This window comes from Paraglaciecola sp. 20A4, assembly GCF_011378905.1.
In the GTDB taxonomy this organism is placed as follows: domain Bacteria; phylum Pseudomonadota; class Gammaproteobacteria; order Enterobacterales; family Alteromonadaceae; genus Paraglaciecola.
Genome location: NZ_WTPY01000012.1, coordinates 1 through 57,671 on the forward strand (window position 1 = coordinate 1; position 57,671 = coordinate 57,671).

53 protein-coding genes (1 of these 53 running past the window's edge) are annotated in these 57,671 nt (G+C 43.3%); 24 read left to right on the forward strand and 29 right to left on the reverse strand.

Going from position 1 to position 57,671, the window contains the following annotated elements:
• Positions 1-325: 325 nt before the first annotated feature.
• Positions 326-2,254 carry a methyl-accepting chemotaxis protein gene (locus GQS54_RS12535; RefSeq protein ID WP_205967746.1) on the forward strand — a complete coding sequence of 643 codons (1,929 nt, stop codon included), beginning with the start codon at positions 326-328 and terminating at the stop codon, positions 2,252-2,254.
• Between the two features lie 37 nt (positions 2,255-2,291).
• Here the strand turns inward: GQS54_RS12535 and GQS54_RS12540 are convergent, their stop codons facing one another.
• Together GQS54_RS12540 and ppc are read right to left on the reverse strand one after the other, a co-directional pair.
• Positions 2,292-2,921, reverse strand: a complete 630-nt coding sequence (locus tag GQS54_RS12540) for a YigZ family protein (RefSeq protein WP_166424326.1) — start codon at positions 2,919-2,921, stop codon at positions 2,292-2,294.
• Positions 2,922-3,122: 201 nt separating this feature from the next.
• Positions 3,123-5,741, reverse strand: a complete 2,619-nt coding sequence (gene ppc / locus GQS54_RS12545) for a phosphoenolpyruvate carboxylase (protein WP_166424327.1) — start codon at positions 5,739-5,741, stop codon at positions 3,123-3,125.
• A 301-nt stretch (positions 5,742-6,042) separates the two neighbouring features.
• Between ppc and GQS54_RS12550 the strand changes: the two genes are divergently transcribed.
• Both GQS54_RS12550 and GQS54_RS12555 read left to right on the forward strand, forming a co-directional pair.
• On the forward strand, positions 6,043-6,663 hold the full coding sequence (locus GQS54_RS12550; RefSeq protein WP_166424328.1) for an FKBP-type peptidyl-prolyl cis-trans isomerase: 621 nt from the start codon (positions 6,043-6,045) through the stop codon (positions 6,661-6,663).
• A gap of 177 nt (positions 6,664-6,840) precedes the next feature.
• Positions 6,841-8,406 carry a SulP family inorganic anion transporter gene (locus GQS54_RS12555; RefSeq protein ID WP_166424329.1) on the forward strand — a complete coding sequence of 522 codons (1,566 nt, stop codon included), beginning with the start codon at positions 6,841-6,843 and terminating at the stop codon, positions 8,404-8,406.
• Positions 8,407-8,483: 77 nt separating this feature from the next.
• On the opposite strand, the gene GQS54_RS12560 is transcribed toward GQS54_RS12555, so the two are convergent.
• Positions 8,484-8,654: a DUF3545 family protein gene (locus GQS54_RS12560; protein ID WP_166424330.1), complete on the reverse strand. Its 171-nt coding sequence runs from the start codon at positions 8,652-8,654 to the stop codon at positions 8,484-8,486.
• A 381-nt stretch (positions 8,655-9,035) separates the two neighbouring features.
• On the opposite strand from GQS54_RS12560, the gene GQS54_RS12565 reads away from it, so the two are divergent.
• The 6 genes from GQS54_RS12565 (at position 9,036) to GQS54_RS12590 (ending at position 16,042) form a co-directional block, all read left to right on the forward strand.
• On the forward strand, positions 9,036-10,634 hold the full coding sequence (locus tag GQS54_RS12565) for a cation:proton antiporter family protein (protein WP_166424331.1): 1,599 nt from the start codon (positions 9,036-9,038) through the stop codon (positions 10,632-10,634).
• A gap of 162 nt (positions 10,635-10,796) precedes the next feature.
• Entirely contained in the window at positions 10,797-11,792 is a 996-nt protein-coding gene (locus GQS54_RS12570; protein ID WP_166424332.1) for an alpha/beta hydrolase, read from the forward strand.
• A gap of 438 nt (positions 11,793-12,230) precedes the next feature.
• On the forward strand, positions 12,231-12,971 hold the full coding sequence (locus tag GQS54_RS12575) for an antibiotic biosynthesis monooxygenase (protein ID WP_166424333.1): 741 nt from the start codon (positions 12,231-12,233) through the stop codon (positions 12,969-12,971).
• A gap of 419 nt (positions 12,972-13,390) precedes the next feature.
• Positions 13,391-13,873 carry a MarR family transcriptional regulator gene (locus GQS54_RS12580; protein WP_166424334.1) on the forward strand — a complete coding sequence of 161 codons (483 nt, stop codon included), beginning with the start codon at positions 13,391-13,393 and terminating at the stop codon, positions 13,871-13,873.
• Positions 13,874-13,875: 2 nt separating this feature from the next.
• Positions 13,876-14,940, forward strand: coding sequence for an HlyD family secretion protein (locus GQS54_RS12585; protein ID WP_166424335.1), 1,065 nt, complete (start codon positions 13,876-13,878; stop codon positions 14,938-14,940).
• Positions 14,941-14,950: 10 nt separating this feature from the next.
• Positions 14,951-16,042 (forward strand): DUF2955 domain-containing protein, encoded by a 1,092-nt coding sequence (locus GQS54_RS12590; protein ID WP_166424336.1) that lies wholly within the window; start codon positions 14,951-14,953, stop codon positions 16,040-16,042.
• A 72-nt stretch (positions 16,043-16,114) separates the two neighbouring features.
• Here GQS54_RS12590 and pgi read toward each other — a convergent pair whose 3' ends face one another.
• The gene (gene pgi, locus GQS54_RS12595) at positions 16,115-17,758 is read right to left on the reverse strand and encodes a glucose-6-phosphate isomerase (protein WP_166424337.1); all 1,644 of its coding nucleotides are present in this window, start codon (positions 17,756-17,758) and stop codon (positions 16,115-16,117) included.
• Between the two features lie 82 nt (positions 17,759-17,840).
• Positions 17,841-18,794 carry a transaldolase gene (tal, locus tag GQS54_RS12600; RefSeq protein WP_166424338.1) on the reverse strand — a complete coding sequence of 318 codons (954 nt, stop codon included), beginning with the start codon at positions 18,792-18,794 and terminating at the stop codon, positions 17,841-17,843.
• Between the two features lie 216 nt (positions 18,795-19,010).
• Between tal and GQS54_RS12605 the strand changes: the two genes are divergently transcribed.
• Positions 19,011-19,502, forward strand: a complete 492-nt coding sequence (locus GQS54_RS12605; protein WP_166424339.1) for a hypothetical protein — start codon at positions 19,011-19,013, stop codon at positions 19,500-19,502.
• 193 nt (positions 19,503-19,695) lie between these two features.
• The gene (yaaA, locus tag GQS54_RS12610; protein ID WP_166424340.1) at positions 19,696-20,469 is read left to right on the forward strand and encodes a peroxide stress protein YaaA; all 774 of its coding nucleotides are present in this window, start codon (positions 19,696-19,698) and stop codon (positions 20,467-20,469) included.
• Positions 20,470-20,551: 82 nt separating this feature from the next.
• Here the strand turns inward: yaaA and GQS54_RS12615 are convergent, their stop codons facing one another.
• Positions 20,552-21,292 (reverse strand): helix-turn-helix transcriptional regulator, encoded by a 741-nt coding sequence (locus tag GQS54_RS12615; RefSeq protein WP_166424341.1) that lies wholly within the window; start codon positions 21,290-21,292, stop codon positions 20,552-20,554.
• 169 nt (positions 21,293-21,461) lie between these two features.
• Here GQS54_RS12615 and GQS54_RS12620 point away from each other — a divergent pair, with 169 nt between their 5' ends.
• The 3 genes from GQS54_RS12620 (at position 21,462) to yiaA (ending at position 23,326) form a co-directional block, all read left to right on the forward strand.
• Entirely contained in the window at positions 21,462-21,866 is a 405-nt protein-coding gene (locus GQS54_RS12620; RefSeq protein WP_166424342.1) for a hypothetical protein, read from the forward strand.
• 11 nt (positions 21,867-21,877) lie between these two features.
• Complete coding sequence (locus GQS54_RS12625; RefSeq protein ID WP_166424343.1) at positions 21,878-22,732, forward strand: DUF2145 domain-containing protein; 855 nt, start codon at positions 21,878-21,880, stop codon at positions 22,730-22,732.
• A gap of 159 nt (positions 22,733-22,891) precedes the next feature.
• On the forward strand, positions 22,892-23,326 hold the full coding sequence (gene yiaA, locus GQS54_RS12630) for an inner membrane protein YiaA (protein ID WP_166424344.1): 435 nt from the start codon (positions 22,892-22,894) through the stop codon (positions 23,324-23,326).
• Positions 23,327-23,501: 175 nt separating this feature from the next.
• Here the strand turns inward: yiaA and GQS54_RS12635 are convergent, their stop codons facing one another.
• Genes GQS54_RS12635 through GQS54_RS12655 form a run of 5 tightly spaced genes read right to left on the reverse strand, consistent with a single transcriptional unit; the run spans position 23,502 to position 27,314 of the window.
• Positions 23,502-24,221 carry a hypothetical protein gene (locus tag GQS54_RS12635; RefSeq protein WP_166424345.1) on the reverse strand — a complete coding sequence of 240 codons (720 nt, stop codon included), beginning with the start codon at positions 24,219-24,221 and terminating at the stop codon, positions 23,502-23,504.
• Positions 24,218-24,976 carry a high-affinity iron transporter gene (locus GQS54_RS12640; protein ID WP_166424346.1) on the reverse strand — a complete coding sequence of 253 codons (759 nt, stop codon included), beginning with the start codon at positions 24,974-24,976 and terminating at the stop codon, positions 24,218-24,220. Before GQS54_RS12640 ends, GQS54_RS12635 begins: the two co-directional genes overlap by 4 nt.
• Positions 24,966-25,319: a cupredoxin domain-containing protein gene (locus GQS54_RS12645; protein ID WP_277344136.1), complete on the reverse strand. Its 354-nt coding sequence runs from the start codon at positions 25,317-25,319 to the stop codon at positions 24,966-24,968. Before GQS54_RS12645 ends, GQS54_RS12640 begins: the two co-directional genes overlap by 11 nt.
• Positions 25,312-26,640 (reverse strand): ATP-binding protein, encoded by a 1,329-nt coding sequence (locus tag GQS54_RS12650; protein ID WP_166424347.1) that lies wholly within the window; start codon positions 26,638-26,640, stop codon positions 25,312-25,314. The genes GQS54_RS12645 and GQS54_RS12650 overlap by 8 nt, the downstream gene beginning before the upstream one ends.
• Positions 26,641-26,645: 5 nt before the next feature.
• On the reverse strand, positions 26,646-27,314 hold the full coding sequence (locus tag GQS54_RS12655; RefSeq protein ID WP_166424348.1) for a response regulator: 669 nt from the start codon (positions 27,312-27,314) through the stop codon (positions 26,646-26,648).
• Between the two features lie 248 nt (positions 27,315-27,562).
• On the opposite strand from GQS54_RS12655, the gene mgtE reads away from it, so the two are divergent.
• Both mgtE and GQS54_RS12665 read left to right on the forward strand, forming a co-directional pair.
• The gene (mgtE, locus tag GQS54_RS12660; protein ID WP_166424349.1) at positions 27,563-28,921 is read left to right on the forward strand and encodes a magnesium transporter; all 1,359 of its coding nucleotides are present in this window, start codon (positions 27,563-27,565) and stop codon (positions 28,919-28,921) included.
• Between the two features lie 3 nt (positions 28,922-28,924).
• Positions 28,925-29,788 (forward strand): DMT family transporter, encoded by an 864-nt coding sequence (locus GQS54_RS12665; RefSeq protein ID WP_166424350.1) that lies wholly within the window; start codon positions 28,925-28,927, stop codon positions 29,786-29,788.
• 110 nt (positions 29,789-29,898) lie between these two features.
• On the opposite strand, the gene galK is transcribed toward GQS54_RS12665, so the two are convergent.
• The 7 genes from galK to GQS54_RS12700 form a co-directional block, all read right to left on the reverse strand.
• Positions 29,899-31,068, reverse strand: coding sequence for a galactokinase (galK, locus tag GQS54_RS12670; RefSeq protein ID WP_166424351.1), 1,170 nt, complete (start codon positions 31,066-31,068; stop codon positions 29,899-29,901).
• A 4-nt stretch (positions 31,069-31,072) separates the two neighbouring features.
• Positions 31,073-32,122: a UDP-glucose--hexose-1-phosphate uridylyltransferase gene (locus GQS54_RS12675; RefSeq protein WP_166424352.1), complete on the reverse strand. Its 1,050-nt coding sequence runs from the start codon at positions 32,120-32,122 to the stop codon at positions 31,073-31,075.
• 203 nt (positions 32,123-32,325) lie between these two features.
• Positions 32,326-33,798 (reverse strand): succinylglutamate-semialdehyde dehydrogenase, encoded by a 1,473-nt coding sequence (gene astD / locus GQS54_RS12680; protein ID WP_166424353.1) that lies wholly within the window; start codon positions 33,796-33,798, stop codon positions 32,326-32,328.
• Between the two features lie 3 nt (positions 33,799-33,801).
• The gene (gene astA, locus GQS54_RS12685) at positions 33,802-34,836 is read right to left on the reverse strand and encodes an arginine N-succinyltransferase (RefSeq protein WP_166424354.1); all 1,035 of its coding nucleotides are present in this window, start codon (positions 34,834-34,836) and stop codon (positions 33,802-33,804) included.
• A gap of 22 nt (positions 34,837-34,858) precedes the next feature.
• Positions 34,859-36,064: an aspartate aminotransferase family protein gene (locus GQS54_RS12690; protein ID WP_166424355.1), complete on the reverse strand. Its 1,206-nt coding sequence runs from the start codon at positions 36,062-36,064 to the stop codon at positions 34,859-34,861.
• A 266-nt stretch (positions 36,065-36,330) separates the two neighbouring features.
• Complete coding sequence (locus GQS54_RS12695) at positions 36,331-37,485, reverse strand: HDOD domain-containing protein (protein WP_166424356.1); 1,155 nt, start codon at positions 37,483-37,485, stop codon at positions 36,331-36,333.
• Between the two features lie 79 nt (positions 37,486-37,564).
• The gene (locus tag GQS54_RS12700; RefSeq protein WP_166424357.1) at positions 37,565-38,164 is read right to left on the reverse strand and encodes an aminodeoxychorismate/anthranilate synthase component II; all 600 of its coding nucleotides are present in this window, start codon (positions 38,162-38,164) and stop codon (positions 37,565-37,567) included.
• A 453-nt stretch (positions 38,165-38,617) separates the two neighbouring features.
• Between GQS54_RS12700 and GQS54_RS12705 the strand changes: the two genes are divergently transcribed.
• The 4 genes from GQS54_RS12705 (at position 38,618) to GQS54_RS12720 (ending at position 43,272) form a co-directional block, all read left to right on the forward strand.
• Entirely contained in the window at positions 38,618-39,367 is a 750-nt protein-coding gene (locus tag GQS54_RS12705) for an electron transfer flavoprotein subunit beta/FixA family protein (protein WP_166424358.1), read from the forward strand.
• Positions 39,368-39,393: 26 nt separating this feature from the next.
• Positions 39,394-40,323: an FAD-binding protein gene (locus tag GQS54_RS12710; RefSeq protein WP_166424359.1), complete on the forward strand. Its 930-nt coding sequence runs from the start codon at positions 39,394-39,396 to the stop codon at positions 40,321-40,323.
• 21 nt (positions 40,324-40,344) lie between these two features.
• A complete protein-coding gene (locus GQS54_RS12715; RefSeq protein WP_166424360.1) occupies positions 40,345-42,105 on the forward strand; it encodes an acyl-CoA dehydrogenase in 1,761 nt (586 codons plus the stop codon).
• Between the two features lie 153 nt (positions 42,106-42,258).
• Complete coding sequence (locus GQS54_RS12720; protein ID WP_166424361.1) at positions 42,259-43,272, forward strand: AraC family transcriptional regulator; 1,014 nt, start codon at positions 42,259-42,261, stop codon at positions 43,270-43,272.
• 253 nt (positions 43,273-43,525) lie between these two features.
• Here the strand turns inward: GQS54_RS12720 and trpS are convergent, their stop codons facing one another.
• Together trpS and rpe are read right to left on the reverse strand one after the other, a co-directional pair.
• Positions 43,526-44,539 carry a tryptophan--tRNA ligase gene (gene trpS / locus GQS54_RS12725; protein WP_166424362.1) on the reverse strand — a complete coding sequence of 338 codons (1,014 nt, stop codon included), beginning with the start codon at positions 44,537-44,539 and terminating at the stop codon, positions 43,526-43,528.
• A 28-nt stretch (positions 44,540-44,567) separates the two neighbouring features.
• Positions 44,568-45,242, reverse strand: a complete 675-nt coding sequence (gene rpe / locus GQS54_RS12730) for a ribulose-phosphate 3-epimerase (protein WP_166424363.1) — start codon at positions 45,240-45,242, stop codon at positions 44,568-44,570.
• Positions 45,243-45,551: 309 nt separating this feature from the next.
• On the opposite strand from rpe, the gene GQS54_RS12735 reads away from it, so the two are divergent.
• The 3 genes from GQS54_RS12735 (at position 45,552) to GQS54_RS12745 (ending at position 47,168) form a co-directional block, all read left to right on the forward strand.
• Entirely contained in the window at positions 45,552-46,274 is a 723-nt protein-coding gene (locus GQS54_RS12735) for a TorF family putative porin (RefSeq protein ID WP_205967747.1), read from the forward strand.
• A 385-nt stretch (positions 46,275-46,659) separates the two neighbouring features.
• On the forward strand, positions 46,660-46,965 hold the full coding sequence (locus GQS54_RS12740; protein WP_166424364.1) for a hypothetical protein: 306 nt from the start codon (positions 46,660-46,662) through the stop codon (positions 46,963-46,965).
• Between the two features lie 5 nt (positions 46,966-46,970).
• Entirely contained in the window at positions 46,971-47,168 is a 198-nt protein-coding gene (locus GQS54_RS12745; protein WP_166424365.1) for a DUF2970 domain-containing protein, read from the forward strand.
• Positions 47,169-47,209: 41 nt separating this feature from the next.
• On the opposite strand, the gene GQS54_RS12750 is transcribed toward GQS54_RS12745, so the two are convergent.
• From GQS54_RS12750 to pilM, 9 genes are all read right to left on the reverse strand, one after another.
• Entirely contained in the window at positions 47,210-48,046 is an 837-nt protein-coding gene (locus GQS54_RS12750; RefSeq protein WP_166424366.1) for a Dam family site-specific DNA-(adenine-N6)-methyltransferase, read from the reverse strand.
• A 92-nt stretch (positions 48,047-48,138) separates the two neighbouring features.
• Positions 48,139-49,692, reverse strand: a complete 1,554-nt coding sequence (locus tag GQS54_RS12755) for an SPOR domain-containing protein (protein WP_166424367.1) — start codon at positions 49,690-49,692, stop codon at positions 48,139-48,141.
• Positions 49,693-49,723: 31 nt separating this feature from the next.
• Positions 49,724-50,791, reverse strand: coding sequence for a 3-dehydroquinate synthase (gene aroB / locus GQS54_RS12760; protein ID WP_166424368.1), 1,068 nt, complete (start codon positions 50,789-50,791; stop codon positions 49,724-49,726).
• A gap of 33 nt (positions 50,792-50,824) precedes the next feature.
• Positions 50,825-51,340 carry a shikimate kinase AroK gene (gene aroK / locus GQS54_RS12765; RefSeq protein ID WP_006990745.1) on the reverse strand — a complete coding sequence of 172 codons (516 nt, stop codon included), beginning with the start codon at positions 51,338-51,340 and terminating at the stop codon, positions 50,825-50,827.
• 236 nt (positions 51,341-51,576) lie between these two features.
• Positions 51,577-53,319, reverse strand: coding sequence for a type IV pilus secretin PilQ family protein (locus GQS54_RS12770; RefSeq protein ID WP_166424369.1), 1,743 nt, complete (start codon positions 53,317-53,319; stop codon positions 51,577-51,579).
• Positions 53,312-53,845, reverse strand: a complete 534-nt coding sequence (locus GQS54_RS12775) for a pilus assembly protein PilP (RefSeq protein WP_166424370.1) — start codon at positions 53,843-53,845, stop codon at positions 53,312-53,314. Before GQS54_RS12775 ends, GQS54_RS12770 begins: the two co-directional genes overlap by 8 nt.
• Positions 53,842-54,447 carry a type 4a pilus biogenesis protein PilO gene (locus tag GQS54_RS12780; protein ID WP_166424371.1) on the reverse strand — a complete coding sequence of 202 codons (606 nt, stop codon included), beginning with the start codon at positions 54,445-54,447 and terminating at the stop codon, positions 53,842-53,844. The genes GQS54_RS12775 and GQS54_RS12780 overlap by 4 nt, the downstream gene beginning before the upstream one ends.
• On the reverse strand, positions 54,444-55,028 hold the full coding sequence (locus GQS54_RS12785) for a PilN domain-containing protein (protein ID WP_166424372.1): 585 nt from the start codon (positions 55,026-55,028) through the stop codon (positions 54,444-54,446). Before GQS54_RS12785 ends, GQS54_RS12780 begins: the two co-directional genes overlap by 4 nt.
• The gene (gene pilM / locus GQS54_RS12790; protein ID WP_166424373.1) at positions 55,016-56,113 is read right to left on the reverse strand and encodes a pilus assembly protein PilM; all 1,098 of its coding nucleotides are present in this window, start codon (positions 56,111-56,113) and stop codon (positions 55,016-55,018) included. Before pilM ends, GQS54_RS12785 begins: the two co-directional genes overlap by 13 nt.
• A 137-nt stretch (positions 56,114-56,250) precedes the next feature.
• Here pilM and GQS54_RS12795 point away from each other — a divergent pair, with 137 nt between their 5' ends.
• Positions 56,251-57,671, forward strand: partial view of a penicillin-binding protein 1A gene (locus GQS54_RS12795; protein ID WP_166424374.1) — the 5' portion only. The gene runs 1,240 nt beyond the window's last position; 1,421 of the gene's 2,661 nt are visible here — the first part of the coding sequence; it begins with the start codon at positions 56,251-56,253; the stop codon falls past the right edge of the window.

Genomic DNA, 57,671 nt, shown 5'->3' on the forward strand with positions numbered 1-57,671 from the left:
GCTGGTGTTGTATCTAAAATTCTATAATCGTTTAGATTAAGAATTCATTAAGGTCACTTCGGTGGCCTTTTTTTATGCCCTCAATAAAATTATTTACCGCTCAATTCCATTAAAGTTTTTACGGCTTTCCAATAGAATAAACGCTCAGCTTGCCCTTTTATCAGTCAAATGTGAGTGTATTTGACTATCGAAGGTCTGGCGGGTTCATTTACCGACAATTAAGCTAATTATTTGGCGATTTACCTCGATTTTAATCATGCTGATAGTATCCTTGCCGATATCATACAGGGTATTAACTAAAATTTTTTCGAGCAAAAGGCCACGCATGAAACAGCCATCTATTAAACGAAAAGTTATTCTGACGTTGACATTATTTGTGTTGTTTACATCGGCGCTTGTTGGCGGTATTAGCATGATGACCGCACGTTCCAGTGTTGAAGACCGTGTATTAAATACTGAGCTACCGAATATTATAAAGCGCATTGGTAATCAGATAGATAGCAAGATAACTATTATGCAAGTCATAGCGACTCAAATTGCTACGGACCCATTTATCTTAGAGTGGAACGCGCAAGGCCATGCTGAAAGTGGTGAAGAAATGCTGGTTAAATTTTTAAAAAAGACTGCTCAAACGTATGACTTAAGTGCCACTTCATTTGTTGACAAGCAAAGCGCCCGCTATTGGAACCAAGACGGCTTTCTTCGTACCTTGGAAGATGATGCTGCCGATGGTTGGTTTTTTGATTATACCGCTAGCCAGCAGCCCTTTATGGTGAGCATATATAGGGATCCTAATACTGGCGATACCAGTCTTTTTGTTAATTACCAACAACCAAATGGTCGGGGATTATCCGGTACCGCAAAATCTTTTAAAGATGTGGTCGATTTATTAACTAGCTTTACATTAGAGCAGTCAGGGTTAGTTTACTTGGTTGATGCCCAAGGTCAGGTCCAACTCCATACTGACACCGGTCTCATCAATAACGCGGATCTTAATAGTTTGTACTCTGGTAACTCAGTAGGGACACTACTGAGCAAAAACGAATTCAACCTTGCAATTATTGACGATAATGGTATCGATATGATTGTGGCTTCAAGCTATATCCCTAGTATGGATTGGTTTGTTGTAGCTCAAGTTCCCTACCATGAAATGTTTGCTTCTTTGGATAACGCAACGTGGCATATCACCCTTTGGTCGGTGTTAATTACAGTATTAGCATGTATCGCTGCTTGGTTTGTGGCCAGCAGTATTACCCAACCTATTAGCCAACTCGCCGACGTGTTTACTCAACTTGGCAAAGGCAATGCAGATCTTGCTTTCCGTCTGCCAGAACGAGGCCAAAAGGAAATTGTCGACGTAGCCAAGGGGTATAATCATTTCGTGGCCCATTTGGATGCGACCTTTCTACAGATTACGAATAACAGCAATGCCTTAAAGGATTTTGCACGCTCGCTGCAAGATAAAGCCAATACTACCGTAGAAAGCGTTCGCCAAAGCGATCAGTATACCCAAGATATTTCAATGACACTCAGTCAAGTGAGTATTGCCGTAAATGAAGTCGCTAGAAGCGCTGAATCTGCCACCTTGGTGGCAGTACAAATCAACGTTGAAGGTGAGAAAATTTCAAATGTAATCACCAAAACACAGCAAGATATAAACAGTTTAGTCAGTAAGATAAATGATGTAGCCGAGGTTATCCGGTCATTGAGTAGTAATACCGATACCATTGCTAAGGTGCTGGAAAATATACAGGCGATTTCTGATCAAACGAATTTGTTAGCGCTAAATGCAGCCATTGAAGCAGCTCGGGCGGGGGAGCAAGGACGCGGCTTTGCTGTAGTCGCAGACGAAGTGCGCACTCTGGCTAAGCGTACAGCGGACTCGACCCATGAAGTTCAGGCTATCATGCAAGAATTGAAACTTACGTCATCGTCAGCGACAAAAGAAATTACCTCGATTACCGAGCAGTCTAAAATTACCGCTGATTCGATTGGTACAGCGCATCATGTATTGGATGCCAACAGCACTCATTTTAATGAAATTACTCAAGCTAACCGCTCGGTGGCAGCGGCAACTGAAGAGCAGTCTGTGAGTATAGAACTGATAAATCGAAACATGCAGGATATTAGACAACGTTCCGAACAAAATATGCTGAAAATAGCACAAATGGCTGATGAGTCAGGTGAGGTAAATGCACTTGCGATTAAGCTTGATAAGCTAATGCATGAGTTCCAAAAAGGCAGGGGTAAATAGATTAGTGACGATTAACATTAAAGGGTAATCCAGATGTTTAATTATTTGCTGATAAGCGGCTAATTGATAATAGTTTATTATCAATTAGCGCTGCTTTATTCATCAGGTTCGCGGCGTGTTTCGCTTCTATCGTGACAGTCACTGCTGCCTTGTGTCCAAACTCTGATGATTCAATGGTTAGTGAGAATTCCCGTTTAAAGTCGTCTACAACGCCCTGTAGGGCATATTCATAGTTAATTACCAATAACTGCATGGCTACTCGTTTTTTAGTCGTGAGTCGCGTTAAGGCCTGTTTGACGCCGCCACCGTAAGCTCTGACTAATCCACCTGTACCTAACTTAATACCGCCAGAGTAACGCACAACGACGGCAGTAACTTCGCCAATTTTGCTTCCTTGTAACTGAGCGAGTATTGGCTTACCTGCTGTTCCACTGGGCTCGCCATCGTCACTAAACCCTAATTGCATAGAATCTGTCGGTGCTCCAGCGACGAATCCCCAGCAATGGTGACGCGCAGCACCGTGCTGTTCTTTGACTTGCCGAATAAACGCTTTAGCTATTTGAGTACCGGGGGTATGCGCCAGTTGAGTAATAAAACGGCTACGCTTTATTTCTTCCTCAAATGTAATTGTTGCAACAGGAATGAGATAGGGGGAGGGGATAGCCATAAATTGGGTACGATAAAAATGTGATGTCTAATTTAATACACAAGAGTATACCAATTATAAAAAAACTGTCTCAAGTGAATACCAGAGACAGTTTATCGACAAGGATGTTTATAGTGTCTAATTAGTCGCGTTTGACTGTAAATGCGACTAATTAGAGTCTAGCTTGAAGAGTATTACCCCGTAGACGCTGCCCGGTAAGTATTACCCTGTATTCCTCATACCCACTGCTATACCGGCGATGGTAACCATCATGGCTCGCTCTAAGGTTGGGTCGGCTTCATCTTCTTTCGCTCGAATACGCTCTAACAACTCGATTTGTAAGAAGTGCAACGGTTGCAGATATCCATCGCGTATATTCATTGACTCTTTGCCTTTAGGATCCGACTCCATGACTTCTTTTTGATGAAGCAAATCAAGTAACAACGCCATGCTCATATTGAGTTCATCACGTAATGCGTCACCCAAATGACGTAACTCTTCTGGTACCAAACGTTTATCATATTCAGCACTAATTCGAGGGTCCGCTTTACCGAATACCATGTCGAGCATAGAAAAACGTGAATGAAAGAACGGCCAGTTCTGCAACATATCATCAATTAATGGACGTTTTCCTGCATCAATTGCCGTTTGTACCGCTTTCATTGCACCTAACCAAGACGGCAATACCAAGCGTGTTTGTGCCCATGCAAAAATCCATGGGATCGCGCGTAAGCTTTCAATACCACCACTTGGCTTGCGTTTGGCTGGGCGACTACCTAACGGCAGCTTACCGAGTTCTTGTTCTGGTGTCGCCACTCTAAAATACGGTACAAAAGTGGGATCGTGACGCACTGTATTACGATAGTTATCACGGGCTGTAGCAGAAACTTCCTTGATCAGGTCTCGCCATTCTTGCTTCGGTGCAGGTGGCGGCGAAATCAATGCCTCAAGTATGGCACTGGCATAAAGCGCTAAGCTTCGCTGGGCTAATTGTGGCATGCCAAATTTGTAGCGGATTGTTTCGCCTTGCTCAGTAACACGAAAGCCACCTTTTAATGAACCTGGAGGCTGCGATAAAATAGCTTCGTGCGCAGGTAATCCACCACGACCAATTGTGCCGCCGCGTCCGTGAAATAAAGTTAAGTTGATATCGTACTTGTCGGCGATACCGACAAGCGCTTCTTGAGACTCATACTGTGCCCAACCTGCGGCCATCGCGCCTGCGTCTTTAGCTGAATCAGAGTAACCGATCATGACGTACTGATGACCCTGAATATATCCACGATACCAATCAATGTTCATGAGTGCGTCAATCACACTAGATGCAGCATTTAAATCGTCCAAAGTTTCAAACAATGGTGCAACAGGCATTGCCCATGACACACCAAACTCTCTCAATAATAAATGCACACAAAGCACATCAGATGGCAAGCTCGCCATTGAGATAATGTAAATACCAAAGCCTTCTTCACTATGCTGTGCAACGATTTTGCACGTATCTATGACTTCTTGCACGTCTGCAGATGGTTGCCATTTTGAAGGGAACAACGGACGTTTAGAGCTTAGTTCTTTTAGTAAGAAGGCTTGTTTATCTTCTTCGCTCCAGTTTGCGTAATCACCCATACCTAGGTAGCGAGTCAGTTCGCTAAATACATCAGCATGACGCTCAGCATCTTGGCGAATATCTAGTTTCAGTAAATGTACGCCAAAACAATGAACGCGACGGATGGTATCTAGCAGACGACCATTAGCAATAATGCTCATTCCACAGGCTTGCAGAGAGTTGTAACACAACATCAAAGGATCGAGTAGTTCATTTTTGCTGGAAATCCACTGGCTATCATCAACCGAATCGTCGGTCAAAAAGTCAGCGATGCCATTTTTCGTTGCAGTAAGCTTATTCAAAAGCGGACGTAATAATGCGCGATAGGGCTCAAGTTCATCGCCGACCTGTGCGCGGATTGTTTCATCACAATCGCTCATTGATAGCTCAACTTGCAGCATGTCTACGTCTTGCGCAAACAACTTAGCAGCTCGCTTACGCGCTAGTAGCAATACTTGCTGAGTAACCTTTGAGGTAACAAATGGGTTACCGTCACGGTCGCCGCCCATCCAGGAGCTTAATTTCACTGGTGCTGCGTCAAGTGGCAGTGCCAAATTGTATTTGTCTTCAAATTTAGTGCTTAGTTCACGGACAAAATCAGGTACCGCTTCCCACAACGAATTTTCGATAACCGAAAAGCCCCAACGCGCTTCGTCTACTGGAGTAGGGCGTACTGTGCGAATTTCTTCGGTATGCCATGCTTGGGCGACTAAGTCGGCGATACGCGTACGTATTTTATCACGCTCGATATCTGATAAGCCCGTTTGGTGCTCGATCCGTAAACACTGCGCAAGCTCACTGTGTTTGTGTATCAAAGTACGACGCGTGACCTCTGTTGGGTGCGCCGTTAGCACCAATTCAATGCTAAGCTGGTCGACTGCTTTTTCAAATGTATCAGCTGACACATTCGCTTTATCCAGATGACTAAATAGTTCCTGCATAGGATCTTGGTCATGAGTGGCACTGTTAAACTCTTGCTCAGCGATGTTGGCCAAATTTAAAAACTGTGAAAAAGCACGGCCTACGATCAATAACTGTTCATCTTCGAGCTCGCTAAAGAGCGCTTTAAGTTTGTCAGTGCATTCACTTTCGCCTTTAAACGACTGGCGTCCGTCTAACCTGATGGTTTCTATTCGTTGCAGCCATTCATCCCCTAATTGGGCTCTGATCGTGTCACCTAACGTTGAACCGAGTGTACGTACGGTATCTTTAAGTTGTGAGTCTAGAATTTTTGGCACTGGTGCCTCCGCTGGAATAATAGAAGATTAAGAAATTGTGCTAAAAACAGCCGTTACCATACTGTGAACAGTATGAATTGTCTAAAACGTGATGTAGGCACTTGGCAAATAGATGCATACTTTTACCTTAAACTTAGCAGCAGGGATAGGTGTATTTAAATCTGAAAGCTTTCAATGCTGGTTACCAATCCAACAAGTACAGATGCTTTTTTAAAACACCAGACGCTTTGTGATACCATATCGGCCATTTTTCTGCGAAGCGGTGTGATTTTACGCCCTTTTTCAAATTTTAGGAGTCATTGTGACAGATAAATTTACAAGTGTTGAGCTGCAAGCGAGTTACGGTATTGGTCTTCAAATGGGCGAGCAATTGCGTGCCAATCCTTTCGACGGCTTGGATATCTCAGCCGTGCAAGAAGGCCTAGCGGATGCATTCAATTTGCAACCCGCTCAAGTAACTAACGATGTACTTCGTGAAGCATTCAACGAAATTCACCAGCGTATGCAAGCTGCTAAAAATGAGCAATTTGCAGAAGCTCAAGAAGAAGGCGTTGCTTTCTTGGCTGAGAACGCAAAGCGTGATGACGTCACGGTAACTGAGAGTGGTTTACAGTACGAAACGGTTAATACCGGTACTGGTGAAATTCCTACAGCTGCTTCTACTGTACGTGTTCATTATCATGGGACCTTATTAGACGGCTCTGTATTTGACAGTTCTTATGATCGTGGTGAGCCCGCCGAATTCCCAGTAGCCGGCGTTATAAAAGGTTGGACTGAAGCGCTTCAGCTGATGCCTGTAGGCACTAAGTTGCGTTTATTCGTTCCACATGACCTAGCATACGGCGAACAAGGTGCAGGCGGTGCAATTGCTCCTTTTAGCACATTGGTATTTGATGTTGAGTTGCTCGATATCATCGCGTAATCAGTTTTACGTATTTGAAAAGCCGGTTCGCCGGTTTTTTTTGTGCCTAATTATCGCTAAGCCGTCACAAAGCGCATAAAAAGTTCTGGGTTTAACAAACTGTTAAAACACCTTGTTGCATTTTGCTGGTAAAATAACCGGATATTAATGCTGTTGTGTAAAAATTGAGGAAATTGAATGATTGATCTAACAGGCAATCGTGACAGTAATGTCAAAAACGATGTGCTATCTGGTATCACGGTTGCGTTGGCTTTGGTACCTGAAGCGGTTGCGTTTGCTTTTGTCGCAGGTGTCGAACCTATGGTAGGGCTTTATGCTGCCTTTATGATGGGTTTGATTACGTCCGCCATTGGTGGTCGCCCTGGTATGATATCTGGCGCGACAGGGGCAATGGCCGTCGTTATGGTGGCACTCGTAGCACAGCACGGCGTGCAATATTTGTTCGCTGCGGTATTACTGGCGGGATTACTGCAGGTCTTAGCCGGAGTATTTAAGCTCGGCAAGTTCATTCGTTTAGTTCCGTATCCAGTGATGCTGGGGTTTGTAAATGGCTTAGCTATCGTGATTTTCTTGGCTCAATTGGGTCAATTCAAAGTGATTAATCCACTGGGCGAACACGTTTGGATGCAAGGTAGTGCCATGTACTACATGGTTGGTCTTGTTGCTTTGACGATGGCAATTATTTTCTTATTGCCTAAATTAACCAAAGCAGTACCTGCTTCGTTAGTCGCGATTGTTACTGTCACATTATTGGTGCATGGCTTAGATTTAGAAGCCCGTACGGTTATCGATTTTGTTAGAGATATGCTTCCCGCGGATCAAAAAGCCGGGGCAACCTTAGCAGGTGAGTTACCTACGTTTGCTTTTCCTGTTGTGCCCTTTAACCTAGAAACGTTATATATAATTTTACCTACCTCGGTGATTTTAGCCTTGGTTGGCTTGATTGAGTCACTACTAACCTTGTCATTGATCGATGAAATGACCGATACCCGAGGCAGCGGCAACCGTGAATGTGTTGGCCAAGGTGTCGCAAATACAGTTAATGGTGTCTTCGGTGGAATGGGCGGTTGTGCCATGATCGGACAAAGTATGATTAATATTAATTCTGGTGGCCGGGGTCGCTTGTCAGGTATTACCGCGGCATTGGTGTTACTTGGTTTTATCTTATTTGCCGCGCCTTTGATTGAAATGGTTCCGTTGGCAGCGTTAGTTGGCGTGATGTTTATTGTGGTGATAGGTACGTTTGAATGGGCGTCGTTCCGAATTATTCGCGGTGTAAACAAAGAAGATGCTTTTGTGTTATTCCTTGTGACAGCGGTGACGGTTATTGCTGATTTAGCCATAGCCGTTATTGTTGGTGTTATCGTTTCGGCATTGGTATTTGCTTGGAAACACGCCAAACATATCTCAGCAAAAACTCATACTGACGACGATGGCTGGAAGGTATACGAGCTACAAGGTCCGTTATTTTTTGGTTCAGTCTCTTATTTTAAAGACTTATTTGATCCGCAAAATGATCCGCAAGATGTCGTCATTGATTTTAATGACTCGCGGGTCTGGGATTCGTCAGGTATCGATGCTATTGATTCTCTTGCTGATAAATACCAAGAACAAGGTAAAAAGCTACATATTAGGCATATTTCAGCTGAGTGTCGGGCGCTTATGACAAAAGCCCAAGGTTACGTGGAAATGAATTTGAATGAAGATCCGCGCTATAAGATTGCGACTGACAAATTAGGTTAATTACCTAAGGTAGTTCTAGCCATGCGCAAAACTAAAAAAACCGCTGAGGTCTTCCTTAGCGGTTTTTTTATATGAGATTAGAACATCTCTAGTTCGTCAGTTTGGGACATGCCGAGCTCGCGCAATTCTTGCCGCAGCTTATATTGGTCATGAATAGTTTCTATCTCTCTCCACTTCCTTTTTGTTGTTTTTGTTTTACTTGGGCGGGATTCGTTATCAATTACAGTTAATAATTCTGATGTATCCATTGAGATCTCCATTATTATATAATGTATAGCATTGAAATCTTTGAACTTTCCATTTGCTATTAGTACGCAAAGTTCAAATAATATTTACCATAGGCAGGACTAAAATAGAATGTTTTTCTTAACTTTTTATTAACGTTTGGTGAAGTTTTTTTGACAATGAAGATCAAAATGTGAGCAACTGCGCGGGTTCCAGACACTTTTAGTCATAATTTTGTTAAATTAGGCCGATGCCAATTATTTCCTGGCCACGCCTATTTTTAGCTGTTTATAAAATTAATTAGCTGTCATGGCACAATAATCTTGAGTAGAAGCATCTTGCCTCTTGATTAATAACTTAATGTTGCCATGCTACGAACAAAATAAACTGAAGTAGTAATGTAAATGGAAATAGTTTGGCTTTTATTCGCCTTCGTTGGCGGCTTAAGTATGAAGCAATTAGGCTTGCCGCCACTGATCGGTTTTTTAGGCGCCGGCTTTTTATTAAATTACTTTGGTTTTGAAAGCTCAGAAAATCTGCAATCATTAGCAGACCTGGGTATCACTTTGATGCTCTTCACCATAGGCTTAAAACTGAATATCCGCGACTTACTCAAACCAGAAGTATGGATAACGAGCGCTCAGCACCTGCTGATTTGGGTGTTGATGGTAACAGGGATAATGTTTGGTATAGGTTATCTGGGGTTGTCTTACTTAGCTGATATGTCGTTGCAACAAGCCGCCTTACTTGCCTTTGCTTTGAGTTTTAGTAGCACAGTTTGTGTGGTGAAAATATTGGAAGAAAGTGGCGAGATGAAAACGCGCCACGGGAAAATAGCCATCGGCGTACTGGTTATGCAAGATATCTTCGCTGTGCTATTTCTGGTTTTTGCGGCAGGTAAAACTCCTACTTTATGGGCATTTGCCTTGTTCGCGCTGTGGTTCGCCCGTCCTATATTCTACCGCCTGATCAACAGTGCTGGTCACGGCGAGTTATTGCCCTTAACGGGCTTTTTGTTTGCATTAGGCGGTTACCATCTATTTGATTTAGTCGGCGTAAAAGGAGATTTAGGGGCGTTAATTATGGGGATGTTAATTGCCCCGCATGTTAAGGCGTCAGAACTCAGTAAGTCTCTTCTGAGTTTCAAAGATTTGTTTTTGGTTGGCTTCTTCTTATCCATTGGATTAATCGCTCTGCCAGACATGGAAATGGTCATGGTGGCACTATTGCTGTGCGTATTGGTACCCCTTAAGTTTCTACTGTTTTTCACTACGTTTGTGCAATTCAAGCTACGAGCACGTACGGCATACCTATCCGGTTTGGTGCTTAGTAACTTTAGCGAATTTGGTTTAATAGTCGCAGCATTGGCGGTGAGCTCCGGTTGGTTTAGCCCTCAGTGGCTAGTCATTATTGCCCTTTCTGTATCGTTTTCTTTTATCTTTACCAGCTTGCGTTATAAATCAGCCCATAGTCAGTATCTAAAACTTAAATCCTTGTTACGCCAATATGAAAGTAACGTTAGATTGAAGGAAGATATATATCAGCAACCGGAAGGGGCAAGCGTATTACTTATTGGTATGGGCCGAGTCGGTAGAGGCGCGTTTAGCGCACTGTCGCCTTCGCTAGGGGATGAATTATGTGGTGTTGACGCTGACCCCCAGCGGGTACGAAAGCTTCAAGATGAAGGTTTAAAAGTGATAGTAGGTGATGGGGAAGATGCCGATATGTGGGAAAATGTAGATACCACAGATGTCAGACTGATTCTCCTGGCATTACCGTCTATCGATGATACCGCGCATATTACCCAACAGCTTAGAGTTGCCGAGTACCAAGGTAAAATAGCTGCCATCGCTCGTTATGACGATGAAGTTGAAAAGCTTATGTCGACTGGTACCGACTATGTATTTAACATGTTTACCGAAGCGGGCGCGGGCTTAGCGGAAGAAAGCTTGCGTATGTTAAGTGGCGAAGGTGAGTATGAGGTGGCCAAACCCCTGCCATAAAGGCGGTTCTATACGTTGATGTGCGACATACTCTATTACGTTAAACATAGTATGAGGATAGGGTGTGCATGCTAGCATTTACGGTATTGATGCTCATTTTCACACTTTATTTACCGAGTTGCACCGAGTTGTACTCTGTGCAATTAGCACTAGGGGCTACAAATGAAAATTTTATATATATTGGCAGGCGTGATTTTTAGTTTGTCTTTAGCGGCCAAACCGTTGGACGTAAAATCGTTAAGTTATGATGCGACATTGAGTGACGTAGCGTATCCATTCCCAGTACAGCATTTTGCGCTCGATTCTCAAGGTCAGTCGTTAGATATGGCGTATATGTACTTACCTTCTACTGACAACAAAGAAGTTGTTGTATTACTGCATGGCAAAAATTTCAATAGCGCTTATTGGCAGTCCACCGCTAGCTATTTGCACGAACAGGGCTATGGCGTTCTGATGCCCGATCAAATCGGCTTTGGTAAGTCTTCCAAGATGGTGGACTATCAGTATTCGTTTGCAACGTTAGCTCAGCATACAAAGGCACTTATTGATTCCCTCGGTCTAAATAACAGTATTATTCTTGGTCATTCAATGGGGGGCATGTTGGCTACTCGGTTTGCCTTGATGTTTCCAGAAAATGTCACGCGATTGGTTTTGGTTAATCCTATAGGACTAGAGAATTATCTTATTTATACGCAATATCGAGATCCTGAGTTCTTCTATCAACAAGAATTGAAAAAAAGTGCCGAATCTATTCAAGCCTACCAGCAGAAAAATTATTATGCCGGTAAGTGGAATCAAGATTACGCTATGCTGACTTATTTTTTAATTGGTCAAGCGCAAGGAGGAGATAAAGACACCATTGCTCGAGTGAACGCGTTAACCTACGACATGATATTTACCCAGCCGGTAATCGAAGAATTCAAGTATTTACAAGTACCAACGCGGTTAATATTAGGCACCAGAGACAGAACAGCGCCGGGACGCAATTGGCAAAAAGAAGGTAATACCCATCAGCTAGGACGCTATGATTTACTAGGAGCGCGGGTGGTAAAACAGCTTAAAGACGGAAAATTATATCCGTTGACTGGATTAGGCCATTTACCGCAAATAGAAGATTTCTCGCGTTTTAAAGTGGTACTCGAGCAAGCATTAGACTAAGTCAGTGGTGCGCAAAAACGCACGAATTTACGGTATTATCAACTCGTCAACGTTAAGTGTTGTTTATCGTTAAAGCACCAGCACCAGCACCAGTATCACCTGCGGGTGCAATTTTTCCCCTATATTTTATTTGTATTTAAACGTTCTTACACCTCTGAGACACAATGGTATTCAGATTCTAACTACGGGTGTTTCTAAACGCTATATCGAGCATCTGTTAATCTTAATGCTTTTCAAAAAAACAGTTATATATATTTTCTATAAGGTGATTATATAAAAACCCCTATTATCATTGTAAAAGCATGTATATAGACTTGGCTCCATTATCTAAGTACGCATTGATTAAGCGATAGATATGTTGCTAGAAGACATCACTATATCGTCTTCTAATTCTTAGTCCTGCAAAGCTTAGGGACGTTAATTTTGGTGGATAAAATCATGTTTGAAAATTTTGGATGGATAGTGGAAGCGAAACTTAAAGCCGGTCAGTTAGAAAACTTTAAAGGCGTAATGAATTCACAAGTAAATCGAGCTCTATTAGAAGATGGCACCAAAAATTACCAATATTATATGTCCGATGAAGGGGATATTTTAGTTTTTGAGCGTTTTAAAGATGCTGATTCTTCACATGAGCATATTGAAAACTGGGACGCGCATGCTGAACGTTGGATTGATGCGGCCGCGCCGACACGCATGGTGCATCTAGGCGATCTTCCTGATGATGTACGAGAACGACATTCAGCGCTGAACCCACTTTGGTTAAAACCCTTTGGTGGATTTGCGAGAACAGATTCTCAAGGAAGTGCCCTAACGTCTGAAGGGAATACCACTTTTGAAAACATTGGTTGGATCGTCGAAGCGAAACTGAATGATGGGCAATTGGCAAACTTTACACAGGTAATGGAATCTCAAGTTGAGCGAGCGTTGACTGAAGAGGGCACATTGAATTATCAATATTACATGTCTGATGCAGGTGATATTTTAGTCTACGAGCGCTTCAAAGATATAGCATCAGCCTATATACACATTCAAAACTGGGACGATCACGCTGAGCGTTGGGCGGTCGCGGCAATGCCTACAAGAATGATGCATTTAGGGGATTTACCGCAAGAGCTTAGAGCAAAACACGCTGCGCTTAGCCCGCTTTTATTGAAACCGTTAGGTGGCTTTGCAAAATAGACTCACTTTGGAAAACGGGTGACTTATTTTATCGAGCCACCGTAGAAAGGGAGATGGCTGTGCGACCTGATTTTTAGGTCGCCAAACCTATATATAAGATACCATTTCAGATTTATCCAACCAAAATTATTATTATTCTCTGGTGGCACTGTTTTAGGCCAGTTCACGACGCCGCATATCTTTCCTTAAACTACCTCTAAACATGCTTTGAGAGTAGAGAGGCTAAATAACACCTATTTCCTACTTTTTTATCAATCGTTAAAATCATCGCTTTTTCCCAATGTAACTGTTCTGCTAAAAAGTGTTTCAATTTATTAGTTAGCTTGCTAAGTAAATTATCGACCCTATAATACTTAGCATGCTAAGTAAATTGCACTGCCTGTTTTTAGATTCAGGAGAAAGAATAATATGAGGTTCAGATGTCAGGTAACAAACTTGAATACCGAAAGTTGAATGATCCTGCTTTAGGATGGTTATTGGGGCGAGTATTTCGTTTATGGCGCAGCGCTATCACTAAGACAGTTAGTCCCATGGGCATGACTGAGGCGCGTTGGTCAGTGTTAATGAATCTAAAGACACTAGGGGAAGGAACGTCACAACATATGCTAGCAAGCGAGCTTGGTATAGAGATGGCATCCTTGAGCCGTACTGTTAATCAATTAGTTACGCTGAATTTAGTGGAGCGACGAGTGCATCCAAATGATGGTCGTTGCCATTGCTTATGGTTTACTTCCACAGGCCGTGAGTGCATGCAGACGTTATCTGGCGGGGTTGATTTAGTACGCTGTGAATTAACTAAAGACGTGAGCGCTGAAGAACTGGATATTGTGTTCAGTGTTCTTAAAAAAATTGAACACAATGCCTGCTCCATGCTTAACAAAGACAATGAAGGTGGGAGATAGAGATGGCTCCAGACCAAATATTTAAGCGTTGGGTACATATCGCCCTAGCCATTTTCGCCTTGTCTTTCGTGTATTTTCTATGTGCAGATTTATGGATGCCCATCAGCACGCAGTCTCGGGTATTACATCCCGTGGTGAATATATCTGCCAAAGTGAGTGGGCAAGTGCAAGTGGTTCACGTACAAAACAATGAGAGCGTTAAAAAAGGGCAAATTCTGTTCAGTGTAGATAAGCGCCCTTATATGCTTGCAGTCGATAAAGCCAAACTCGCGGTGGAAAGTGCGGCGCAAACCAATATTGAATTAGATGCTTCAATTGCTGCGGCTCAGGCTAAAGTCGCTGCCAGCCAAGCGGATGTGGATGAACTTGAATTGGAAGTTGAACGAGTAGAGAACTTAATTAAGTCCAATACTGTGTCTCGTCAGCTATACGATCAAACAAAAGCAAATTATCGTGCTGCTCAGGCTCAGGTAGCAGCAGTTAAGGCTGACGTGGTTAAGTATCAAGCCCAGCGAGGTCACAATGGAAATAAAAATCTGTTGTTACGGCAAGCAGAAAATGCCTTAGAAAGTGCCCAATTACAGCTTTTTTATGCTGATGTTCGCTCTGAGGTCAGCGGGCACATTACTAACTTGCAGTTGTCACCAGGGAATTACGCCCAAGCGGGTTCCCCTGTTGCTGCTGTAGTGGTAGAAAAAGGGGATGTTGTCGCGGACTTTCGAGAAAAATCTCTTAACCATGTAAGGATTGGCAATGAAGCCAGCGTGGTATTTGATGCGTTCCCTGGTCGGGTGTTTATTGCCAAAGTGGTGTCCATTGATGCGGGTATTAAAGATGGGCAAATGAGCGCGAATGGCACATTAGCGGATCCGGAAAATTCAGATAGGTGGGTGAGAGATGCACAATATATGCGAACGCATTTAGCCTTGATTGACCAGCCAACCCTATTGCAGTCAATGCCGTCGGGTGCAAGAGCGACAGTGCAGTTACTTCCTATTGGTGGACTCGCGTCTTGGTTAGGCAAGGCACAAGCTCACGTTATAAGCGTTATTCATTACATTTACTGAGGGGTCTTAGATGGGAAAGCTTACCTTACTCTTACCCTTTAAGCGCAGGGGCAGTGTCGCGCGTCCAGCGCATCGAGCACTGACGCCTAATGAAGTGCGCCAATGCTTACGAGTGGCCTTTGGGGCTGCGTTAGGGTTTACTATCAGTAAATTAATGGGCTGGAATTATGGGACGTTTTTTACCGTTTATCCCATGTTGTTACTGGGCATGGTTCCAGTATTAAATAGTCATTTAATTCGTCAATTTCTAGCAAATATGACATTAGTCAGTATTTTTGTCTTTGTGGTGCAAGGCATGTTTGGGGATCAGCCAGTGCCTATGACGGTTGCAGTGTTTTTGATTTTCACGTTTATGTTTCGTTGCATGTCCCAAGGAGCGAACTTTTTGTTCGGCGCTGCGGGCATGGTGGGACTATCGATGCAATTACATTTTGCTAGCTATAGCAGTGCATCGGTGAGTGACTTAGTGATGTCTAATGTTGCCGCGAGTCTGTTAACTGTATTAATAGCGATGCTGATGCATTTATTGTTTCCCGACGTTGAAGCCAGAGCTCGGCCCCCAGCCGTAGATAAGCCCAAAAATAATGAACGTCATGAGGTCATACTCGCCTCTACTGTGGCAACCCTGTCCTTTATTATTTTTCAGGTTTTAGACTTACAAGGCTCATTATCGGCTCAGGTTTCATCAATATTGATTTTGTTTCCACTCAATTGGTATGGCGCGGGACGGGCGGCGTTCAACCGGGCTATTGGTACCTTGGTGGGTTGCAATGTGGGTTTAGTATGGCAATTCGTGTTACTGGATCATTCGGGGTTGCTTTGGTTTGTATCAATAGCGTTGTGGATAAGTGTGATGTTATTTGCACGCTATCACATGCTCGAGGGCGGGGGATCGGGTGCAGGTTTTGGCGCCATGACAACGATGGGGATCTTATTCGGTCAGTATTTATCACCTCAGCAGGATTTAGTTTACAACGCCTTGTACCGCTTCACTTCAGTTACCGTCTCGGTCGCAGCCACATTAACTGCGGTGTATTTAATGCACTGTTTTCTTAATCAGTTTGTTGCCACACGCTTTGTGGTGGTTAATTCTGCACCTTGAAAAATGGCCTTAACCATAAAAAAAGAGACCACGAAGGTCTCTTTTTTGTGCACTACACTAACGGAACATTCATTAACTGTTAGCTTGCCTAAAGCGTGCAATAAGCGCATTGGTAGAGCCGTCAAAAGATAAGGCTGCGTCTGTATTAACAATTTTATCTAACACTTGATTACCTAACTCTTTACCTAGCTCAACGCCCCATTGGTCAAATGAATTCACCCCCCAAATCGCTCCTTGAACAAACACTTTGTGCTCGTACATAGCCACTAATGCGCCAAGCGTTTTAGGATCCATTTGTTCAAACAACAAGGTGTTGCTTGGCTTGTTACCCGGCATGGTTTTATGGGTAGCTAATTTAACACGTTCGGCTTCATCTAAGCCTTTACCTTCAAGATCGGCATAACATTCATCAAACGTTTTACCTTGCATTAGTGCTTGAGTTTGACCAAAGCAATTTGAGGCAAGCATCGCATGATGGGTGTTATCTTGATTAGGTACCTTTAGCGGAAGCATAAAATCAGCGGGGATCAACAAGGTACCTTGGTGAATAAGCTGGTGGAATGAATGCTGACCATTGGTGCCTTCGCTACCCCAGATAATTGGGCCAGTGGCGTAATCTACCGCTGTGGTATCACCGCTGATGTTCTTGCCATTACTTTCCATATCTAACTGTTGAACGTAAGCAGGGAAGCCTCGCAAGTAATGGTAGTAAGGCAATAAAACATGGCTTTGTGCGCCAAAAAAATTGATGTACCAAACGCCTAGTAATGCCGTCAACATAGGTAAATTTTGCTCAGGTGGCGCACTTTTGAAGTGCTCGTCCATTTCAAAGGCACCTTCAAGCAATTGGCGATAATTGTCGTAACCCATGGTGAGTGCGATAGGCAAACCAATAGCAGACCACAGTGAATAACGTCCGCCGACCCAATCCCACATAGGGAATATGTTTTCTTCAGCCATACCAAAATCTGTGGCGGCTTTGATGTTCGATGAAACCGCAATAAAGTGCTTGGCAATATCTTGCTGAGTACCACCGGCTTTCAAGAACCAGTCTTTGGCCGTTAAGGTATTCTGTAATGTCTCTTGTGTCGTGAAAGACTTAGAAGACATAACCACTAAGGTTTCTTCATGATCAAGGCCAGCCAACACATCATGAATGTGGCATGCATCAACATTTGCCACAAAATGTACTTTAACCCCGTCAAACCAATAAGGCTTAAGGGCTTCTGACATGATTTTAGGCCCCAAGAAGGAACCACCTATACCGATGCTTACGATTTGTTTAAGTGCTTTTCCTGTGTAACCTTTGCGTTCACCGCTGTGAATACTGGCTACAAAATGTTTAATTTTTTCTTGGCAAGCAAGCACTTCAGGCATCACATCTTGGCCATCGACATAGACCGACTGGCCAGAAAAATTGCGTAAAGCGGTGTGTAATACCGCGCGGTTTTCAGTGTGATTAATGATGTTACCATTAAACATAGCGTCACGCTTTTGAGCGACTTGGCATTCATCGGCCAATGAGAACAAGGCTTTCATTACATCATCAGTGATCAGGTTTTTTGAGAAGTCTAATTCTATCCCGCAGGCTACCTGCTGATATTTATTAGCGCGGTTGCTATCGTTAGCGAACCAATCGCGCATATGCTGTTGTTTAACATCTTCAGCTAAAGAGGCAAGTTTTTGCCAAGTAGGGGTGTTAGTCAACGCAGTCATGCAAGACTCCTTTTGGATTAAATATCGATTTTATAAAGTAAAAAAAAGCGTCTAACCAGACGCTCTTTTCCTAATGCTTAAATTACAGATAGCTTTTTAGCAAAGTCTCAAGCTTAACTTGGTCTGCAGCAAAGTTACGTATACCTTCAGACAGTTTTTCAGTGGCCATCGCATCTTGGTTCATTTCCCAGCGGAAAGCTGCTTCATCAAGTGGTTGGCCTGGTTTTTTAGTTGCGCCATTATCTTTTAACTTAGTTTCAAGAGGAGCACCACTGTTGGATAGCTCTTCTAGCAAACCAGGGCTGATGGTTAGACGGTCACAACCAGCAAGCTCAGTGATTTCACCAATATTACGGAAACTGGCACCCATTACTACGGTTTTATAACCATGCTCTTTATAATAGTTATAAATTTGAGTAACTGATTGCACGCCTGGATCTTCACTTGCAGCGTATTCAGTTTTACCTGTTTTCGCTTTGTACCAATCTAAAATACGACCGACAAAAGGTGAAATCAGGTAAGCACCGGCTTCAGCGCAGGCTTGGGCTTGGGCAAAACTGAACAATAAAGTAAGGTTACAGTTGATACCTTCCTTTTCTAAGTGTTCAGCTGCTTTAATACCTTCCCAAGTAGATGCTAGTTTGATCAGAATACGACTTTTATCGATCCCCGCATCTTTATATAAGGCAATTAGTTTGTGTGCTTTTTCAATACTGCTTTTAGTATCGAACGATAGACGGGCATCCACTTCAGTAGAAATACGACCAGGTACGATATTAACGATATCCGTGCCTATAGTGACGGACAATTTGTCGCCAGCATCTACTATTTGCTGGGCTGCGTCATCTGACTGCTCTTTAGCCCAAGCGACAGCGCTTTCTAGATGCGAGCGATATTGCTCCATTTCTGCAGCTTTGAGCAACAACGAAGGATTGGTGGTGGCATCAACTGGTTGATATTTTTTGATTGCTTCAATGTCGCCGGTATCGGCAACAACTGTGGTGATATCGCGTAACGCTTGTAACTGATTGGACATGCTAACCTCGAATTCGTGATGTTGTAAAATTACAACATTTTAATCAACAAATGTATATGCTCTCAAACTATTATTGGGGGGTGATCACGTCACAATCAATGCCTTCATAAATTAATTCTTTATGACAGCAATACCGTAATAACTGAGATCGGGTGTAAACAAACAGGTAGCATAGGATATAACCGTTGTCCTGCATACGCGAGTAAAACACCCACAATGACAGCAAAAATAACGCTAATACAAGAAGACATAAATCTTTTGCCGGTTGATGCCATAATAAACATCACCTACTTGGAGGGGTCGCAAGAGCAAAAGAATGCTGACCAAGGCACTGATGGTATATGGCTAGATATTGCTCAGACTACAGCTGATGATCCGTGGGTAGCAAAGACGGTTATTAAGCTTGAGCTTTCCAGTGAGGTTGAATCCCTTGATGCGCTATCAGCACAAATTTATGCCGCATATTGCCAGGCATTGAGTCGCGCAGCGGCATCTGAACTGCGAAGTATTGCGTTGGTTGTGATTGGCCAGCGCACATCGGCAGATATTGGCGGTTTATCGATACTGTACCTTTGTCAGTTAGCCATTACCGCCGTCAATGAGGCGTCGATTCAATATGACAGTTTGCGAAAAATAATTATTTGTGCACAAGACGAAGAAGAATACGCATGCTTAGTCAAAGCCTTACAGGGCAAACAACTGCATTAATCTATATTTTTAGTTAGCACATTTTCGTATCGAAGGTGGAGCGCCGCGTTGTTACTCAGTGTATGTGCGAGTGTGTAGGGACAACGCAATAATAATGATTAACTTTACTGATTAGACCTATCTATTTTAATCGTTTGAGCGTCGGCTACGTATTGGTATCATAAGCCCAATTGATTAAGAATAAGGAACTGAGATGTTATTGGTAGTATCACCCGCAAAGAATCTTGATTTTGAGAAAACGAAAAATGCACCGCAATCCACTCAGCCTGAGCTTCTGGAGCATAGTCAGCAACTAATTGAGCGCAGTCGCAAACTGAGCCCCGCACAAATAGGTTCTTTAATGAAAATTAGCGATAAGCTTGCTGGCTTAAACGCGGACCGTTTCGCTGCGTGGCACACACCGTTTACCGATGATAATGCCAAACACGCCGTGTTAGCGTTTAACGGCGATGTATATGGCGGTTTGGATGCAGCGAGCTTTAGCGAAAAAGAATTTTCATATGCGCAAAAACATATGCGTATATTATCCGGACTGTACGGCTTATTAAAGCCATTAGATTTAATGCAAGCTTACCGTTTAGAGATGGGCACCAAGCTAGATACTGAGCGCGGTACTAATTTGTATCAGTTTTGGGGCGATATTATCACCAAAAAGCTTAATCAGGCTTTGGCTGAACAAGGCGACCGCATATTGGTTAATCTTGCCTCGAATGAATATTTCAGTGCAGTGAAACCTAAGGTGTTAGACGGCAAAATTATTGAGCCGGTATTTAAAGACTCTAAAAATGGTCAGTATAAAATCATCAGCTTCTATGCCAAGAAAGCCCGTGGCTTAATGGCCAGATATATTATTCAAAATCAAATTAGCGGTGTAAAACAGTTGCAAGCGTTCGACACCGCAGGCTACCGTTTTAGTGAAGAGCAAAGCTCCGGCAATAAATTAGTATTTTTAAGGGACGAGCAGTAACGTCATCATCGCTACTTCCCGATGATTAAGCTAAGGGTAGCGATCTTTCAAGCTAATGATTGCTACCTAATTACACCAACCTTTAGGATGTTTCTCTGCGCAAGTTTTCAAACAATGAAGGCTCCCATGGGCGCATGGCCATCAGTAGGCCAAAGTGCTGACGTTTACCAAGTGGTAGGCTCGCATCTTCTTGGTTTAACACCGCTGCTTCTTTGGTTAATTGGTTGAGTTTGCGTTGAATAATGTCTACTGAGGTTTGTGAATACCGCCCTCTAAGATAAAACCGAAACGTCCATGGCTCTTCTTTCTTCGGCGCCATAAATTTAACCATCACTTCACGTTCCATAAACCGCTCAAGGGGTCCTCCGGGGATCCATCTAAAGTCTTGAGCGATCAGTGATTTGTAGTGATTATTGGGCAGTAAGTCGATTATTTTTATGCGATCTAACTTAGCTAATAGCTGAATGCATTCATAGCTATCAATAGCATAGTATTGAATAATTTCATCAAATGTCCACGCATCGCGCACACAAACAGCCACCAGTAATAATTTAGTGTTACCGAGCAACTCATTTTCTTGCTCTACGGTGAGTTGCGTAAGCTGCTGGGTTTGCTTTTGGGCGATGATAAACAGATCAGACAAACTCATCTGCAGAATTTCACAAATTTGCTCTAAACGGTCGAGCGCGAAGCTATTGGTTGAGAATATTCGCTTGATGTTGGCTTCGCTCATATTGAGTTTTTGGGCAATGTATTTATAGGTGATCTGATGTTGACGCAGCAGCTGCTTTAAGGTGTTACTGATTTGACTGATCTGGCTCATAAATCTCTTTTGGTATCGTATTAATATACTTTTGGTCGCACTTGAGTATACATAAATGGTTAATGTTTACACAGGTAATACCAGAACATAGTCTATATCTCGTTCCTTGGGCTGTCGCACTATAGGAACGTAAACGTTATCTAACATAATAAAATCAAAAGGATTACCGATGAAATTTATTAATACATTAGTCGCCGCCACGCTTACATTTACAATGACAGGGTTACACGCCGAAGGTTCTGTTGGGCATAGCGCTCAAGCAAGTAAGCATTCAGTTTTAGCTTTGACAGAAGGTGTTGCATCCACTGCCAAAGTGGCAAGCGTTGCTGTTGCCGCTCCGTTGATAGTCGTTGGTGGCGTAAGCTTAGTGACAGGGAGTGTTATTGCCGAGTCAGTCGATAGCATTAAATACAGGTATGCCAATAGCCATACAAGTAAACCAGCCAAGGTAACCCCTTTAGTCATAAGCGAAATACCTGTCGCAGTAGATCCAGCGCCGAACCAAGTCATCTTAATTCAAAACACTACACATATTAAAAATTCGCAGATTAAGAATCAAAATCCTAACAAGTAAGGTAAATATTTATGAATATAGCTTTGAAACACTTGTTTGGCGCAACCGTGCTTGCTTTAACGGTATCGTTCAACGTAACAGCGGGTAGCCAAGCTAACCAGACCGCTAGCCATAAACCTGAGAAAATAATTAGCTTTGCCAAAAATGTTGAGAAGTATGCTGCATCACAAGGCGCAAGAGCCTTTATTATCGCTAGAGTGGGGCGCCCGCAAAAAGATTTGCCAAAAGGTATTCGTTTCACGCATACCGCGTTGGCTTTGTACTCAGACATTACCCTAGATGACGGTGAATTGATCAAGGGCTATGCTATTTACAACCTTTACCAAAAGGCCGAGCAGCTCGACGAAAGTCAGTTAATTACAGATTATCCCGCGGATTTTTTTTGGGGGGCTGATCAGTTAATTGCAGGGGTAATTATTCCTACCCAGGAAATACAAACACGTTTAATCGACATTATTACCACTGGCAAAAATCAGCAGTTACACAACTACCACTACTCGGTTCTTGCCAACCCAATGAATGCCGAGTTGCAAAACTGTACAGAGCACACGTTAGATATGCTCAACGCCGCCATCTATCAGACGACTGATATAGCAAAATTAAAGGCCAATACCAAAGCGTATTTTACCCCGCAGCCTGTGCACACCAGTCGGTTTAAATTGATGTTTGGCGCGATGCTGCAAGATGATATCACCACTAAAGATCATACCGCAAAAGTGGCAACGACCACCTTTACATCAATTGCTCAGTATTTAGCAAAATACGACTTAGCCAGTCAAAGCGTGATTCTAGGCGGTGACGGTCAAGTACTTGACGTCATGACAGACATGACGTTTCAACCTATTGGCGCTCCAACGAAGAGTTAAAAAGGCGATTTAGTCATAAAAAGTATCGTAAAAATATACTTTTGGTGTAGTTAAGCTCAACAAAAAGCAACGAGGTTTATTTATCCTAATTCAACGGGCATATTAGCACCACCCCAGCAAGACGCGGGTTTACTTAACAAATGATAAAGGGACAAACAAATGACAATTCAAGCACCTACTAAATCTTATATGTTGGCATCGGTCGCGGCATTAGTAATTGGTACCATTGCTTACGGTATCGGCTTATTCAACGCACAAATGGCACTCAACGAAAAAGGTTACTACTTGATTATTATGCTTTACGGTTTGTTCTCAATGGTATCGTTACAAAAAACGATACGTGATAAAACTGAGGGCATTAAAACCTCAAGCATGTACCAAACCTTATCGTGGGCATCATCAGGTTTCGCTATTGCATTATTAGCCGTAGGTTTATATAACGCGGAATTAGCACTGAGTGAAAAAGGCTTCTACGCCATGGCCTATGTATTAAGTTTATTTGCCGCGGTTACCGTGCAAAAAAACGTCCGTGATAAGGACGCATTAACCACTGCTAATAATGAGAATGACCGAGCCGAATTTATTACTGAGTAAGTTTACAAGATAAAACAGAGCACATAAAAAAACCGCGAGGATCATATCTATCCTCGCGGTTTTTTTAGTTATTACGCGTGAGGAATAGAAGCTACCTGTCGATCACTATATGCGAGATAAGTATGCAGCCATTTGAACGGGTTTTTAGGTAAAATACACGCAGCAAACATCAACGTTAAAACTCATACTCTATTGCCACACGCAAAGTGTGATCCTTGCTGTCGCCATTTAACCCTGCGATAAAACCTAACTCCCATTTAACTTGCTTTTGTCCTTCGAAGCGATGGATCCCCATAAATGATGGACCAAGGCCAACAAAATCTTCTGCAGTATATAGCTCGATAGCCGGTTGGATCTCGGGAATAAAGCGATAGCGATATTGCAACCTAAACTCCGAATGGAAAGAGTTTTCGATTGTGCTGCCAAATTCATAAACAAGGAGGTAGTTACTAGTGATACTGGCGCGGCCAAATTCTTTTTCAACAAGTATGCCGGTCGTAAATTCCCATTGATCTTCTTGATGTTCTTTTTCAAGTTCGAAAAGGGCCCCCCAATCTGCGTAATACTTACCTTGATCAGTGATCATCCATCTAGCTTCTAACTCGTATGCCACTAAGCCAAAGTCGTCGCCTTCATCTCGATCGCCCACTAGATATGCTTCGAGTGTTAATCGGTCATTGATTGAGTGACCAAAAGCAACACGTTGTACCAATGAATTACCTTCATCGTTTTGGCGTGACATTAAGCGCCATTCGAATTCTTGTTCTAAAGGCAGTACGTAAGGGTGATAGATTTTATCAACCACGTTGTTGCTGCTTTCATGTTTCTCAGCTTTAACCAAGCCTGAAGCGAGCACTAAACTTATAGTAAATAACACGAGGCTGCGAGATATCATATTTGATACTCCGATGGTGAATGAGGTGCGCGTTGTCGGGATAGCAAAACGCTGCGGATGATTAATGGTAAGAGTAGGGCGCTGAACAAGGTTAATAAGTAAAAGCTGCTTGGTGCGGCTTCATAGCCCAGAAGTACTTTTAGTAGATGACCGTACTCACTTTCATCCGCGATGACATCATTTATGTTCCACAGTGGCCCTGGGTCAGTTAACCAGTCGATTTGTTGAAGCAGCAAAACAACATTTGCTACTTGGCCCGCTATAAATAAGGCAAATGCACAACGGGTAATACCTGGCTTATTGAGGCTACTAAACAAAACGTCGACTAAAATGGCAACACTAATACAGATCCCTAAGCCCAATGTGGTACCGAATAATATGGGCGAGAGCGCATCTTTTTGAAACCAAAAACCGACCACAAATACTGAGAAATCGGCACTTCTGGGGACGACAAAAATTGCTACTATCAAAGTAGCAAGTAAACCAAAGCCCTTGCCTTTCTTAATGACCATTCGAGCGGCGAGCAAGTATGCGGCTATCAGTGTGACACACTTCAATAACTCGTATCCCGCCCCTTGATACCACTGGCTAACAGTATGTTGATTGGCCACAACGACGATAGAGAAACATAATCCCATCCCTAAACCACGCAGTAGATAACGCCAATCTGTGCCGGCATAGACACGCAACATGCTCAACAGTACAAAAACGGGTAGCGCGTCGCGTAAAAAAAGCACCACAGTATTAATTAACATCGTTAAATACCTCAGGAGATACCACTATGACTTTGCCCACAGCACTAGAGGGATGGTATTCGCCGAAAAAATGGTATTCGCCCTCGTCCAGAGGACCGATAAAAACATTAGCTTTGGCGTTACCAAAAATAACCTTTTCGCGATTCAACTCAAAGCTATCGAGCTCTTCTGGAGTATTGTCTTGATTGACGAAGATAAGTTTGACCTTTTTACCCGCTGGTACCATCACTTCAGATGGATAAAACAAATGATCACGAATGGTAATTATCACTTCAGGCATGGCCAACGCTGAGGCACTATGCATAAGCATCAATAACGAAAAAGACAGCAGCGATTTATACAATGTTCACCTCGCGCTTTGTGCTTAAAGGTAAATGAACTTGTACTGATAGCCCGCCTAAAATTGAGCGATGCAAGCGTATCTGTCCTGCATGCAAATCGACGATTTGTTTTACTATTGCTAAGCCTAGCCCGATGCCTTGGCTTTTCTGCTCTATATGTTTACTTGAACGATAAAAGCGTTCTAAAACCTTGGCATACTCATCGTCGTTTAAGCCTGTACCTGAGTCATCTACTTGGATGACGACGTCATTAGCATCTTTATGCACATGAACTTGAATATGACCCTCTACTGGGGCGTATTTATGGGCATTACCAATTAAGTTCTGTAATAGTGTTAAAAGAGCAAATTCACTGCTTAAAATAACCTGTGGTTTGCCTATCAACTCAATGGTTTGCTGTTTGTTGTCGATACTCGCGTACATATCTGAAATAACACTTTGCGCAATTTCATATACGTCTACTTGACGGCTGTTGGCCTCAAAGTACTCTGGGTTAGTGCGGCTCAATAGTAATATCTGATTTATCGCATGTATCATGCGATCTGTGTCTTGATGTAGTTTATCTATACGCTGAATATTGCCGTCGCTAACGGCATCTTTGCGCAGGTTATGTAAGTTGATTTTTAATACGCTCAAAGGAGTGCGTAACTCATGTGCCGCATTGGATGCGAATTGTTGCTCACGTTCAAAAGCGGCTTGTAGGCGACTAAGCAGTGAATTAAGCGTTGTGATCATCGGCACCAGCTCAGTTGCGGGCGCATCTAAACTCAAAGGTTCAAAGTTTCTCGGAGAACGGCGCTGTAAGGCTTCAGAAAGAGATCGTAATGGCTTTAATCCAAGGCTTACGGCAAAGTATATAATAAAAGCTAAAAGAGGGATGGTTAAAATAATCGGCGCCATTGCCGCGAGAATCATTTTATCGGCTAGTTCAAAGCGACTCTGTAACGGCTGCGCGACCATGATCCACATCTGACCTTTTTGCGATAAGTGCGAGTACACACGCCAACGCTTACCGGCAAAGTTCTTATCAGAAAAACCAGTTGAAAATTTACCGATTTTTCGCTGTGGCGTGTTTGAAGAGTGGATAAACAGTTTTTCGTTTTTCCATAATTGAACCGCGATATTATCGCCGCTATCAAACTGTTGCGAGGTTTGCAGTAAAGCCACATGCGTAAAGCTATTGGCTAACGCGACAAGTTCGGCATCAAACAGCTCTGAAGATTTGAGCATGCTAGAACGATAACCCTGCAGCGCGGCGCTAAAGCTGATAAGTATTAGCAAGGCGATAAGCGTTAAGGTTAGCTGACGACGAATTGAACGCATGTAACTTAAGCGCTCGCTCTGGTGGTCACGCTATAACCGACTCCGCGAATGGTTTTAATAAAATCTTTAGGCAACTTCTTGCGTAAGTTATGAATATGCACCTCTATGGCATTGCTAGATAACTCGTCGCCCCATTCATAAAGCTTGGTTTCCAGTTGGCTTTTTGACTGAATGCGACCGGCATTTTCCATCAGGGCTTTAATTAGCATGAACTCCCTACGCGATAGCTCTTTTGATTCACCGTCGGCTTGAATTTGATGGCTGGCTAAATCAAGTGTAACAGAACCAATGGTCACAATAGAGCTACTTGCTGTACCTAGTCTGCGTTCCATAACACGAAGGCGTGCCAGTAACTCCTGCATATCGAAGGGCTTGGCTAGGTAATCGTCAGCGCCGCCGTCTAAGCCGGTTATTTTGTCTGTCATGCTGTCTCTGGCAGTCAAAATCAGTGTTGGCAGTCCTTGCTTATTTCGATGAGCTTGGCGCAATACGTCAAGGCCGTCCATATCGGGCAACCCTAGATCCAAGATCATCAGGGTAAATTCCCCCGTGGCAATAGCCGATAGAGCGTCCGCGCCTGTCGCCACGCTGTTGATAGCGTAACCTTCACTGCGTAACGACTGACTCAGCGCATCGCTCAAGGATATGTCATCTTCAACAAGTAGAATTCGCATTTCATTCACCCTAATAGTACAAAGACCTAGCTTACCTGTTGCAACTTAAGCCAACATTAAGTGCCCGCGACTGGAATATTCGGGGTTAAGCTGGGGTTATTGCACCGTTGCGATAACGTGGATTGGGATATCCAGCTATTAAATCACAAAAAAGGGTGATTTTAATACTGCTATCGTGGCTGGCATCCATTAGAATATAGGCCATAAATCAAGATGTTAAGCACACGTTTTCTAGGTAAATACATTCTATGCCTGATTCTCAAGAAGCAAAAAAACTTAGCAATCAAATTGAAGAGATTAACGAAGCTCTAAACGATGGCATGATAGTGCAAGTGCGCGAGATGCTAAGCACAATGCCCTCTTGTGATGTGGCTTTGTTGCTTGAATCTAGCCGCAGTCGCACCCGTTCAGAAATCTGGCAGTTAATCGAACCTGAGCAATACAGTGACGTACTAGAAGATCTTTCTGAGGATGTGCGAAACGGTATTATTCGTCAAATGGTGCCTGAAATTCTAGCCGACGCACTAGAAGAGATGGACACGGACGATCTCGTCGAAACGCTAAGTGGCTTACCCGAAGCGGTGTCTCAAGATGCACTGAGCTCCATGGACGAGCAAGATCGGCAACGCGCAGAGCAAGCGCTGTCTTACGGCGAAGACACGGCCGGTTTTATTATGAACACCGATACGATTACTTTACGCCCAGAAGTAACGGTGGATGTGATTTTGCGTTACCTGCGTTTAAAAGGGAATATTCCAAAGGGTACAGATACCTTTTATGTGGTTAATCGCAATGACGAATTGATTGGTAGTGTTCCTGTTATTGCGTTGCTAACCGCTAGACCTGCGGTTATGGTTGAAAAACTAATGACTCAGGACTCAGTGACGATCCCAGTTGATATGCACGAGGACGAAGTAGCCAGTTTGTTTGAACGTTACGATTGGTTATCAGCCCCTGTGGTAGACAAACAAAATCACTTAGTGGGGCGTATCACCATTGATGACGTGGTCGATATTATTCGTGAAGGTGCTGAGCATTCTATGATGAGCATGGCCGGTTTGGCAGATGAAGAGGATACTTTCGCCCCCGTTATAAAAAGTACCAAAAAGCGCTCAGTCTGGTTGGGCGTTAATCTGTTTACGGCGCTAATGGCCGCTGCAGTGAGCGACATGTTCGAAGCAACCCTAAGTCAATTGGCTGTGCTAGCTATATTAAATACCATTGTTCCCAGTATGGGCGGTGCGGCGGGAAATCAAACCTTAACGTTGGTTATTCGTGGTATGGCATTAGGGCACGTTAGCGACAGCAACGCGAGATGGTTAATCGGTAAAGAACTCGCCATCGGTTTTTTTAACGGTGTTATTTGGGCATTGCTTATTGCGTCTGTTATCGCCATGTGGAAACAAGATTTGATGCTCGGTGGAGTAATTGCCTTTGCCATGATGATTAACATGATAGCGGCAGGACTAGCCGGTGCCATGCTGCCAATTATGATGAAAAAAATGAATATTGATCCTGCGCTTGCCGGTAGTGTCATTTTAACCACTATTACCGATGTAGTCGGAATTTTTGCCTTCTTGGGCACAGCAACTTGGTTGTTATTGTAATTTATGTCTGTGCTATCACTTATCTCGTTAACGTTTTTAACCTTAGTCGCATTTGCGGCTAATTCGGTGTTTTGCCGCTTGGCGCTAGACGAGCAAAATATGGATCCTATGAGTTTCACTGGTATTCGACTTACTTCAGCTGCGCTAGTGCTTAGCTTGATTATGCTGCTTAAGTCTTCTAAGAGCATTTCTAGCCTCAGTGCGTTAAATGCCTATGGTAGCTGGCGTCAAGCGAGTTATTTATTTGCTTATGCAGCTGGTTTTTCTTATGCCTACGTGACACTGCCTACTGCGACGGGGGCATTAATCCTATTCGCAGCGGTGCAATTTACGATGTTATTAGTGGCGAGATTTGCCGGTAAACGGATGAATAGTATCGCCAGTGCTGGAGTGGTTATTTCCTTGCTCAGCTTCGTGTATTTTGTTCTACCTGAATTGTCATCACCGAGCCTAATTGGACTAATAGTAATGGCGTTGGCAGGCGTTGCTTGGGGTATGTACAGTCTCGCGGGCGCTAAGTCTACCCATGCGCTTGAATCGACGGGGGCTAACTTTATTCGTTGCTTACCGTTGGGTTTGATTTTAATGCTCGTATTTATGCCGACTGCAAGTCTGACATCGCTTGGCATCGCCTATGCTTTAGCATCTGGTGCGCTTGCCTCAGGGATTGGTTACGCTATTTGGTATAAGGTGCTGCCCGAATTGCATCACAGCGTTGCTGCGGTATGCCAGCTATGTGTACCAATCATTGCTGCGTTTGGCGGTGTGTTGCTGGTGGATGAACCTATTACATACCATTTGATGTTGTCATCAGTAGGTATCCTTGGGGGAATGTTACTAGTGACGCTGGCAAAGAAAACTCAGTGACTAAACGGCTAACGCCGCAGTCAAATGGTCCGTAAAAAAACCAAAAAATAGGTAGCGAGTTATTTAGTCAAAACCGCTACCTTTTTTGTTATTCGGGCTAGTTGGTAGCCTTAAAAGCGCACTTCACCTGCACCGTCGCTAGCGCAACACACATAGAAGGTTTCTTGATAACCTGTTTCTGCGTGATAGCGCTCGGCAATAAGTTGCTGTGCACCGGCTACCATTTCCCGGGGCATTAGGGCCACAATACAGCCACCAAAACCACCCCCAGTCATGCGTACACCGCCGTGCTCACCTAGGTATTCTGCTAAGGTCGCTACGAGGAAATCAATCGGCTTAACGGTAATTTCGAAATCATCGCGCATTGAAGCGTGTGATTCAGCCATTAATGAAGACAGGGTTTTAGCATCACCTGCGCGTAAAGCGTCGGCGGCTTGAAGCGTACGTTCGCTGTCTGACACAACGTGGTGGGCACGGCGATACACGACTTCAGGTAACTGGTCTTTTTGGGCTTGTAAGTCGATTAAGCTAATATCACGTAAGGCTTTTATACCTAAGATCTTAGCTGCTTCCTCACATTGCTCACGGCGAGTATTATATTCGCTATCAACTAACCCACGTTTTACGTTTGAGTTAATGATAACCACATCGAGCTCAGGAGGCATTGAGATAAGTTCACTTTCTAAAGAGCGACAATCAAGCAACAAAGCGTTGTTTTGCGCACCGCAGGCACTGACCATTTGATCCATTATGCCGCAGTTACAACCAACAAATTGGTTTTCGGCTTCTTGGCCATTTAACGCAACATCTGCAGATGTTAAAGGCAAATCAAATAACTGACGGAAGGTTTCGCCGATAACCACTTCAAGTGACGCCGAAGAGCTAAGACCTGCACCTTGTGGCACGTTACCAGAGACAACCATATCGACTCCTTTCAACTGTAAGCCACGTAATTGGAGGTGTTTAATCACGCCGCGAATATAGTTGCTCCATAGTTGGGTAGGATGAGGCTCAATAGGTGAACTCAAAGAGAATTCATCGCGCTCGTTGTCATAATCGGCGGCCACGACGCGCACCAAATCATCTTCTCTGGGCGTGACGGCAACTAACGTTTGATAATTGATGGCACAAGGTAATACAAAACCGTCGTTATAGTCAGTATGCTCTCCAATTAAATTAACGCGCCCAGGGGCCTGGAAGTGACGCGCTGGTGCTGTTTGAAATACCTGTTGATAGGTCGTGTTTAGATCATCAATTGCTTGTTGAGAAATGATTTTCATTGCTCTAGGCTCCGCTTAATTCATTGTAATGTACATCACTGAGTGCTTGCAGCTTTTGGGCGGCTTGCTCTGGCGTTAGATCACGTTGTGGCTCAGCCATCATTTCATAACCCACCATAAATTTGCGTACCGTTGCCGAACGCAAAAGTGGCGGATAGAAATGGGCATGCAGTTGCCAATGCTCTGTTACGTCCGAATTATGCGGCGCCCCGTGCCAACCCATTGAATAGGGGAAAGAGCATTGAAATAAGTTGTCATAGCGGCTGGTTAGTTTTTTTAGTGCGAGGGCTAAATCTGCTTGTTGAGCGTTATCCATTTCGTCGAAACGGGCACACTTGAATTTTGGCATTAGTAGGGTTTCAAATGGCCAAGCTGCCCAATAAGGTACGACGGCAATCCAGTGGTCAGTTTCGACCACAGTACGTTCGCCGCTCGCTGATTCTTTTTGTGCATAGTCTAGTAAAAGTGAGCTGTTGTGTTTGTCAAAATAGGCGCGTTGATTCACATCCGCTTTACGCACTTCATTGGGGATAAAATCATTCGCCCAAACTTGTCCATGTGGGTGAGGATTAGAGCAACCCATGGCAGCGCCTTTATTTTCAAATACCTGTACCCAAGCGTAATCTTTTGATAATTCAGCTACTTGGTCGCGCCAAGTCTGTACTATTTTTTCAAGGGCTGGCAGGGGTAATTCTGGTAGCGACTTGTTATGGGCAGGTGAGAAACAAATAACTCGGCTAGTACCGCGTGCTGCTTCTACGGTGAACAAATCATCGTTAACGCGCTCTGATGCTGGTGTATCTTTCATCAATGCTGCAAAATCATTCGTAAACACAAAGGTATCTGTGTATTCAGGGTTCACTTCGCCATTTATACGCGTGTTGCCAGAACATAAGAAACACTCAGGGTCGTGGGCAACGCTGTCGTTATGTTGGGGTTTTTCAACTTGACCTTGCCATGGACGTTTTGCCCTATGAGGTGACACAAGCACCCAATCGTTGGTGAGTGGGTTACGACGACGATGAGAATGATCTACCGGATCAAATTTAGCCATTTGGATACACCATGTTAAGAATTGGTTAATTTATACTATTATATTATTAATTGATTTTAATTTGCAAATGCATGTGTGTCATCCCTTAAATCCATATTTTGTTTCTTTAATATGCAAAAAAGCCTGCTAAGCAGGCTTTTTGAAGTCTAATGACTATAGACCAATACGCTAAAATACCATATTACACTGGCAAACAGCGGAGTTTAGAAATGCAAACCGGGGTTTAAACTTCCAGGTAGTGTGACTTTTGCTAGCTCGACTGAGGCAACAGGATACGCACAGTAATCAGCAGCATAATATGCGCTTGCTCTGTGATTACCACTTTCACCTACGCCACCAAACGGGGCTGCACCGCTGGCGCCTGTTATAGGACGATTCCAGTTAACGATTCCGGCGCGTATACGTTGATAAAAATGTTTGTACAAATCTTCGCTATCAGATAGTAAACCAGCAGATAAACCAAATTTAGTGTTATTACCAAGCTCTATAGCGCGGTCAAAATCATCAAAACGGATCACTTTTAGCAATGGGCCAAAATGCTCTTCGTCAGGCATTTTTTCTACCATAGCTGTCACATCGATGATGCCTGGGCTGACAAAACCTGATTCGGTATCTAGGTGTTTAAGTTCAACTAGCGACGTTGCGCCTAAATCGAGTAATTGTTGCTGAGCGACGACCATTGAGTTAGCTGCATTACTTGAAATCATTGCGCCCATAAAGGGTTGTTCGTCTGCATCATAGTCACCGACTTTGATATTTTTGGTCACTTCGATAAGGCGCGCTAAAATTGCATTTCCTTGCTCGTTATTTTCAATAAATAATTTACGAGCGCATGTACAGCGTTGACCAGAAGTGACAAATGCTGACTGAATAATATCGTGGACTGCAGCGTCGATGTCGCTCACATCTTTGACGATAAGTGGGTTGTTACCGCCCATCTCAAGGGCCAATATTTTGCCAGGGTGCCCAGCGTATTGCTCGTGCAATATTTTACCAGTACGTGAACTGCCAGTAAAAAACAGACCATCAAGGTCAGGGTGCGCAGCTAATGCTTTACCTGTATCTACTTCGCCTTGAACAAGATTTAACACACCTTTAGGCAAGCCTGCTTTTTCCCATAATTGAACGGTTCTTTCAGCTACCAGTGGCGTTAAATCACTAGGTTTAAAGACCACACAGTTACCGGCTAAAAGTGCTGGGACTATATGGCCGTTAGGTAAATGTCCAGGGAAGTTATACGGACCAAACACGGCGACCACCCCATGTGGTTTGTGGCGAATAAATGCTTTACCTACAGGCATAGCATTTTCAACCAAACCGGTGCGTTCTTGATAAGCGCGTTCTGAAATGGCTATTTTACCAATCATCGCACCCACTTCGGTAGCGGTTTCCCATAAGGGTTTACCGGTTTCTTGGGCGATAGTTAACGCTAGCATATCCTTATTTTCAGCCAATAATTCAGCGAATCGTTTCACATATGCTAAACGCGCTTCAAACGAAAGCGCCGCCCAGGCAACAGTCGCAGCACGTGCGCTGGTTACCGCTTGATTTACTTGTTCGGTAGAGGCCGATTTAGCGTGCCATATTTGGTTTTTTTTAGCTGGATCGATTGACTCGATAGCATGGCCTTGACCTGTTTGCCATTGGCCTGAAATAAAATGAGTTTGTTGTGTCATATATTACACCTTAAATGTAGTCGGAGCGAAGCGTATGAACTCACCATCTTGTATACCGAGCTGGTCTGCCGCTGCCTGAGTAATGATGGCTAGTTCGTTCGTTTCGTCAATATTAAGAGACGTGGCGATAGCACGAAATTCAGCTATTTTGGTGTTGATGACAAAATATTCTGTGCTTGATTTAACAGCTTGGTCGTCAATTTTAATCGCTAACTTACGACTCGCCTGAGCGGTTCGGATATGGGTTAGATTCGCTTCTACTGTGGGGCCGGCATCAAAAATATCAACGTATCCACGGCAGCTAAACCCTTCGCTTTCGAGTAACCGCAGCGCAGGTTTGGTTTTGTCGTGAACCTTGCCAATCACCATTTGGGCTTCTTTGCTTAGCAAACTGACATAAATAGGATATTTAGGCATCAATTCAGCAATAAATTGTTTTTGCCCTATGCCAGTTAGGTAATCTGCAGTGGGAAAGTCCATTGAGAAAAAGTGCTCTTCTAACCATTGCCAAAATGGAGATTTACCATTTTCATCGCTGATACCGCGCATTTCAGCGATAACGGTTTCAGCAAAACGGTCTTTGTGTTCCATCATAAACAAAAAACGCACCTTTGATAGAAAACGACCACAATTACCACGACGCGCTGTTTCGCGTAAAAACAACGTGCAGATTTCTGAGACCCCAGTGTAGTCATTACACAAAGTGAGTATTTCTGCGGTGTTGTAAATATCAAGCTCTCGAGAGGCGTGTACCACTTTACTTAAATGGTAGTGATAAAATGCATCCTCAAGCCCAACACTAGAGGCTATGCCGCTGGTGCCTACTACTTGGCCTGTATCGGTATCTTCCATCACAAATAGATAGCTCTCGTTACCCGGTTGCTTGATATGTGTTGTAAAGGCGGCTTCTGAATCAGTGATTTTACTGCGCAATAAATCTTCGTTTACAGGCAATGAGGTAAAACCAATGCCTGACTCAACAGCGATTTCATGCAATACGGCGTAATCGCTGTGCTTAATAGGGCGAATAATAATCATGCTCGCAATCTCTGTAGGGGGTTTATGCGTTTACGACAGCGGCAACTGCACGCTCAAAACGAGTCAAACCTTCCTGAATATCGGCATCGGTCAGGATCAATGATGGAGCAAAACGAATAACGTTTGCACCGGCGACTAAACACATTAGCTTTTCCTTTGCACTGGCAACTAAAAAATCACGAGCACGACCTTGAAATTTTTCAGTCAAGGCGCAGCCTAATAATAAACCTTTACCACGTACTTCTTGGAATACATGGTATTTAGCGTTGATAGCCTCTAAACCTTGGCGAAACAGTTGCTCCTTGTGTTTAACACCGTTTAACACTTCGGCTGTGTTAACGATATCTAAAACACGTTCGGCAACGGCACATGCTAGTGGGTTACCACCATAAGTACTGCCATGAGTGCCCACTTTTAAATGAGCGGCAATTGCCGTCGTCGTTAACATGGCTCCAATTGGGAAGCCACCACCTAACGCTTTCGCTGAGGTAAGAATATCCGGTGTTACGCCGAATCCCATATAAGCGTATAACTCACCGGTACGGCCTACACCTGATTGCACTTCATCGAAAATAAGCAGGGCATTATGTTTGTCACACAAATCACGCACACCTTGTACAAAAGATTGGCTCGGGCTGATAATGCCTCCTTCACCCTGTAAAGGCTCCATCATGACGGCACAGGTGCGATCAGACATCATGGCTTCAAGTGCACTTAAATCATTGTAATCGACGTGATCGATACCACCTGGCTTCGGTCCAAAACCGTCTGAGTAAGCGGTCTGGCCACCGACGGTCACTGTGAAGAACGTACGGCCATGGAAACCTTGATTGAAGGATATAATTTGGTCTTTTTCAGGGCCATAATTATCAAGAGCAAAACGACGGGCTAGTTTTAGCGCGGCTTCATTTACTTCGGCACCAGAATTAGCAAAATATACTTTTTCAGCAAACGTCGCATCTGTTAGCTTTTTTGCTAAACGTAGCGCGGGTTCATTGGTCATTACGTTACTAACGTGCCAAAGCTTTTCGCTTTGTTCTTTCAAAACGGTAACCAACTCAGGATGACAGTGACCTAAAACGTTAACTGCGATACCGCCAGCGAAATCGATGTACTCGTTTCCAGCCTGATCCCACACTCGTGCACCCAAACCACGCACTGGAATAATGTCAGCGGGGTTGTAGTTAGGAACCATAACTTCGTTAAATAATTCGCGGGTAACTTGCATGTAGGTTGTCTCCAAATTTAATAGCCTAGGGCATAAAATAGACAACCATTATTCCAGATTTAAAAGGCCTTGTCTGCACGGATAATGCAGCTAAACCCTTATTTTTAAAGGGGTTGAGTGAACTTGCAGGAATAGTGAATAAGTATTTAGTCTATTAAATCAGGAATGTTAGTGAGTGTCTGTGCCTAGCGCCACTGGTCTTGAATTTTGTCTAAAGCAATTTATAAAACGGTGTTGCATGATTATTAACAGAAATTTTTCGAAATTTACCGAGGATTTTCAGCCTCTAGGCCAATTGAGCGCATATCTGTGGTTTTAAGTGCTTCTAAAGACCCCACTGGGAATGCAAAACCTCGTAGGTAATCCCTGGCTTCATCGTTACTAACCAAATCATGTAGCTTCAATATACGGTACTTAGCGTAGGCATTACCTTGTTTAAGAACTGTGGTTAAAGGTAATGGGTCTTTTGGAGGTGCTTTTAAGGCCAACTCTTCAAAAGCACTGTGCATAAATAAACGGCTGAATTTCATATGTTCGATAATCCCTGACGTCGCTGTTGCGGCATGTTTATTAATTAGGGATAGAAGTACGTCCCCAGACGGCTCAACTCTGGTTAAGGCGCCATGACGTTGGTGCTTATGGGTGCTCTGGGCTTCTTTTAAAGCATCGAGCTGTACCTGATCAAACAACCTAAAATATAATTTTACCACCGCGATAGTTCCAAGGCTTTGCAACATGCCAGCGGTAAACGCTTGGTTTTCATTGACCTTACTAATGCTGGCCAAACGTTTGCTCGACATAGCCGTAGCAATCGATTGCTCCCAAACACGCCTTTTTATCTGCGGATAAGGGTCGGTTATTTGTGGTAGGCAACGGCGTATAGTTAAAAATGGCACTATCATTTTTAAATTTTCGATACCAAAAAAGCTAAGCGCAACTCGCAGTGTGTCAGCCGTTAGCACTTTGTTTTTGCTGTCTCGACGTTGATATTTTGGTGAGTTGATCATCTTCACTAAATCTTTGTACAGCCATGGAATATCCGTCGCCAACGTCTCTAAACGAGATACCGTACAGGCTTTCACAGACAGTAGATCTAAAATCTGTGGGATAACAGAGTCTATGCCTAATACTTTAGAAACAATATGCTCTTGGTCTTCTAGTGCCTCAGCTAATTGCTGGGCGATATCTTTGTGTAACTTAGTGGATATCCGCTCTAAATAGCCTTCTGCGATTTCTTGATTGGCTTTTTTTTCTTCTCTAGCCTGCTTTTCAACAGCAAGTAACTCCCGAGTGGGCACCTGCTTTTTTGCAGCGGGTGACATTTTTTCATCAGCCAATTGTTGCTTAGCGACTTTAATATCGATAAACAATCGCTCAAAGCGAGATTCGACGATAGGTGTATTAGGAATTGATGATGTCATTTCTGCTCAGAAAACCTTGATTTTTATGTCTAAACCGTTGCTATAAGGTTGAATTGTGCCCTACTTTTAAGCCAAGTTTCTAGGCTAATCTTATTTTATCTGCCGATACGGTTAGAAAGTTAGCCAATATTTGCATTCCGCTTGCGCTAAGCAGTGATTCCGGATGGAATTGTACGCCATAAATCGCCAATGATTTATGTTCTATGGCCATTATCTCACGTTCTCCAGATGTTTCTTCGCACCAGGCGGTTACGTTAAGTGTATTGGGTAGCGCATGTTCAGCGATAATCAGTGAGTGGTAACGAGTGGCAACAAATGGATTGTCAATGTTATTAAACAGCGCGCTGTCGTTGTGGGACACCGAAGAGGTCTTACCATGCTTAATATTGCGTGCGCGAACAACTTGCGCACCGAAAACCTGAGCAATTGCTTGGTGGCCAAGACAAACACCAAGCATAGGTATGACACCTGCAAAATATTCAATCGCATTTAATGTGATGCCGGATTCGTTCGGTGTACAAGGACCGGGTGATAATACTAAATAGTCAGGCGCTAACGCTGCGATTTGCTCACAGGTAATTTCGTCGTTACGTACAATTTTTACTTGTTGCCCTAAATTCACGAAGTATCTCGCAAGGTTATGCGTAAATGAATCGTAATTATCGATGATTAGCAGCAAAGGTATTTAACAGCCTATGGTTAAGTGCTGCCGGTTGGCAGCTTAAATTTAAAAATTTTGCGGATTGTAAAACATTTCACAGTGCTTTGCTGTGACTTACTACTCCCCGCGCACTAGGGTGAGTGTAGTGTATTTTGTACAGACATTTTACAGCCAAGTGAATAGACCCTTAAAGTTAATCTAAAAAATGGCAGGGGGTACCATCAAAAAACATTTATTACCCCACAGCGTTAGCAGTGCTTGATAAGTATCATTTTAGTGCTCTATTATTTACCCACTGCTCATTATCTTATTTTGTCCTTTTATGTTAATTGTTAGACTTTTTTCGATCTTGTGGTAATAAGGTGAACGGTTCAGAATAAGTACCATAGTCAAACGTATAATTATTTTCAGCTAATGCTGAGTCAAACCGGGCAGCCATCACTAAGGTGCCACAAACAGAGTGAGACGAATATGAAGATATTAGTAGCGGTAAAACGAGTCATTGATTACAACGTAAAAGTTCGCGTGAAAGCTGATAACAGTGACGTTGATTTAACCAATGTAAAAATGGCAATGAACCCATTTTGTGAAATTGCTGTTGAAGAGGCCGTGCGCCTTAAAGAAGCGGGTGTGGCAAGTGAGGTGGTAGTGGTTTCTATTGGAACCAAAGCATGCCAAGAACAAATACGTACAGCACTGGCTTTAGGTGCTGACCGCGGTATACAAATTGATCTCGATACCTCAGTCGATGCGCTAAGTATCGCTAAATTACTAAAAGCAGTTGTCGAACAGGAGCAACCAAAATTAGTGATTTTAGGCAAGCAGTCTATCGATTCAGACAACAATCAGACTGGCCAAATGTTGGCGGCGTTGCTTGATCAGCCCCAAGCTACATTTGCATCACAAGTTAAAGTTGAAGGCGATAAAGTGCAAGTTACCCGTGAGATTGACGGCGGTTTGCAAACCATAGAAATTGATTTGCCTGCTGTTATCACTACCGACTTGCGTTTAAATGAGCCACGTTATGCGTCATTGCCCAATATTATGAAAGCAAAACGTAAGCCGCTAGAAGTAAAAACACCTGCTGATTTAGGGGTTGAAGTGAGAAATAACATTACCCTAGAGAGTGTTAATGCTCCTGCCCAGCGTCAAGCGGGTATCAAGGTTGAGTCTGTGGCTGAACTAGTCGAAAAATTGAAAAGCGAAGCTAAGGTACTTTAAATAGTACGTAATAGGAGAGAACGAATATGACTATTTTGGTGATTGCAGAACATGATAACCAAGAACTTAAGCCTGTCACGTTGAATACCTTAGCTGCAGCGCAGCAAATTGGTGGTGACATTGAACTATTAGTGGCGGGTTACCAGTGCCAAGCTGTTGCAGATACCGCGGCAAGTATCGCGGGCGTGACAAAAGTGCTACTGGCAGATAACGCTGCGTATGAATATCAATTAGCAGAAAATATAGCCAAGCTAATTGTGGCGCGTGTAAATGGACATAGCCATGTGTTAGCGCCAGCAACAACTAACGGCAAAAATTATTTACCTCGTGTGGCGGCATTATTAGAAGTGAATCAAATTTCAGATGTCACAGGTGTGGTTTCAGCCGATACGTTCCAGCGTCCAATATATGCAGGCAATGCAATAGCGACAGTGACATCAAATGACAGCATAAAAGTTATGACGGTGCGCGGAACGGCATTTGACAGCGTTAACGCTCAAGGTGGCTCGGCCACTATCGAAGTTACCGGTGATCAATGCGATGCGGGGCAATCGCGTTTCGTTAGTGAAGAGCTTGCTAAGTCAGACCGACCCGAGCTCACAGCTGCATCGATTATTGTTTCAGGCGGTCGTGGTATGGGCAATGGCGATAACTTCGAAATTCTCTATAGCCTAGCCGATAAGCTTGGTGCTGCAGTGGGTGCTTCACGCGCAGCTGTCGATGCTGGTTTTGTGCCTAACGACATGCAAGTTGGGCAAACAGGTAAAGTTGTGGCTCCGGACTTGTACATTGCAGTGGGAATTTCTGGCGCTATCCAGCATTTAGCGGGCATGAAAGACTCAAAAGTGATCGTAGCTATCAACAAAGATGAAGATGCGCCAATATTCCAAATCGCCGATTACGGTTTAGTAGCGGACTTATTTGACGTCATCCCTGAATTGACTAACCAAGTTTAAACCTGAGATAAGAGTTAAATTATGAGTGATTACACACACCCACTAGCAGACGCTGAGTTTGTTCTAAATGAACTTGTTGGTTTTGATAAGCTTTGTGCTGACATGGGCCACGAAGATATTAATAGCGAGTTAGCATCGGTTATTTTGTCGGAAGCGGGCAAGCTAGGTAGTGGTGTGTTGGCACCGCTTAATAGAGTAGGGGATTTAAATCACCCGTCCATGATTGAAAAAGATGGCGGCTCGGGCGTACAAGAAACCGCTGGCTTTGCGCAAGCGTATCAAGAATATGTAGAGGGTGGCTGGGCCTCGTTAACCGGTGCTGAAGAGTTCGGCGGACAGAACCTACCGAACGTGTTAGGCAGTGCGGTCAATGAAGTATGGCATACGTCAAATATGGCATTTGCCTTATGTCCTTTGCTTAGCCAAGGTGCGATTGAATCGATATCTCATCATGGTAGCGAACATTTACAACAGTCATATTTGCCAAAAATGCTAAGCGGTGAATGGCCAGGTACTATGAACTTGACTGAGCCAGACGCAGGAACTGATTTGGCAGCGGTAAAAACCAAAGCTATTCCAAATGGTGATCACTACTTAATTACCGGACAGAAGATCTATATCACTTGGGGTGACCATCAGATGACCGATAATATCGTGCATTTAGTGCTTGCTCGTTTGCCTGATGCACCAGCAGGTGTGAAAGGGATTTCTCTGTTTATTGTGCCTAAGTTTAATTTAGATGAAAGTGGCACCCCCGCGGATCGTAACGACGCATATTGCGTATCGTTAGAGCATAAACTGGGAATTCATGGTAGCCCTACATGCGTTATGAGCTTTGGTGAAAATGGCGGTGCAAAAGGTTATTTAGTAGGTGAGGCGCATAAAGGCCTTTCTTATATGTTTACCATGATGAACCATGCTCGCCAAGGTGTTGGCCTTCAAGGACTGGCAGTTTCTGAGGCGTCTTACCAGCACGCGTTGCATTATGCTAAAGAGCGTTTACAGGGTACCAATAAAGACGGTAGCCGTTTCACAATTATAAAGTTCCCTGATGTGCGCCGTATGTTAATGCAGATGAAATCATCTACTGAAGCAATGCGTGCTTTGTGTTTGGTAGCGGCGGCTGAAATTGACCGAGGTAATAGCGCTCGTAACGAATTATTCACGCCTATCGTAAAAGGTTGGTGTACTGAATTATCTCAGGAGCTGACTTATCTGGGTACGCAAATTCATGGTGGTATGGGCTTTATTGAAGAAACCGGCTCAGCGCAATTTTATCGAGATGCTAGAATTTTAACCATATATGAGGGTACCACCGGTGTTCAAGCACTGGATTTAGTCGGGCGTAAAACCTTGGTTAATAAAGGTGAATCATTAGGTGCATTATTGGATGAAATTGCGCAAGATTTGCATAAATTTGATGCCATGGGTGGCCAATTTATTTTGGCTGCTAAGCAATGTAAAGCCGCATTGGAATGCGGAGTAGCGGCACGGCAATGGTTGTTGGATATTGCCGCCACAGACAAAAATGCACCGGGCAGTGCCAGCGTAAACTTTATGATGTTATTTGGCTACTTGTGTGGTGGTTGGCTGATGGCTAAGAGTGCCATGCAAGCCAAAGCGCAACTGGATGCTGGTGAAGGCAATAGTGCATTTTTAAACGCGAAGCTTATATCGGTCCAGTTCTTCTGTGAGCATATGGTAGTGCGCACACAAGCCTGTTTCGCATCTATTCAAGCAGGTAGCGATAGCATTATGTCATTGCCGGAAGACGCGTTTTAAGTTAATTGCCAGATAAGCACAACGTAACGAAAGCATCATAGGGAAACCTATGGTGCTTTTTTGTTTTGTGTATAAGCATATTCCAGCGAACGGCTTGAGTCGATATACTGGGATATACGGTATAAGCATTATATAACGAGTAGTTAACTTTTCATGCGCTATAAACATCATTCTATTTCTGTTCATTTCGCTCAAGCAATTGTTAAGCGCGCAATTGAAAGAGGGCTAGATGAGACGAAACTGTTCAATGAATCGGGCTTGAGTAAGGCTTTATTAGCCAACAACGAAGTTCGTATCACACCAGAACAACTCAGCCGTTTAATGCAGTCAGTTTGGCGCAGCGCCGATGATGAATATTTATGCTTTGGCAGTGAGCCTTCTCGCCATGGTGTTTTCAACTTGATGGCCAAGCAAGTTTCGCACAGTGCAAGTTTGCGCCAAGTGTATCGACGAGGGACTCGTTTCTACAATTTGGTCGCAAGCGCCACACAACTGAAATTTGAAGAACGTGAAAAGTACGCACGCTTTTATTTAACGTTGGCGCAACCAGAACGAGATCCCGAGCACGTATTGATTGATTTTCTATTGTTGCTTTGGCATCGTTTTCCAAGCTGGCTCATTGGCCAACGTATTCCGTTACGTAAGATAGGCTTTATGCATGCCAAGCCCGTTCATTATGAAGAGTATCGATTGATGTTCCCATGTGAAGTAGTGTACGAGCAGCAGAGTAATTATTTTGAATTCGAGCATGCTATTTTAAGTGCGCCAGTGGTACAAACTCAACAAAACCTGAATAACTATTTACAACGTTGCCCACTGGATTGGTTTAAGCGCCAGTCTTACTTTCCGGTTTTCACGCGCAAGGTTTTGAACTACCTAGAAGCCACTGATGATATGGCCTCGATCTGTATGACTGATATTGCCCAGCAACTTCACACGACTGTGCGTACTCTCAGGCGCAAGCTTCTGGAAGAAGGTACTAGTTTTCAAGAATTAAAAGACAGTGTACGCCGGGACGAAGCCATTCATTATTTAAGCCAACCTAATATGGCAATATCGCAAGTAGGGCGCGTACTTGGCTTTACTGAACCTGCCACTTTTGCCAGGGCATTTAAAAGCTGGACTGGCGTTGCGCCAAGCACGTATCGCAAATCTAAAATTCGTTAACGAATGTCCTATTTGGTTTAGAAAATGGCTTTTACTGCCATACGCACTTTCATATATTTACAACATACTAATTGTGTTCATAGTATTTTTGCTTTGAACCGCATCAAGACGTTAGCATGTTATCCCAACCTAACAGCCTGACTTCTTGTGCCTTTTAGACGGGCACTAAGAGTACTTATGGATTTCTTAGTGCCAGTTTTTAAGGCATAAAAAAAGCAGCTCAAGGCTGCTTTGAAAATCATTAAATCTTACCTCAAGGCTTTAACGGGCTGGTGACGAAACCAATAGCCTCATATACTTTATTAATCGTTTGCTGGGCGCGACCTTGAGCCTTTTCAGCGCCAACAGCCATTATACGGTCTAGTTCTGTTTGATCTTGACGAAGCTCAGCAAATTTTGCTTGAATGGGCTCTAACATGGCCACGATAGCATCTGCTACATCTGTTTTGAGGTGACCGTACATCTTATCTTCATAGGCTGGTACCAGGTCAGCGATAGATTGGCCCGTTGCACAAGATAATAAGCTAAGTAGGTTAGACACACCTGGCTTTTCAGTCGTATCGAAATAGATGCGGGCTTGATCATCTGAATCAGTTACCGCGCGCTTTATTTTCTTGCTGATCTTTTTCGGGTCTTCCAATAAACCAACAAAGTTATTTTGGTTATCATCTGATTTAGACATTTTTTTTAGCGGGTCTTGAAGACTCATTACACGCGCACCGACCTCTGGAATATAAGGATCGGGTATGGTGAACACCTCCCCATAGATATTGTTAAAGCGCGTTGCCACATCACGAGTCAGTTCTAAATGCTGTTTCTGATCTTCACCCACCGGGACTTGATTTGCTTGATACAACAATATATCTGCGGCCATTAATGCTGGGTAGGTATACAACCCTGCATTAATATTGGTGATATTTTTGGCAGATTTGTCTTTAAACTGAGTCATACGATTCAGTTCGCCCATTTGAGTGTAGCAATTCATTATCCAGGCAAGTTGAGCATGCTGAGGCACATGCGACTGCATGAAGATAGTACTCTTAGCCGGATCAATGCCGCAGGCAACGTACAACGCCAAACCGTCTAAACAGGCATTATGTAGAGCTTTAGGGTCTTGACGAACAGTGATTGCATGCATATCAACCAACATATAAAGACATTCATTGTCGTCTTGCATATTTACCCATTGACGAAGTGCGCCAATATAGTTGCCTAGGGTAAGTTGTCCAGAAGGCTGGCAGCCGCTTAATACAATTGGTTTACTCATAAGATAATTATTCTATTTTTGGAGTTAATTAGGAATTCACTTTGGCTAATTCAGCGCGCATTTCATCAATCACTTGACGATAATCAGGCTGATTAAAAATGGCGGAGCCTGCAACAAACATATCAGCACCTGCTTGGGCTATGGCGCGAATATTATCGACTTTTACGCCACCGTCAATTTCTATTCGGATATCGCGCCCAGATGCTTGCACCATTTTCCGCACTATTTGCAGTTTATCCAAGGTCTCGGGGATAAACGCTTGCCCGCCGAATCCTGGGTTTACCGACATAAGCAAAATATGATGCAGTTTATGAAGCGTGTAATCAAGACAATCTAATGACGTAGCAGGGTTAAGCACTAAACCTGGCTTGCAGCCGGAATCGATAATCAGCTGTATGCTTCGGTCCACGTGCCGCGACGCTTCAGGATGAAAGCTGATCATGCTGGCCCCTGCTTTGGCAAAACTAACGATCATTTCATCTACGGGTTCTACCATAAGATGCACATCGATTTCAGCAGTTACACCATAATCACGTAGAGCCTTGCATATCATGGGACCAATAGTGAGGTTCGGTACATAATGGTTGTCCATCACATCAAAATGAATCATATCGGCCCCAGCGGCTAGCACTGCGTCTACTTCGGCACCTAAGCGGGCGAAATCCGCTGAAAGAATGGATGGAGCAATCAAAAAAGGACGCATATAAGCCTCGGGTTGTGCAAAAACTTTATGTTACCGAATAAAGACTTAGGACTAAAGTGTGAATGTTGCACCAAATAAATGCTCATGCAACAAAGTGGTGCGCAAATGCGCGATAAGAGCACAGAGTAATTTACACACCTTTTCCAAAGTTTTCTAAAAAAACCTTTTATATCAATGTAATAAAATTGTTATCAGTAATATTTTTGACGTCTGATATTTAGGCATCCCTCTTGCGTAGTAGTGTTCAAACATAAGAATAATTAGACAGAAAACCTAAATACACAAATTAAACACTATTGGAGAACACACATGAACTCATCTATGAAGAAAACAGTACTTGCTGTCGCGCTGACTTCGGCTACGTTGTTGGCATCTGCCCCTTCTTTTGCAGAAGTTACTGCTAACGCAAGCGTTACCAGTAACTATATCTGGCGTGGTCTAACACAAACGACTAACGACGCGGCAGTACAGGGCGGTATCGATTATGCTGATGAAAGCGGCTTCTATGTAGGTACGTGGGTATCTAACGTAAATTATGGCGCTGATGATGTTTATTCGTACGAGCACGATATGTATTTCGGTTTTTCAGGTGAATCTGGCGACATCACTTATGATGTTGGTTACCTGTATTACAACTATGACAGTGAAGCAAACTTTGACTTTGCTGAAGTGTATGGCTCGGTAGGTTATGGTGGTCTTAGTGCAACACTTTCATTGTTAGCGCACACGGAAGCTGACGAAGGCGAAGGTCGCGATTACGGTTTTGGTCAAGCTTCCTATATCTCAGTCGACTACGGGATGCCGGTACTAAATGGTGCAGAGCTAGGATTTCATGTGGGTTACCACCAAGGTGATTTCGCAGAAGATTTTAACGGTGTACCAGATGGTTATACAGACTGGGGTATTTCAGTAGCGAAAGACGGCTTTAGTTTCGCTGTTACTGGCACTGATTTAGATAATACAGGTGCTGATGCTTACGATAACGATTCAATTAAATTTAGCGTAGGTTACGGGGTAGATTTCGAACTTTAAATTCCTGCGTTAGTTCAACGGCAAGTCAGATAAAAAAACCAAAGTTTATACTTTGGTTTTTTTTTGCATTTATTAAATTCATAAAAGAGAACTTGAACCTAATTAATAAACTACCGTGGCACAGATTAAGGTAGTGATAGGAAATGTGTTGTCAGTAGAGCATTAACACTAATTAGTCCCATCGCTGAGAAGTTATATTTGCAAAAAACACTCGCACCAGTACCAGCAAACTTTTTGGGGTTAAGAGATTTCCGGCATAAATACGTAATTAGCGAATAGAATTTTATCATTTTAGCGATGAATGACCTGACATTTAAGCTGAACTTAATCTGTTCGACGAAAGTATAAGGTATAATGCAACAAAATATTTCAGCAAGGAGGAATTATGAGTACTCATTTTAAACGACTAATTGGCTTCGGCGCTTTTGCATTAGTCGCCATGCTGGCCGTTGGTAAAACGTCTGTGAGTAACGAGACATTGTTCTGTAGTTGCCCACAAGCAATGGCGTTTGATCATGGTTTGCCTATGAGTCATCCAATTAACCGCTGCGCCAAAGTACAAGCCGATGTTATAAGCTGGTCGGGTTGGGTTACTGGGAATTCAACTTCCTATCAAATGCATTTTATTGATTTACTTGAGCTGCTTTCGCGTTATGCTGATGAATCGGACGATCTTCAACCACGAGCGTAATCATTATGGACAATACAAAAAGCGGGCTATGGGATGTTGTAAAAAGTGTTGCAGCAAGTGTTTTTGGTGTGCAAAGCAGTGCTAACCGCGAACGAGATTTTCAACAACAATCATTTGTACCGTTTGTTGTTGTGGGCATTATTTTCTTTATTATATTAATCGTGTCGTTAGTCTTAATTGTATCAGTTGTGATACCTGACTAATACGTTCCGCCGATTTCTTGGTGATATAGACGCTATTAACGCTAGCCCGTTAGACTGGGTTTAACATAGAGCGCCAGTAATTCACTAACTTTTTTCCTGCCATTGCCTTTTTGGCTAATAAAGCGACTAACTTGCAGTTCTGATAATTGCGCCAATGCATATAACCTTCTAGTGTCTGCCGTGTCGTGATTACTGATCAATACAGGAATATCCCGCTCAAAAGCAGTTTTTGCTGCTATCAACGCTAAACTACTCTGATGGGCCATTGAAAATCCTCCTTTCGCATAACTGGCAAAATTAGCGGTTTTACTGATTGGTGCATAAGGAGGGTCGCAATAGATCACGCTACCCGCGCGAGCACGACTAAAGGTTTTTTCATAAGATTCACAGACAAATTGGGCCTTTTTAGATTTTTCAGCAAAAAAGTACAGTTCTTCTTTGGGGAAATAAGGCGCTTTATATTTACCAAATGGCACATTGAACTTGCCAGATAAATTATATCTACACAGACCATTGTAGCCAAATCGATTCAAATAAAGAAACAGCACCGCGCGTTCATATATATCTTCACTGGCGTTAAATAAGGCGCGCATTGCATAGTAAGCGTCTGAATCGTTGTTCTGTGCGGTAAAGAGCGCCTGGGCGTCTTCTATGTAACGCTCGGGCTGTTGCTGCAATATCTTATACAGGTTAATTAGATCGGGGTTGATATCACTTAATAGATAACTGGAAAAATCCGTGTTCAGAAATACGGAGCCCGCACCTACAAAAGGTTCGACTAATTTTTTCGCTGAAGGTAAATGTTGGTTTATCTGCTCGACCAGCCGATATTTCCCGCCTGCCCATTTCAAAAAGGCTCTATTTTTCTTATTCTTCATTAAAGATTCTTGTCAGGCTCTGCTTTCGGGTAAGAAGGTGCAAAGTAGGGATTGTAACGAGCCAAGGCAAAAACAACAATTGGCATATGGGTTTAATTGGCAGAATTAATTTCTTGATGCACTTTTTGTAACGCTTTAGGGAACGGTGTTGCTTCACGCATCCCTTTTGGTAACGACGTGACCGCTCGTAAAGCTGCAGGCAGTGAAGGATAATGTTTGTTATACAATAAAACATACCAATCTTTATTATAACGCTTGGTCTGGTATACCCAAACGTGCTGTTGAATATCGTTGTTTTGTAGATATTTTTGTATCGCATCTCTGACGCTAAAACCAATAATCTGTAATACATACCCTTCATTGGGCAGGGCCAAGATGGTCGCCTCATCGAAGGCGTAAGGGTCAGGTAAGCTTGTGGTAGACGGTGCTTCCCTAATGGGGGGAACATCAGCGGCGACGGGTTTTGCTACCACGCCTATTTGCACGTTACTGTTTGCTGGAGCGACGTTAGTTTGTGCTATGTCCTCAGCCTCTATCTGAGTGTTTTGTTTTTGTTTAGCTGCATCTATTCGGTCACTTTCATTTTGCCAATTTGTAACTAAGGCGTCACCTCGGGATTGGATGACTTCGTTAGCTGCTGATGAAATAAGCGCTTGAGGCTTTTGCTCTGCGTTTTCAGCGTCGACTGAAGAATCTATTTTTTCTTTTGCTAATGGGCTTTTTTCAGCTAATAAAACGTTGTCAGTTGCGTCAGCGTCCCGGGCCTGTTCACTTGATGAGTTTTCACCCTTTGATGTTTTTATACTCGGGGCTAACGTCTGTATTTCTTCTTTCTGGTTAGCATTCGGCGATGCTGGATTATCCGCGTCGCTGAGCACTTTATTTGATTGATTTTCAACCGTCGTTTGATTGCTATCCGTTGACGAGCTTATTAACTCAGGATACTGAGAGAGCAATATTCCGCCGAACAGGCTTAAAAATAACGCGCCGATAATAGGAATAAACCAAGGGCGCTGCATAACACTGGGGGATTCAGTTGGAGGCACATGATTACGTTGTTCGATTCGTTGTGCAAATGCCTGTCGTTTATTAGCAATTAATTGTTCTAATTCACTGCCCGATACGTTCGTAGCGAGTTCAACCGCCGCACCAGAATCAACGACTATAACATTGTTACTGGGATCGCTGCGCAAAGCCTGATACGTTTTATTAATCCACTGACTCTGGGCGAAAACAAGTACGTTTACTTGACGTTCACTACCTCTTTGCAGGGCCACAATTAACTGTTGAAGGTCGTCAAGCATACTGGTTGAGAGGTGCTCACCTTTTGATATACAAATCAGCAGGGCTTGGGGTTGTCCCGTCTCATGTTGACCTATGCTTGGTGCGAGTAGTTTAGCGAGGGGAAGATTGCCAGAATTAGGTGTTAACTTACTGGAAAGTTGCTGGGTTAATTGCTGACGAAAATCATCTAGCATCATACTGGGCTTCGCAGTGAGTACGGCCACTTCATCATTTTCATTTTGTTCAGATAACAACGCATCGATGCAACTAGATACACTGAATTCGGGCTCAGACTTTACAAAAATGAGCCCTGATGAGTACTGAATGAGATGATTAAGACGTTTGTGCAATTCGCTTTGCAAAGATGTTTACTCAAAAATGGTTAATCGGCGGTTAGTTTAACAAGGCTGATAACAGGGTTTCATCCAAGTCAGAAGTGACGACTGCTTCACCAATGGTCGTGGGCAAAATATAGTTTAGTTTTCCAGCTTGAACTTTTTTGTCATGTACCATATGTTGCATAAATGTCTGGTAATTCATTTCAGTAGGCGGGGCAATGGGCAAAGCGAACGCTTCCAATAAGGCGATGATACGTTGAACTTCTTTTTCGCTCATCCAACCTTTCATTTGACCCGCTTGAGCGGCGAGTACCATGCCCGCTGATACGGCTTCACCGTGCAACCAGTTACCGTAGCCTTGTTCAGCTTCTATAGCGTGACCAAAGGTGTGCCCAAGGTTAAGCAAGGCTCGAAGGCCTGATTCACGCTCATCAATCGCAACAATTTCAGCTTTGATTTCACAGCAGCGGGCAATCGCATGCTGCAGAGCATCAACGTCTTGGCTAATCAATTGCGCGGTATTTCGCTCTAACCACTCAAAGAACGCTTTATCATAAATGATACCGTACTTAATCACTTCAGCCATACCAGCTGAAAACTCTTTCGATGGAAGAGTTTGTAATGTAGTGGTATCAATAAACACGGCTTTGGGCTGATAAAATGCACCAATCATGTTTTTGCCCAAAGGATGGTTAACGGCGGTTTTTCCTCCAACAGACGAGTCTACTTGAGAGAGTAAGGTCGTAGGTATTTGAATAAACGGCATACCACGCTGAAAACTAGCAGCAACAAAGCCAGTTAAATCACCAATAACACCGCCGCCAAGGGCAATCAGGGTCGTGTCACGGGCAGCAGACATGCTCAATAGTTGGGTGATCACATGCTCAAAACTCGCTAGATTCTTGTATTGCTCACCATCAGCTATCACAATCTTTTGAATTTCAATATCAGGTAAGCTATTGATAATCGTCTGACTATAGAGTGGGTCAACGACGGTGTTTGTGACCAATACCGCTTTGTTTGTTTTGATGTAATCTGCGAGTTTATTAGCTTGGGTTAGCAAACTCGGCTGAATAAAAATGGGGTAGCTACGCTCACCCAACTTCACTGTTAATGTTGTCATAAGCGCAGCCCTTTCGAGATGATATTTTAGCTATTACTGATTGATTTTCTCAATGATTTGATTAGCAACTGCGCGGGCGCTTTGCTCATCAGTATCAACAATGTAGTCAGCAGCATCTTCGTACATTGGGTTGCGTTCTTCTGCTAATCTACGCAAAACAGTTTCAGGATCGTCTTTTTGCAATAATGGACGACGTTTGTCACGTTGCGTACGAGCGACTTGTTTGTCGATAGTCGTTTGTAAGTACACGACTATGCCTCTCGCCGATAAGCGATTGCGAACGGCTTTGCTGACCACAGAACCACCGCCTGTTGCCAAAACAATGCCTTGTTTGTCGGTTAAATCATTTATGACGGTTTCTTCACGAGCGCGAAAACCTTCTTCACCCTCTAAATCAAAGATCCAAGCGATATCTGCGCCAGTGCGCTTTTCAATCTCTTGATCTGAATCATAAAATTCTAAATGAAGTTCGTCTGCGAGGTGTCTTCCAATCGTGCTTTTACCAGCACCCATTGGACCTATTAAAAAAATATTACGTTTTTCAGCCATTTTTGCTTAGTTCACAATTCTGTTTATTTCGGGGGTAGAAATCTATTATCGCGGCTACCCTTCAATGGATTAACCTGACCTCGTTGAAATTTCGAGGGCGGGATTATCTCAGCTTTACCCTGAAATTTGCAAGCTTTGTTAAGTCTAGGTGAAATTTAAATGTTGCTAGCGCCTAATATGTTGAATGTTTGAAACGCGGTTAAATAGCCTCTATGCCATATGTACCGCGCGCTTTGCTATTGTTCAACTAGATTTTCGAGCAGTATTTTAGGCGTGACAAAAATCAATAATTCTCGCTTCTCATTGACCGTTTGGGAGTTTTTAAACAGGTGACCTAGCACTGGGATGTCTCCAAGCAACGGAACTTTGTTCACATTTTCGGTACTGGTCTGCTGAAAAATGCCTCCTAACACGATAGTTTCACCATTATTTACCAGTACCTGGGTACTGATTTCTTGGGTATCAATTGCGACGGCTAAACCCGTTGACGTATTGACTGTATCGCCTCGTGTGTCTTGGGTGACGACTAAATCTAAAATTATTCTATTATCCGGAGTGATATGAGGCGTAACTTTCAAACTCAGGACGGCTTTTTTAAATTCCACAGACGTTGCCCCGCTAGACGTAGATTGCACGTATGGAATTTCAGTGCCTTGTTCGATGTAGGCTTCGCGCTGATTTGCTACGGTAATACGTGGGCTGGCAATCACTTCGCCTTTGTTTTCAGATTCAAGTGCAGAAAGTTCAAGATCCAAAATGGTGCCGTCAACTAATCGGGCTACCTGGATACCAATGCGCCCAGCTGCGTTGGTGACCGGTAGGTTAACATTCAATCTGTTATTAAGAGCTGGAACCACTCCACTGCTTAATGTGTCAGCGCCTTCTAATGAGCCGGATGTGGCGCTATCGCCAGATTTATTGCTAAAGCCCCAACGCACGCCTAATTGCTCATCGACATTGTCGCGTACTGTGACCATACGAGATTCGATTAAAACTTGTTTCACTGGTATATCTAAGTCACCAATCAGCAGGCGGGCCTCATCTATTGAGGTTTGGGTATCGCGAAGCAATACGGTATTGGTGCGTTCATCCACGGCAACACTGCCCCTAGGGCTTAGAATACTGCTATCAGTATTCTTTAATATATTGGCTATTTCCTTGGCTTTAGCATAATTGATTTGTATGTTTGCCGAGATAAGAGGTGCAAGCTGCGCTACCTGCTGGCGATTTTGTAACTGCTGAGTTTCGCGGGATGCGAGTTCTTCTGATGGAGCAATTAATAATATATTTCCTTCTAGGCGCTTATCTAATCCACGAATTTTTAAGATCATGTCTAGGGCTTGGTCCCAAGGTACACCGCTTAGGCTCAGGGTTACATTGCCACGTACGGTATCAGTGGTGACTAAATTAAAGTTATTTACTTGAGCAATAATTTGCAGCACATTGCGCACGGGCACATCTTGAAAATCTAATGAAATAGGCTCACCGCTGCGCACAGTGGCATTCTTAGCTTGCACCGAAGACTGAGGCTTAATCGTCAAGATTAATTGATTTTGATTTTTGCTGTGCTCAAACACCACATCTTCAAGTAAATTTAATTCTAAAACAGTGGCGCCTTTTAGAAAAAATGTTTCAATCTCTTTTACTGGCGTAGAAAATTCTACGACGTTCAAAGTAAATAGCTGATCCTCAGCGAGCTTAATATTTGGCAGAGTGAGCGTTAGTCGTTGTTTTGAGGCAATTAACTGCGGATTAATACGATTGTTATCAAAGATTAATGTCGCAATGCCATAACCTTGCGGGGTCCGAGTGAATTGAATATCTACCAATTGATTATGGGTCAGTTCATCAACGGCAGAGACCGAATCGATCAAAATTTCATCAGGTTGCGCTACGCCGTGAATATGCCAAGTCATGCACAGAAAGGTTAATATGCCTCTGAGCAGTTTGGGTAATAATTTTGAGTGGCGACTAGCCATTGTTCTCTCCTAGATTGGCTTGCATGGTCAATGTTGCTTGCTTTCTTTGCCAGCAGCCAGTGCCATCGGGCAACATTTCGCTGTAGGTGATTCGCCCATCTTTTATCTCGCTAATGCGACCATAAAAAAGCCCTAGATAGTCGCCAATTGTAGCGCGATACAAATTGCCATCATTCGTTCGGATGAGAGCCCAATTCTGGTTATTCTTCTTGATGGTGCCAATAAAAGCCATAGCATCTATTCCATGATTTTCTAAAGGCTGTTTTACATGAGCTGCATTTGGTTGAGGACAACTTGTAGTCGTGGATGCAGTCTCAATCTGCGGCGCATTTTTTAATCGCTTAAATGGGCTGCGTAATTCGTTAGCGGCATAAGTGAATGCCGGTGAAGTCGTAAACTCAGGGTAGGGCTCAATACTCATTGAGGTATTTTGTTTTACGTCAGCAATGTAGGCGTCTAAATTTTGCTGTTGTTCGGAACAGGCGCCGAGCAACCACATAGAGCAAAATAAAATGCGTAATTTCATTTATCTTGGCCTGAATCGGTAAATTCTGCTCGGTAGGTTTTGGCGGCTAATGTAAGTTTTAGATTTGACCGTTCTTGGCTTACTTCAAAATCATGCACTGTTACGATACGTGGTAGAGCAGCAATATCGGATACGAACTTGCCAAACGCATGATAATTACCCGTCACTTCAATTTGAATCGGCAGCTCGGTATAAAATTCTTTAGGTATTTCTTTTTGCCAATTCAACAGCTTAAATGTAAGACCAGCGGAAGTACCGACAAAGGTGATGTCATCTAATAAGCCAGGAGTTTCATTGCTAGTAGGCAATGACTTTAGCATCGAAGAGAAGTCTTTTTTTAAGCGAGATAACTGGACTTGGTAAGCGGGCAAATTAACGGCAATATTGTACTTACCTTGATAATTTCGCTTTAATTCTAGTTCTTCTAGTTGGGCTTTTTCAAGTAAAGGTAATTTGTCTTTTACTAAGGTGTAATAACCACCAATAAGCGTGATGACCGCGACAAATAGTGCAACTACCGTTTTGACTTCAAAAGGCCATGTGGCTAATTGGTCGAAATCTAATTCGTTGAGCTCTTTGAGTTTACTGAAATCAAATTTCATTTATTTTGTTGCTCCTTAATTTCACTAAAATCAGGCGCAACGTTAGAACTAATATTGAATTTGAGTTTAAATTCACTCACGGCGTCAGCGGCAGTAGTATCGGCGATGATCGAAGAGAGTTCACCGTCGTTAAATACAGCTGAGTTGGCCAGATTGCGCATAAAGTTAGCGAGTCTGTTATTTGAATCGCTAACGCCATCCACCTCTACCCGGTTGCTTGTTCGGGCGAAGCGATTAAAAGAAATGCCAGGGGGCACTACGCGAGCTAGTTCGTCCAAAACGATAGGCGCAGCGTTGCGGCTTACTTCAAGCTGCTCGATCAGTGTCATGCGCTGCTCAATCGCTTGCTTACTCTGTTTGATATCTTTAATTTTGCCAATTTGTATATCAATTTGATTTAACGCTTGAGTCAAAAAATGATTACGCTTCTCTTGAGTGGCAATTAATTGATCCATTCCTTTGCTTAGTGCAAACATCAGCAAGACCATAGATACGCCGATGCCAACCAACAGCGTCAGATAATTCTTTTTCTGTTGTTGGCGCTGTGCTTCTCGCCATGGGAGCAGGTTTATATGTGGCAAGGTGCAAAGCCCCTTAATGCTAACCCAACGGCAATAGCAAAATTTGCTCCTTGGGATGTAATTAATTCAGCGTTCTTGTCGTCACTTTGCATGCCAAGCAACGGGTTGAAAATTTGCACCTCAATGTTAAGTTCTTGGTTTAGTTCACGGGCTAAGTTTTGAAATGGCCCAACGGCGCCACAAATTAGTAGCTGCTGCGGAGAGGGCTGATGGGTTGAGCTTACATACATTTGAATAGCGCGGGTGACGTGTTGCTGTAAATTGGCTTGAAAAAGCATATAGCAGTCACGGTGCCAACTTTCTGGCAAGCTATTGGTTGTCAGTTGTTGCTCGTATTGAATACGTGTCAAATTGAAATTTGAACAACTATCTTGAGTCAACACATCAAGTCCAAAATTATGCTCTTTGGTGTAAAGCACCTTGCCATCGGATACCGCACAAAACTGCAGTTGCGACGCACCAATATTGATACAGCACTGAACAACCTTATCAACTAGCGGGCCAGAATTGTCATTAATTGATTCACTGGTCGCAGTAAAACGCATTACGGCGTTGGCGAGGGCATACACCTCAACATCGGCAATTTTCGTTTCAAACCCTACTTCGTTTAGTAACGTTAAGCGCGAGTCGATGATGTCTTTGTGCACGGCGCTGAGCAATACTTCGACTTTATTTGGATAACTCGCACTTGGGCCTAAGCGCTCAAAATCCAAATATATTTCTTCTAGTGGGTAGGGAATTAAGCTGTCTGCCTCAATCTCGATCTGGCTTTCAAGTTCAATATCAGTTAAGTCATCATCCATATAAGCTAATTTGTTGATCACCGCCTGGCCAGAGACAGCGATAGCCACTTGCTTAGCTTTACTTTTTAAACTGAGTTTAACTTTCTTAAGTGCTTGGCTTAGCGCTTCGTAATCTTTGATTTCACGATCTGCAAAAGCGTGACCGTTAATAGACTCGCACGCAATAGCGAGCAACGTAATGTGTTGTTTATGTTGCTCAAGCAAAATGGCCTTAACATAGCGGGTGCCTATGTCGAGTCCAATGAGATGTTGCGTCTTTTTAGCCAATAATTTGTTAAACACTTAAGGTTCCGATGCAATTATACAAAGCGGGATGTTAGTATTATTGCTCAACTTTTAATTATTTATGGTTCTTATAACGGTACTTAGGTATAAAATATGAGTCATTTATTGCAACTTGTCTTGGTAATATTGTTTTCGTGAAGTTTTTAAAGCCCGCATTTTTTATTCTTATCCTTGCTTTTGTCGTCGGTGTGATAACGACTTTTGCCCTATATTTTTATATGAAACCAGACTTGCCCAGTGTGGATATGCTTAAGGATGTGCGTCTTCAAACGCCTATGCGTGTGTATACCCAAGACGGTAAGCTTATCTCACAGTTTGGGGTTAAACGTCGTATTCCACTGACCATTGAAGACGTGCCTGAAGATTTGATTCATGCAGTGCTTGCCACTGAAGACAGCCGCTTTTACCAACACCATGGAGTGGATCCAATTGGTATGGCAAGAGCGGTGGTAAACTTAGTGCTTACTGGGGAGAAAGGTCAAGGAGGCAGTACCTTAACCATGCAATTGGCTCGAGGTTTCTTTCTTACTCGAGATAAAACCTATATTCGTAAAATAAAAGAGATTTTTATTGCTTGGCACATGGAACAGTTACTCACCAAACAAGAAATTTTAGAGTTATACCTGAATAAGGTCGAGTTGGGGCACAGAGCCTTTGGTTTTGGTGCTGCTGCGCAAGTTTATTATGGTAAAACAGTTAATGAATTAACGCTGGCGCAGATGGCGACCATAGCAGGATTACCCCAAGCACCGTCGATTCTCAACCCTATCAGCCGTCCTGAACGCTCTAAAGTGCGTAGACGAGTGGTATTACTGCGTATGCTTGATGAGAAATACATTACTCGAGCACAATTCGATGAAGCGTCTACTGCACCGATTACGGCTACTAAACACGGAGCCGAAATAGAGTTTTCTGCCCCCTATTTGGCAGACTTAATATGGAATGAGATGGTCGAGTTATACGGTAAAGAAGAAGCAGAAACCGGTGGTTATCAAGTTTACTCGACCGTGCCGTCATATACCCAATTAGCCGCACAACAAGCTTTACAACGTAATTTACATGATTACGACGAACGTCATGGTTACCGTGGGCCAGAGCAGCAGTTGTGGATCCCAAGCGGATTACCTGTAGCCGTAGAAAAAGACCAAGACGCGGCGGTAACAGCGGCTATCTCTACCGAGCCTTGGGATAAGGAACGCATGCTTACTTTCCTTGATGGATACCAAACATTCGAGTCAATGCAGCCCGCCATCGTGACGAAAGTGAACGAAACTGATATTACTATTTTTACTCGCACAGGCCGGGTTACCGCAATCGACTGGGATGGATTAGACTGGGCCCGAAAATATATCACCGACACGCGTCAGGGAAATAAACCTGAAAAGGCCAGTGATATTCTATCTGAAGGAGCATTGATTTTAATTCGTCAGCGTGAAGATGATAAGCATTGGCAATTGACTCAATACCCAGATGCCAGTAGCGCATTTATTGCATTGAATCCCCATAATGGAGCGGCTCAAGCGATTGTGGGCGGTTATAGTTTTTATCAAAGTCA

Bases quoted from the DNA above. Each gene is read 5' to 3' on its own strand.
- GQS54_RS12535 (WP_205967746.1), top strand. From the start codon at position 326: ATGAAACAGCCATCTATTAAACGAAAAGTTATTCTGACGTTGACATTA.
- GQS54_RS12540 (WP_166424326.1), bottom strand. From the start codon at position 2,921: ATGGCTATCCCCTCCCCCTATCTCATTCCTGTTGCAACAATTACATTT.
- GQS54_RS12555 (WP_166424329.1), top strand. From the start codon at position 6,841: ATGATTGATCTAACAGGCAATCGTGACAGTAATGTCAAAAACGATGTG.
- GQS54_RS12560 (WP_166424330.1), bottom strand. From the start codon at position 8,654: ATGGATACATCAGAATTATTAACTGTAATTGATAACGAATCCCGCCCA.
- GQS54_RS12565 (WP_166424331.1), top strand. From the start codon at position 9,036: ATGGAAATAGTTTGGCTTTTATTCGCCTTCGTTGGCGGCTTAAGTATG.
- GQS54_RS12570 (WP_166424332.1), top strand. From the start codon at position 10,797: ATGAAAATTTTATATATATTGGCAGGCGTGATTTTTAGTTTGTCTTTA.
- GQS54_RS12575 (WP_166424333.1), top strand. From the start codon at position 12,231: ATGTTTGAAAATTTTGGATGGATAGTGGAAGCGAAACTTAAAGCCGGT.
- GQS54_RS12580 (WP_166424334.1), top strand. From the start codon at position 13,391: ATGTCAGGTAACAAACTTGAATACCGAAAGTTGAATGATCCTGCTTTA.
- GQS54_RS12585 (WP_166424335.1), top strand. From the start codon at position 13,876: ATGGCTCCAGACCAAATATTTAAGCGTTGGGTACATATCGCCCTAGCC.
- GQS54_RS12590 (WP_166424336.1), top strand. From the start codon at position 14,951: ATGGGAAAGCTTACCTTACTCTTACCCTTTAAGCGCAGGGGCAGTGTC.
- pgi (WP_166424337.1), bottom strand. From the start codon at position 17,758: ATGACTGCGTTGACTAACACCCCTACTTGGCAAAAACTTGCCTCTTTA.
- tal (WP_166424338.1), bottom strand. From the start codon at position 18,794: ATGTCCAATCAGTTACAAGCGTTACGCGATATCACCACAGTTGTTGCC.
- GQS54_RS12605 (WP_166424339.1), top strand. From the start codon at position 19,011: ATGACAGCAAAAATAACGCTAATACAAGAAGACATAAATCTTTTGCCG.
- yaaA (WP_166424340.1), top strand. From the start codon at position 19,696: ATGTTATTGGTAGTATCACCCGCAAAGAATCTTGATTTTGAGAAAACG.
- GQS54_RS12615 (WP_166424341.1), bottom strand. From the start codon at position 21,292: ATGAGCCAGATCAGTCAAATCAGTAACACCTTAAAGCAGCTGCTGCGT.
- GQS54_RS12620 (WP_166424342.1), top strand. From the start codon at position 21,462: ATGAAATTTATTAATACATTAGTCGCCGCCACGCTTACATTTACAATG.
- GQS54_RS12625 (WP_166424343.1), top strand. From the start codon at position 21,878: ATGAATATAGCTTTGAAACACTTGTTTGGCGCAACCGTGCTTGCTTTA.
- yiaA (WP_166424344.1), top strand. From the start codon at position 22,892: ATGACAATTCAAGCACCTACTAAATCTTATATGTTGGCATCGGTCGCG.
- GQS54_RS12635 (WP_166424345.1), bottom strand. From the start codon at position 24,221: ATGATATCTCGCAGCCTCGTGTTATTTACTATAAGTTTAGTGCTCGCT.
- GQS54_RS12640 (WP_166424346.1), bottom strand. From the start codon at position 24,976: ATGTTAATTAATACTGTGGTGCTTTTTTTACGCGACGCGCTACCCGTT.
- GQS54_RS12650 (WP_166424347.1), bottom strand. From the start codon at position 26,640: ATGCGTTCAATTCGTCGTCAGCTAACCTTAACGCTTATCGCCTTGCTA.
- GQS54_RS12655 (WP_166424348.1), bottom strand. From the start codon at position 27,314: ATGCGAATTCTACTTGTTGAAGATGACATATCCTTGAGCGATGCGCTG.
- mgtE (WP_166424349.1), top strand. From the start codon at position 27,563: ATGCCTGATTCTCAAGAAGCAAAAAAACTTAGCAATCAAATTGAAGAG.
- GQS54_RS12665 (WP_166424350.1), top strand. From the start codon at position 28,925: ATGTCTGTGCTATCACTTATCTCGTTAACGTTTTTAACCTTAGTCGCA.
- galK (WP_166424351.1), bottom strand. From the start codon at position 31,068: ATGAAAATCATTTCTCAACAAGCAATTGATGATCTAAACACGACCTAT.
- GQS54_RS12675 (WP_166424352.1), bottom strand. From the start codon at position 32,122: ATGGCTAAATTTGATCCGGTAGATCATTCTCATCGTCGTCGTAACCCA.
- astD (WP_166424353.1), bottom strand. From the start codon at position 33,798: ATGACACAACAAACTCATTTTATTTCAGGCCAATGGCAAACAGGTCAA.
- astA (WP_166424354.1), bottom strand. From the start codon at position 34,836: ATGATTATTATTCGCCCTATTAAGCACAGCGATTACGCCGTATTGCAT.
- GQS54_RS12690 (WP_166424355.1), bottom strand. From the start codon at position 36,064: ATGCAAGTTACCCGCGAATTATTTAACGAAGTTATGGTTCCTAACTAC.
- GQS54_RS12695 (WP_166424356.1), bottom strand. From the start codon at position 37,485: ATGACATCATCAATTCCTAATACACCTATCGTCGAATCTCGCTTTGAG.
- GQS54_RS12705 (WP_166424358.1), top strand. From the start codon at position 38,618: ATGAAGATATTAGTAGCGGTAAAACGAGTCATTGATTACAACGTAAAA.
- GQS54_RS12710 (WP_166424359.1), top strand. From the start codon at position 39,394: ATGACTATTTTGGTGATTGCAGAACATGATAACCAAGAACTTAAGCCT.
- GQS54_RS12715 (WP_166424360.1), top strand. From the start codon at position 40,345: ATGAGTGATTACACACACCCACTAGCAGACGCTGAGTTTGTTCTAAAT.
- GQS54_RS12720 (WP_166424361.1), top strand. From the start codon at position 42,259: ATGCGCTATAAACATCATTCTATTTCTGTTCATTTCGCTCAAGCAATT.
- trpS (WP_166424362.1), bottom strand. From the start codon at position 44,539: ATGAGTAAACCAATTGTATTAAGCGGCTGCCAGCCTTCTGGACAACTT.
- rpe (WP_166424363.1), bottom strand. From the start codon at position 45,242: ATGCGTCCTTTTTTGATTGCTCCATCCATTCTTTCAGCGGATTTCGCC.
- GQS54_RS12735 (WP_205967747.1), top strand. From the start codon at position 45,552: ATGAACTCATCTATGAAGAAAACAGTACTTGCTGTCGCGCTGACTTCG.
- GQS54_RS12740 (WP_166424364.1), top strand. From the start codon at position 46,660: ATGAGTACTCATTTTAAACGACTAATTGGCTTCGGCGCTTTTGCATTA.
- GQS54_RS12745 (WP_166424365.1), top strand. From the start codon at position 46,971: ATGGACAATACAAAAAGCGGGCTATGGGATGTTGTAAAAAGTGTTGCA.
- GQS54_RS12750 (WP_166424366.1), bottom strand. From the start codon at position 48,046: ATGAAGAATAAGAAAAATAGAGCCTTTTTGAAATGGGCAGGCGGGAAA.
- aroB (WP_166424368.1), bottom strand. From the start codon at position 50,791: ATGACAACATTAACAGTGAAGTTGGGTGAGCGTAGCTACCCCATTTTT.
- aroK (WP_006990745.1), bottom strand. From the start codon at position 51,340: ATGGCTGAAAAACGTAATATTTTTTTAATAGGTCCAATGGGTGCTGGT.
- GQS54_RS12770 (WP_166424369.1), bottom strand. From the start codon at position 53,319: ATGGCTAGTCGCCACTCAAAATTATTACCCAAACTGCTCAGAGGCATA.
- GQS54_RS12775 (WP_166424370.1), bottom strand. From the start codon at position 53,845: ATGAAATTACGCATTTTATTTTGCTCTATGTGGTTGCTCGGCGCCTGT.
- GQS54_RS12780 (WP_166424371.1), bottom strand. From the start codon at position 54,447: ATGAAATTTGATTTCAGTAAACTCAAAGAGCTCAACGAATTAGATTTC.